This window comes from Aeromonas molluscorum, from assembly GCF_051376105.1.
In the GTDB taxonomy this organism is placed as follows: Bacteria; Pseudomonadota; Gammaproteobacteria; order Enterobacterales; family Aeromonadaceae; genus Aeromonas; species Aeromonas molluscorum.
In genome coordinates this window covers 57501-113718 of sequence record NZ_JBPQCY010000003.1, presented here as the reverse complement: position 1 = coordinate 113718, position 56218 = coordinate 57501, and the positions used below count along the sequence as shown (strand labels likewise).

At 57.5% G+C, this 56218-nt stretch carries 55 protein-coding genes, 3 tRNA genes and 2 pseudogenes (2 of these 60 only partly in view); 47 read left to right on the top strand and 13 right to left on the bottom strand.

Annotation, left to right across the window (positions count from 1 at the left end):
- The 7 genes and pseudogenes from ACSMDR_RS19745 to spfP all read left to right on the top strand — a co-directional run.
- On the top strand, window position 1 holds a 1-nt sliver of the coding sequence (locus ACSMDR_RS19745; RefSeq protein ID WP_436469420.1) for a DNA topoisomerase family protein. It extends 557 nt beyond the left edge of the window; just 1 of its 558 coding nucleotides falls inside the window; its start codon lies off the left edge, out of view; only part of the stop codon is in view: it crosses the left edge, with 1 base visible at window position 1.
- 73 nt (window positions 2–74) lie between these two features.
- Window positions 75–581: a 5-(carboxyamino)imidazole ribonucleotide mutase gene (gene purE / locus ACSMDR_RS19740; protein ID WP_005893452.1), complete on the top strand. Its 507-nt coding sequence runs from the start codon at window positions 75–77 to the stop codon at window positions 579–581.
- A 45-nt stretch (window positions 582–626) separates the two neighbouring features.
- A pseudogene (gene tsaC / locus ACSMDR_RS19735) lies at window positions 627–1190 on the top strand (L-threonylcarbamoyladenylate synthase type 1 TsaC); the annotation flags it as partial.
- 80 nt (window positions 1191–1270) lie between these two features.
- Entirely contained in the window at window positions 1271–2179 is a 909-nt protein-coding gene (gene hemF, locus ACSMDR_RS19730; RefSeq protein WP_005893447.1) for an oxygen-dependent coproporphyrinogen oxidase, read from the top strand.
- A gap of 103 nt (window positions 2180–2282) precedes the next feature.
- On the top strand, window positions 2283–3101 hold the full coding sequence (gene aroE / locus ACSMDR_RS19725; protein WP_005893444.1) for a shikimate dehydrogenase: 819 nt from the start codon (window positions 2283–2285) through the stop codon (window positions 3099–3101).
- A 72-nt stretch (window positions 3102–3173) separates the two neighbouring features.
- Window positions 3174–3317: pseudogene (locus tag ACSMDR_RS19720) on the top strand (DUF1488 family protein); the annotation flags it as partial.
- A gap of 283 nt (window positions 3318–3600) precedes the next feature.
- A complete protein-coding gene (gene spfP, locus ACSMDR_RS21275; protein ID WP_462101308.1) occupies window positions 3601–3648 on the top strand; it encodes a small protein SpfP in 48 nt (15 codons plus the stop codon).
- A 548-nt stretch (window positions 3649–4196) separates the two neighbouring features.
- On the opposite strand, the gene yihA is transcribed toward spfP, so the two are convergent.
- Window positions 4197–4847 carry a ribosome biogenesis GTP-binding protein YihA/YsxC gene (gene yihA / locus ACSMDR_RS19715; protein ID WP_040318858.1) on the bottom strand — a complete coding sequence of 217 codons (651 nt, stop codon included), beginning with the start codon at window positions 4845–4847 and terminating at the stop codon, window positions 4197–4199.
- Between the two features lie 141 nt (window positions 4848–4988).
- Here yihA and ACSMDR_RS19710 point away from each other — a divergent pair, with 141 nt between their 5' ends.
- The 4 genes from ACSMDR_RS19710 to hemN all read left to right on the top strand — a co-directional run bounded on the left by ACSMDR_RS19710 (window position 4989) and on the right by hemN (window position 8842).
- The gene (locus ACSMDR_RS19710; RefSeq protein WP_005893441.1) at window positions 4989–5606 is read left to right on the top strand and encodes a c-type cytochrome; all 618 of its coding nucleotides are present in this window, start codon (window positions 4989–4991) and stop codon (window positions 5604–5606) included.
- Between the two features lie 816 nt (window positions 5607–6422).
- Complete coding sequence (gene yihI / locus ACSMDR_RS19705; protein WP_005893439.1) at window positions 6423–6989, top strand: Der GTPase-activating protein YihI; 567 nt, start codon at window positions 6423–6425, stop codon at window positions 6987–6989.
- 11 nt (window positions 6990–7000) lie between these two features.
- The gene (locus tag ACSMDR_RS19700; RefSeq protein ID WP_051106557.1) at window positions 7001–7441 is read left to right on the top strand and encodes a DUF2489 domain-containing protein; all 441 of its coding nucleotides are present in this window, start codon (window positions 7001–7003) and stop codon (window positions 7439–7441) included.
- A 27-nt stretch (window positions 7442–7468) separates the two neighbouring features.
- Entirely contained in the window at window positions 7469–8842 is a 1374-nt protein-coding gene (gene hemN, locus ACSMDR_RS19695; protein WP_005893432.1) for an oxygen-independent coproporphyrinogen III oxidase, read from the top strand.
- A 92-nt stretch (window positions 8843–8934) separates the two neighbouring features.
- Here hemN and add read toward each other — a convergent pair whose 3' ends face one another.
- Window positions 8935–9936: an adenosine deaminase gene (gene add / locus ACSMDR_RS19690; RefSeq protein WP_005897722.1), complete on the bottom strand. Its 1002-nt coding sequence runs from the start codon at window positions 9934–9936 to the stop codon at window positions 8935–8937.
- Between the two features lie 519 nt (window positions 9937–10455).
- Complete coding sequence (gene asnA / locus ACSMDR_RS19685) at window positions 10456–11454, bottom strand: aspartate--ammonia ligase (protein ID WP_436469419.1); 999 nt, start codon at window positions 11452–11454, stop codon at window positions 10456–10458.
- 155 nt (window positions 11455–11609) lie between these two features.
- Here asnA and asnC point away from each other — a divergent pair, with 155 nt between their 5' ends.
- A complete protein-coding gene (asnC, locus tag ACSMDR_RS19680; RefSeq protein WP_005897718.1) occupies window positions 11610–12071 on the top strand; it encodes a transcriptional regulator AsnC in 462 nt (153 codons plus the stop codon).
- 39 nt (window positions 12072–12110) lie between these two features.
- Here the strand turns inward: asnC and ACSMDR_RS19675 are convergent, their stop codons facing one another.
- Window positions 12111–12875, bottom strand: a complete 765-nt coding sequence (locus ACSMDR_RS19675; protein WP_436469418.1) for a substrate-binding periplasmic protein — start codon at window positions 12873–12875, stop codon at window positions 12111–12113.
- A 101-nt stretch (window positions 12876–12976) separates the two neighbouring features.
- Entirely contained in the window at window positions 12977–13381 is a 405-nt protein-coding gene (locus ACSMDR_RS19670; protein WP_005897715.1) for a CBS domain-containing protein, read from the bottom strand.
- Window positions 13382–13560: 179 nt separating this feature from the next.
- On the opposite strand from ACSMDR_RS19670, the gene ACSMDR_RS19665 reads away from it, so the two are divergent.
- Window positions 13561–14265: an SDR family oxidoreductase gene (locus ACSMDR_RS19665; protein WP_436469417.1), complete on the top strand. Its 705-nt coding sequence runs from the start codon at window positions 13561–13563 to the stop codon at window positions 14263–14265.
- Here the strand turns inward: ACSMDR_RS19665 and ACSMDR_RS19660 are convergent.
- On the bottom strand, window positions 14191–14721 hold the full coding sequence (locus ACSMDR_RS19660) for a 2-amino-4-hydroxy-6-hydroxymethyldihydropteridine diphosphokinase (RefSeq protein WP_436469416.1): 531 nt from the start codon (window positions 14719–14721) through the stop codon (window positions 14191–14193). The two genes, ACSMDR_RS19665 and ACSMDR_RS19660, sit on opposite strands and share 75 nt — an antisense overlap.
- Before the next feature lie 127 nt (window positions 14722–14848).
- On the opposite strand from ACSMDR_RS19660, the gene cydH reads away from it, so the two are divergent.
- The 4 genes from cydH (at window position 14849) to ACSMDR_RS19640 (ending at window position 18240) form a co-directional block, all read left to right on the top strand.
- Window positions 14849–14941: a cytochrome bd-I oxidase subunit CydH gene (cydH, locus tag ACSMDR_RS19655; RefSeq protein WP_152435978.1), complete on the top strand. Its 93-nt coding sequence runs from the start codon at window positions 14849–14851 to the stop codon at window positions 14939–14941.
- Between the two features lie 97 nt (window positions 14942–15038).
- A complete protein-coding gene (locus ACSMDR_RS19650; protein WP_436469415.1) occupies window positions 15039–16439 on the top strand; it encodes a sensor histidine kinase in 1401 nt (466 codons plus the stop codon).
- Between the two features lie 5 nt (window positions 16440–16444).
- On the top strand, window positions 16445–16963 hold the full coding sequence (locus ACSMDR_RS19645; protein ID WP_436469414.1) for a hypothetical protein: 519 nt from the start codon (window positions 16445–16447) through the stop codon (window positions 16961–16963).
- Window positions 16960–18240: a sigma 54-interacting transcriptional regulator gene (locus ACSMDR_RS19640; RefSeq protein ID WP_436469413.1), complete on the top strand. Its 1281-nt coding sequence runs from the start codon at window positions 16960–16962 to the stop codon at window positions 18238–18240. The genes ACSMDR_RS19645 and ACSMDR_RS19640 overlap by 4 nt, the downstream gene beginning before the upstream one ends.
- Before the next feature lie 102 nt (window positions 18241–18342).
- On the opposite strand, the gene ACSMDR_RS19635 is transcribed toward ACSMDR_RS19640, so the two are convergent.
- Window positions 18343–18828: a DUF1097 domain-containing protein gene (locus ACSMDR_RS19635; protein WP_005897702.1), complete on the bottom strand. Its 486-nt coding sequence runs from the start codon at window positions 18826–18828 to the stop codon at window positions 18343–18345.
- Between the two features lie 393 nt (window positions 18829–19221).
- Between ACSMDR_RS19635 and msrP the strand changes: the two genes are divergently transcribed.
- Window positions 19222–20232 carry a protein-methionine-sulfoxide reductase catalytic subunit MsrP gene (msrP, locus tag ACSMDR_RS19630; RefSeq protein ID WP_436469412.1) on the top strand — a complete coding sequence of 337 codons (1011 nt, stop codon included), beginning with the start codon at window positions 19222–19224 and terminating at the stop codon, window positions 20230–20232.
- 58 nt (window positions 20233–20290) lie between these two features.
- On the top strand, window positions 20291–20953 hold the full coding sequence (gene msrQ / locus ACSMDR_RS19625; protein WP_436469411.1) for a protein-methionine-sulfoxide reductase heme-binding subunit MsrQ: 663 nt from the start codon (window positions 20291–20293) through the stop codon (window positions 20951–20953).
- Window positions 20954–20998: 45 nt separating this feature from the next.
- Here msrQ and ACSMDR_RS19620 read toward each other — a convergent pair whose 3' ends face one another.
- Window positions 20999–21265 carry a PepSY domain-containing protein gene (locus tag ACSMDR_RS19620; RefSeq protein ID WP_436469410.1) on the bottom strand — a complete coding sequence of 89 codons (267 nt, stop codon included), beginning with the start codon at window positions 21263–21265 and terminating at the stop codon, window positions 20999–21001.
- Window positions 21266–21328: 63 nt separating this feature from the next.
- Here ACSMDR_RS19620 and ACSMDR_RS19615 point away from each other — a divergent pair, with 63 nt between their 5' ends.
- From ACSMDR_RS19615 to ACSMDR_RS19600, 4 genes are all read left to right on the top strand, one after another.
- Window positions 21329–21655, top strand: a complete 327-nt coding sequence (locus ACSMDR_RS19615; RefSeq protein WP_005897692.1) for a PepSY domain-containing protein — start codon at window positions 21329–21331, stop codon at window positions 21653–21655.
- A 27-nt stretch (window positions 21656–21682) separates the two neighbouring features.
- The gene (locus ACSMDR_RS19610; protein ID WP_005897690.1) at window positions 21683–22339 is read left to right on the top strand and encodes an AHA_4052 family stress response regulator transcription factor; all 657 of its coding nucleotides are present in this window, start codon (window positions 21683–21685) and stop codon (window positions 22337–22339) included.
- A 55-nt stretch (window positions 22340–22394) separates the two neighbouring features.
- Window positions 22395–23744: a sensor histidine kinase gene (locus tag ACSMDR_RS19605; RefSeq protein WP_005897688.1), complete on the top strand. Its 1350-nt coding sequence runs from the start codon at window positions 22395–22397 to the stop codon at window positions 23742–23744.
- A 128-nt stretch (window positions 23745–23872) separates the two neighbouring features.
- Window positions 23873–24334: a hypothetical protein gene (locus tag ACSMDR_RS19600; protein ID WP_005897686.1), complete on the top strand. Its 462-nt coding sequence runs from the start codon at window positions 23873–23875 to the stop codon at window positions 24332–24334.
- 288 nt (window positions 24335–24622) lie between these two features.
- Here the strand turns inward: ACSMDR_RS19600 and torA are convergent, their stop codons facing one another.
- Window positions 24623–27103, bottom strand: a complete 2481-nt coding sequence (gene torA / locus ACSMDR_RS19595; RefSeq protein WP_436469409.1) for a trimethylamine-N-oxide reductase TorA — start codon at window positions 27101–27103, stop codon at window positions 24623–24625.
- A gap of 22 nt (window positions 27104–27125) precedes the next feature.
- A complete protein-coding gene (locus ACSMDR_RS19590; protein ID WP_436469408.1) occupies window positions 27126–28256 on the bottom strand; it encodes a NapC/NirT family cytochrome c in 1131 nt (376 codons plus the stop codon).
- A 377-nt stretch (window positions 28257–28633) separates the two neighbouring features.
- Here ACSMDR_RS19590 and ACSMDR_RS19585 point away from each other — a divergent pair, with 377 nt between their 5' ends.
- On the top strand, window positions 28634–30628 hold the full coding sequence (locus tag ACSMDR_RS19585) for a DNA topoisomerase III (RefSeq protein WP_436469407.1): 1995 nt from the start codon (window positions 28634–28636) through the stop codon (window positions 30626–30628).
- Window positions 30629–30707: 79 nt separating this feature from the next.
- Here ACSMDR_RS19585 and ACSMDR_RS19580 read toward each other — a convergent pair whose 3' ends face one another.
- Together ACSMDR_RS19580 and ACSMDR_RS19575 are read right to left on the bottom strand one after the other, a co-directional pair.
- A complete protein-coding gene (locus tag ACSMDR_RS19580) occupies window positions 30708–32066 on the bottom strand; it encodes a TrkH family potassium uptake protein (protein WP_436469406.1) in 1359 nt (452 codons plus the stop codon).
- The gene (locus ACSMDR_RS19575) at window positions 32063–32716 is read right to left on the bottom strand and encodes a potassium channel family protein (RefSeq protein WP_005897678.1); all 654 of its coding nucleotides are present in this window, start codon (window positions 32714–32716) and stop codon (window positions 32063–32065) included. Before ACSMDR_RS19575 ends, ACSMDR_RS19580 begins: the two co-directional genes overlap by 4 nt.
- 357 nt (window positions 32717–33073) lie before the next feature.
- On the opposite strand from ACSMDR_RS19575, the gene murB reads away from it, so the two are divergent.
- Complete coding sequence (gene murB / locus ACSMDR_RS19570; RefSeq protein WP_436469405.1) at window positions 33074–34111, top strand: UDP-N-acetylmuramate dehydrogenase; 1038 nt, start codon at window positions 33074–33076, stop codon at window positions 34109–34111.
- Window positions 34108–35073 carry a bifunctional biotin--[acetyl-CoA-carboxylase] ligase/biotin operon repressor BirA gene (birA, locus tag ACSMDR_RS19565; protein WP_436469404.1) on the top strand — a complete coding sequence of 322 codons (966 nt, stop codon included), beginning with the start codon at window positions 34108–34110 and terminating at the stop codon, window positions 35071–35073. Before murB ends, birA begins: the two co-directional genes overlap by 4 nt.
- A gap of 57 nt (window positions 35074–35130) precedes the next feature.
- Here birA and coaA read toward each other — a convergent pair whose 3' ends face one another.
- Window positions 35131–36069 (bottom strand): type I pantothenate kinase, encoded by a 939-nt coding sequence (gene coaA, locus ACSMDR_RS19560; RefSeq protein WP_005897673.1) that lies wholly within the window; start codon window positions 36067–36069, stop codon window positions 35131–35133.
- 259 nt (window positions 36070–36328) lie between these two features.
- Between coaA and ACSMDR_RS19555 the strand changes: the two genes are divergently transcribed.
- The 21 genes from ACSMDR_RS19555 to tuf (ACSMDR_RS19455) all read left to right on the top strand — a co-directional run.
- Window positions 36329–36413: transfer RNA gene (locus ACSMDR_RS19555), tRNA-Tyr, on the top strand.
- Window positions 36414–36451: 38 nt separating this feature from the next.
- Window positions 36452–36526, top strand: a tRNA-Gly gene (locus tag ACSMDR_RS19550).
- A gap of 172 nt (window positions 36527–36698) precedes the next feature.
- On the top strand, window positions 36699–37883 hold the full coding sequence (gene tuf / locus ACSMDR_RS19545) for an elongation factor Tu (protein WP_436469403.1): 1185 nt from the start codon (window positions 36699–36701) through the stop codon (window positions 37881–37883).
- Between the two features lie 52 nt (window positions 37884–37935).
- Window positions 37936–38012, top strand: a tRNA-Trp gene (locus ACSMDR_RS19540).
- Between the two features lie 60 nt (window positions 38013–38072).
- A complete protein-coding gene (gene secE, locus ACSMDR_RS19535) occupies window positions 38073–38444 on the top strand; it encodes a preprotein translocase subunit SecE (RefSeq protein WP_005901810.1) in 372 nt (123 codons plus the stop codon).
- Between the two features lie 9 nt (window positions 38445–38453).
- Window positions 38454–39005: a transcription termination/antitermination protein NusG gene (gene nusG / locus ACSMDR_RS19530; protein ID WP_005901813.1), complete on the top strand. Its 552-nt coding sequence runs from the start codon at window positions 38454–38456 to the stop codon at window positions 39003–39005.
- A gap of 134 nt (window positions 39006–39139) precedes the next feature.
- Entirely contained in the window at window positions 39140–39568 is a 429-nt protein-coding gene (gene rplK, locus ACSMDR_RS19525) for a 50S ribosomal protein L11 (protein ID WP_005901816.1), read from the top strand.
- Between the two features lie 4 nt (window positions 39569–39572).
- Entirely contained in the window at window positions 39573–40274 is a 702-nt protein-coding gene (gene rplA, locus ACSMDR_RS19520) for a 50S ribosomal protein L1 (protein ID WP_005901818.1), read from the top strand.
- A gap of 247 nt (window positions 40275–40521) precedes the next feature.
- Window positions 40522–41022, top strand: coding sequence for a 50S ribosomal protein L10 (rplJ, locus tag ACSMDR_RS19515; protein ID WP_005901820.1), 501 nt, complete (start codon window positions 40522–40524; stop codon window positions 41020–41022).
- Between the two features lie 51 nt (window positions 41023–41073).
- Complete coding sequence (gene rplL, locus ACSMDR_RS19510) at window positions 41074–41436, top strand: 50S ribosomal protein L7/L12 (RefSeq protein WP_005901822.1); 363 nt, start codon at window positions 41074–41076, stop codon at window positions 41434–41436.
- Between the two features lie 221 nt (window positions 41437–41657).
- A complete protein-coding gene (gene rpoB / locus ACSMDR_RS19505; RefSeq protein WP_436469402.1) occupies window positions 41658–45686 on the top strand; it encodes a DNA-directed RNA polymerase subunit beta in 4029 nt (1342 codons plus the stop codon).
- A gap of 91 nt (window positions 45687–45777) precedes the next feature.
- A complete protein-coding gene (rpoC, locus tag ACSMDR_RS19500; protein WP_005901824.1) occupies window positions 45778–50082 on the top strand; it encodes a DNA-directed RNA polymerase subunit beta' in 4305 nt (1434 codons plus the stop codon).
- Between the two features lie 192 nt (window positions 50083–50274).
- Window positions 50275–50991 (top strand): helix-turn-helix transcriptional regulator, encoded by a 717-nt coding sequence (locus ACSMDR_RS19495; RefSeq protein ID WP_040319155.1) that lies wholly within the window; start codon window positions 50275–50277, stop codon window positions 50989–50991.
- 22 nt (window positions 50992–51013) lie between these two features.
- Window positions 51014–51394, top strand: a complete 381-nt coding sequence (locus ACSMDR_RS19490; RefSeq protein ID WP_005901827.1) for a RidA family protein — start codon at window positions 51014–51016, stop codon at window positions 51392–51394.
- A gap of 84 nt (window positions 51395–51478) precedes the next feature.
- Window positions 51479–51871: a sulfurtransferase complex subunit TusD gene (gene tusD / locus ACSMDR_RS19485; protein ID WP_005901828.1), complete on the top strand. Its 393-nt coding sequence runs from the start codon at window positions 51479–51481 to the stop codon at window positions 51869–51871.
- 7 nt (window positions 51872–51878) lie between these two features.
- Window positions 51879–52235, top strand: coding sequence for a sulfurtransferase complex subunit TusC (gene tusC / locus ACSMDR_RS19480; protein ID WP_436469401.1), 357 nt, complete (start codon window positions 51879–51881; stop codon window positions 52233–52235).
- Window positions 52236–52243: 8 nt separating this feature from the next.
- Window positions 52244–52522 carry a sulfurtransferase complex subunit TusB gene (tusB, locus tag ACSMDR_RS19475; protein WP_005901830.1) on the top strand — a complete coding sequence of 93 codons (279 nt, stop codon included), beginning with the start codon at window positions 52244–52246 and terminating at the stop codon, window positions 52520–52522.
- A 183-nt stretch (window positions 52523–52705) separates the two neighbouring features.
- Complete coding sequence (gene rpsL, locus ACSMDR_RS19470) at window positions 52706–53080, top strand: 30S ribosomal protein S12 (protein ID WP_005901832.1); 375 nt, start codon at window positions 52706–52708, stop codon at window positions 53078–53080.
- Window positions 53081–53173: 93 nt separating this feature from the next.
- A complete protein-coding gene (rpsG, locus tag ACSMDR_RS19465; protein WP_005901834.1) occupies window positions 53174–53644 on the top strand; it encodes a 30S ribosomal protein S7 in 471 nt (156 codons plus the stop codon).
- A 78-nt stretch (window positions 53645–53722) separates the two neighbouring features.
- A complete protein-coding gene (fusA, locus tag ACSMDR_RS19460; RefSeq protein ID WP_005901836.1) occupies window positions 53723–55828 on the top strand; it encodes an elongation factor G in 2106 nt (701 codons plus the stop codon).
- A 54-nt stretch (window positions 55829–55882) separates the two neighbouring features.
- A protein-coding gene (tuf, locus tag ACSMDR_RS19455) for an elongation factor Tu (protein ID WP_042644447.1) crosses the window boundary here: on the top strand, window positions 55883–56218 show its 5' end (the start). The gene runs 849 nt beyond the window's last position; 336 of the gene's 1185 nt are visible here — the first part of the coding sequence; it begins with the start codon at window positions 55883–55885; its stop codon lies off the right edge, out of view.

Sequence of the window (56218 nt, the reverse complement as noted above, 5' to 3'; positions counted from 1 at the left end):
ATCGCGCCGCCGCCGAGCGAGCGAAACGTTTGCGGTAACTTCAACCCCCCACTTGGAGTAAGGAAATTCCCACCATGAATAAACCGTTTGTTGCTGTACTGATGGGTTCTGATTCTGATTTTCCCGTGATGCAGACCACCTTGGAAGTACTGAAGTCCTTTGATATCACAGTGGAAGTGAAAGTCACCTCTGCGCACCGTACCCCGGCTGCGACCCACCAGTATGTCACCGATGCCGAAGCCCGTGGTTGCAAGGTCTTCATCTGTGCCGCCGGTTTGGCTGCGCACCTGGCCGGTGCCGTTGCTGGTATCACCACCCGTCCCGTGATCGGTGTCCCCATAGACGGTGGCCCGCTCAAGGGTCTGGATGCACTGCTCTCCACCGTGCAGATGCCAGGTGGCGTACCGGTCGCGACCGTTGCCATCGGCAAGGCGGGCGCCAAGAACGCAGGTTATCTGGCTGCCCAGATGCTGGCCGTGGCCGATGATGCTCTGGCCGCCAAGGTGCGTGCCGAGCGCCAGAAAAATGCTGAAGAAGTGATGGCCAAAGATGCCGCTCTTCAGGCTCAACTGCTGAAATAAGTCCCATGCGGCAGCTCGGCTGCCGCATTTTTTGATACAGAATCTCCTATGCAGAACGAATTCGAACAAGCCGTCGCCGCCCTTCGTGCTGGCGGCGTCATTGCCTATGCCACCGAGGCTGTGTTTGGCCTGGGGTGCGATCCTGATAACCAGGCCGCCGTGCAGCTGTTGCTTGCCATCAAGCAGCGACCGGTGGAGAAGGGGCTGATCCTGATTGCCGCCGATCTGGCCCAGTTGGAGGCCTATATCGATCTGGCCCAGTTGAGCGACGAGCAGCGCGCCCGGGTACTGGCCAGCTGGCCCGGCCCCTTCACCTGGATCATGCCGGCCAAGGCACATACCCCTGACTGGCTGACTGGCCGATTCGATACCCTGGCGGTACGGATCAGCGCCCATCCTCAGGTACAAGCCCTGTGTCGCGCCTTCGGCAAGCCGCTGGTATCGACCAGCGCCAATCTCACGGGTGAAGAGCCCGCCCGCAGCGTTGCCCAGATTGGGCATGAGCTGGCTGGGCAATTGGCCCATATACAGATTGGGGAGGTGGGCGGTCTATGTAACCCGTCCGAGATCAAAGATGCCCGCACTGGCGCCTTGATCCGTCCCTCCTGACATCGCGTTGGCCCCGTCGGCGACGTTGTGACAAGACTATAACGAGGCGGGACTTTGTGATCCCGTTGGCTGGAGAAGCAATGAGCAAACCTGATGTGGCCGCGGTCAAGGCCTTCCTGCTGGCGCTGCAAGACAGTATCTGCCAAGGACTGGAGCAGGCCGATGGCCTGGGCCGCTTCGTCGAGGATGCCTGGACGCGGGATGGCGGCGGCGGTGGCCGCACACGGGTGATGCGATCCGGCAAGGTGATAGAGCAGGGCGGCGTCAACTTCTCCCATGTCTATGGTGATGCCATGCCCGCTTCAGCCACTGCCCATAGACCCGAACTGGCCGGACGCCGCTTCGAGGCGATGGGGGTTTCGCTGGTGATTCATCCCCACAATCCCTATGTGCCGACCAGTCACGCCAATGTACGCTTCTTCATCGCAGAGAAAGAGGGTGAAGATCCCATCTGGTGGTTTGGTGGTGGCTTTGACTTGACCCCTTTCTATCCATTCGAACAGGACGTTCGGCACTGGCATCAGGTAGCCCATGGGCTGTGTCAGCCATTCGGCGAGGATATTTACCCCGAGTTTAAGTCCTGGTGCGATCGCTACTTCTATCTCAAGCACAGGGATGAGACTCGCGGTGTTGGCGGCCTCTTCTTTGACGATCTCAATCGTTGGCCATTCGAGCGATCATTCGCTTTCATGCAGGCGGTGGGCGAGGGCTACCTCGATGCGTACTTGCCTATCCTGGCTCGCCACAAGAACACGGCTTATGGTGAGAGGGAACGCCAGTTCCAGCTCTATCGTCGCGGTCGCTACGTCGAGTTCAATCTGGTCTATGACAGGGGAACCCTGTTTGGCCTGCAAACCGGCGGCCGTACCGAATCCATACTGATGTCCATGCCGCCCCTGGCGCGCTGGGAATATGATTGGCAGGCCGAGCCAGGTTCGGCGGAGGCCTTGCTCTACACGGATTACCTCAAGCCGCGGGAGTGGCTCTGATGGCAAGGGTCGCTACGGCGACCCTTTTTCATGGGGATTGAACTTGTTCCATACGGGGAAAAGCCGTTAAATCGGATCATTATCCTCAAGATGGAAACTCGTGATGGACAGGTATGCGGTATTCGGTCACCCGGTGCGACACAGCAAGTCGCCCTTCATTCACACCCTGTTTGCCCGGCAAACCCAGCAGCAGCTGGAGTATGGCCTGGCCGATCCTGAGCCGGACGAATTTGCCGCTGCGCTGCGCAGCTTCTTTGCCGAGGGGGGCAAGGGGTGCAATATTACCGTGCCTTTCAAGGAGCAGGCCTTCACTCTGGTCGACAGCCTGAGCCCGCGCGCCAAGCTGGCGGGGGCCATCAATACCATCAAACTGACCGATGATGGCCTGTTGCTCGGCGACAACACAGATGGAGCTGGCCTGGTTGCCGATCTCAAGGCTCAAGGCATTATCTTGGCCGAGAGCCGCATTCTGCTGCTCGGCGCGGGTGGAGCCGCTCGTGGAGCCCTGGCTCCCCTGTTGGCTGAAGGACCCAGAACCTTGGTGATCGCCAACCGTACCCATGACAAAGCGGCTCAGCTAGCCCAGCGTTTCACCAGCCTGGGACCTATAGTCGCGGCGCAATATGATGCGCTCACGGGGCCTTTCGATCTGGTGATCAATTCCACCTCTGCCAGCCTGCAGGGTACTCTTCCGGCTATTTCGCCCACACTCATCCATGATGACATTGCCGTGTACGACATGATGTATGGCGTCAATGACACGGCATTCAATGCCTGGGCCAGGGAGAGAGGGGCGCGAAAGATCATGGATGGTCTCGGCATGCTGGTGCAGCAAGCCGCCGAGGCCTTCACCATCTGGCGGGGCATACGCCCCGGCACCGCTCAGGTACTGCGGGAGCTGAAGCGTAACCTGGGGGCATGAACCAGAGCATGCAAGTCCCAGACTTGGTGCTATGGCAGGGGGCCAGCAGCGACTCTACTTTTCTGCTTAGTAGCTGGGGCTGCGCTCCCTTGTTACATCCGTCGTCATCGACTGGAGAAGCTGGCCAATCTCTCCTTACTGAGGGAAGAAGGCATGCTCAACGCCTTCGAAAGTCTGCGATTTTACAGAGAAGAACTTTTTGTAAAACTCGTTTAAAAACAAAATCTTGTCGATAACCTGGCGATCTATCTCTAGATCCTAAAAGTTTTTTTTCAGAAGACTGGAACTTTGTCATTATCGCGCTGACTAACTAGATAGTTGAGGAAGTGCTAGTTAGTCACCTTTATAACACCCCGGTATTCGTACTGGGGTTTTTTTTATCTTATTGAAAATAATAGGAAAAATCTATCTTGCATTGACGTGAAACTTTGTTACATAAATTACTTTCACTTTTTTGCCGGTTTGATGTACAGTTATTGACGTAGGGTACAGAGGTAAGATGTTCTATCTTTCAGACCTTTTATTTCACGTAATTGAATGTGGCTGAATAGCTGCCCCGATGAGTTATCGTCGGGGTGTTTTTTTATGTACATAATTTAGAGTAAAAGCTTTAAAAGTGGCAATTCCTTGATAAAATAGGAGGGTTTCTTGGGTAAACTCAGTTGTCATTTATTCTCAAGACCCATTTCTTCCCAATTTTGAACTGCTTCTTCAGGCCGGTTTCCCACCCAGGGAACTGGCCTCATTTTTAAGTCTGCTTCGCTCCTGTCGTGGTTTTACTTGGTAATTAAATTACATTTAGCTGTATAGAACTGTTTTTTATTGTCCGCGATCAGTGGGGAGCTGAAAACGTTATCATGTTGCCAGTTTGTTTATTCTTTAAGAGAATTAAATATTTTATCTATTTAAAATAATGAGTTGCGTCATAGCATGCGAATGGAGTTCATCGCGCAGGCAGGCAGGCAGGCAGGCAGGCAGGCAGGCAGGCAGGCAGGCAGGCAGGCAGGCAGGCAGGCAGGCAGGCAAGGTGTGCAGAAGAGAGGTAAAGGGGTTTCAATTAGCGGAGCCTGCTCCGCTAATTGAAAAATGGCGGTGTTAATCGGCGTCTTGTTCGGCGTCGATGGTTCCTTCAGCGGCTTCGCCCGCGAGGTACCAGCCAGTCAGGGTTTGAGCCAGCTTTTCCAGCCCGATCTGGTTGAGGGAGGAGAAGGCCTCTACCTGGATCTGAGGGCCCAAATTGGCGACCGCTTGACGCACCTTGATCACTTGGGTGTTACGTGGACCCGGACTCAGCTTGTCCGCCTTGGTCAGCAGCAGCATGACCGGCAGTTCGCGGTGGGAGCTCCACTCCAGCATGTTCATGTCGGTTTCCTTGAGCGGGTGGCGGATATCCATCAGGATCACCAGACCTTTCAAGGACTCACGGCGTTGCAAATATTCGGCCAGTGACTTTTGCCACTTTAGCTTCATTTCCAGTGGAACCTGGGCATAACCGTAACCCGGCAAGTCGACCAGACGCTTGCCTGGTTCTAGCTCAAACAGGTTGATCAATTGGGTCCGGCCGGGGGTTTTACTGGTCCGGGCCAGGTTCTTGTGCTTGGTTAAGGTGTTCAATGCTGATGACTTGCCTGCGTTGGAACGCCCGGCAAACGCAATCTCGACACCCCCATCATTTGGTAGGTGACGGATGTCGGGTGCGCTGGTCACAAAATGCACCTTATTGAAATTCAGAGTTTGTGTATCCAACGTAAATTCCCCATGGAGAGAGAGGGTTATAGAGTTACTTTTTTGTGAAATCGTGTAAAATGGCGTCGCTTAAACGCGTTTATTTTAACATGCCTTCAGCGGCATGGGATCGGAAGCCTAATAACGAGAAGTTGGAACGCCATGAAGAACCTAGTCATTACTCTTGCTCTGATGGTTGGCGTAACGGGGATGGCACAAGCCACAGGCGATGCCGCTGCGGGACAAACCAAGTCGGCGGTCTGCGCTGCATGTCATGGACCGGACGGAAACAGCCCTGCTGATATTTACCCCAAGCTCACTGGCCAGCACGCATCATATATTAAAAAACAATTAGTGGAACTGAAGGCTGCCGCTTCTGGTAACACTGGTCGCGCTTCTCCCATCATGGGAGCCATGGCTTTGCCCTTGTCAGAGCAGGATATGGATGACTTGGCCGCCTACTTCTCAAGCCAGCAAATTACGCCTGTAGCCGTTCCTGATGAGGTCGTTGCCGCGGGCAAGGCGCTCTATATGGGGGGTGACATGAGTCGTGGGCTGCCAGCTTGTGCTTCTTGCCATGGCCCCCGTGGTGCTGGCGTAGAGCAGGCCAAGTACCCAAGCCTGTCTGGTCAACACCCGGCTTACATCAAAGCCCAATTGGAAGGTTTCCGTGCCGCTACTCGCGACAATGATCCCAATGGCATGATGCGAGACATCGCCAAGAAGCTGACTGACCAGGACATAGAAATTTTGTCCAAATACGTGCCAGGTTTGCACTAACCACCGCGAATTACCGCACGCCTGAATATGTTGCTGTGATTGCATCAGCAGATCCAGACGGGGAGCCCAAGGGCTCCCCGTTTTGTTTTGCGTTGGCTTTGACCGTCCTCCCTGTGCGAGATCCACCATTTTGCTCGACGGCCTAGGCTGAAAAAGTTGTATTAAATAAAATAAAGTTATTATTTTTTAATTGGTTATTCACTTCCTATGCTGTCTGTCCTCCTACTTTAAGGCTGCAATCGGATTGAGCCGGTAACCGAACTTGATAGAGTGGTGACAAGGAAATGGCCCAAGGATTGGGTCAAGGCTTCACCAAGGGAGTGGTGAGGGCAAGGATGTCGGGAGTGGCTGGGAGCCAGGCAAAGGAGTGAAATACCAGGATGGTGACCTCTCGGGAAGGGAGGGCGATGCGGGAGGCAACCACCTTGACGTGTTACAGCCGAGTAGAGCGTCGAGTCAAGCAAGCACACGCACATTCAGGAACGATCAATAAGGTCAGGATGACCATATAAAGATATGAAGTGAGGCATCAGGGAAGGGCGATCTCGACAGGTATAGGACTCGCACAAGCATATCGGGGCAGCTTCGGCTGCCTTTTTTCTATTGGATGATTAACCCGGGCCGACATTTTGTGTCAAAATACCAGCAACATGCCCAGAGGATACCGATCCTGCGGTGTTCAGCTGCCTTGCGAGGCACAAATGATGCTGGATCCTGTGCTCGTCCTCATTATTCACTGTCAGCATCCTATCCCGCCAGACGCCCAAGGTGTCTCGTGACGGGTTTTATATATCCAGCAATGTCCCGGAGTCATTCATGTCGGCCAAACAACCCACTCGCAAACCCACCGGTAAGCGCAAAGAATCAGATACCAGCGCCCTGGAAGGCCGCGAGCGTAAACGTGCTGCCAAGCGCAAAGGCTTGAAGGCAGGGACTCGCCAGCAGGTTGCCGAGCCCAAAAACAATGGCAATAAACAAGTGCAGGATCCCCGTTTGGGCTCCCGCAAGCCGGTCGTCTTGATCGTCGATGACAAGCAGAGCAAGCCGAAGCCAGCCAAGGCCCCCAGAGAGAAAATCCTCACGCTGACTCCCGAACAGGAGCTGGCCGCCATCGAGAACGATGATCGCCTCAATGATTTCCTCGATCGTCTGGATGAGGGGGAGACCCTGAGTGCCGCCGATCAGGCTTGGGTTGATCAGCGCGTCGATCGCTATCAGGAGCTGATGGACGAACTCGGCATCATAGATGACGAGGATGAAGAGGAACCGGCGCTCATGGCTGATTTCGAAGAGACGCAGGCCCCGGCCACTGAAGAAGATCTGTGGGATCGTTTCAACAAGGCTGACTATCAGCCGCAACCTGTTGAGCCCAAGAAGAAGTGAGCACAACACTGATACTGGCTACCCTGGCGGGTAGCCTTATTTTACTGGGGCTGGCCATCTATGCAGGCATGCTGCTTGCACGGGTGCGTCGTCAGGGCGAGCTGCAGGCAAGGGCCATACGCGAGCGCAACGAACGTATCCTTGACAGCGTGCGACTCATCGCCCATGCGGTGCGTGATGGTCAGTGTGACTACTCGGAAGGGGCCATACGGCTGACCAACCTGCTCAATGCTTTGCAGATCAAAGAGGGGCGTGCTTTCGCCGCAGAGTTCCCCGGTTTGTACGATCTGTACGAGAAGGTAAAGGAGATGCCGACCCATGAGGCCCGCAAGGCGCTCAAGCGTAACGAGATCATGAAGATGGATCTGGAACGCAGTGGCTACGAGGTCGAATTGGAGGCGCAGATCCTCAAGGATGTCGCCCTGTTGAAGGATTTCCAGCTGGGTCACTGATCCCGGCCAATCGATGAGGAAACAAGTGTGCGAGTCGAACCCCTAGTGTGGGATCAGGCGCTGATCGAGAAATACAATCACAGCGGCCCCCGTTATACCTCCTATCCCACCGCCCTGGAGTTCAACGAAACATTCGGGTATCCGGACTTCGTGCACGCCGCCGGCCAGTATCCCGAGCGCAACCTCTCGCTCTACGTTCACATCCCCTTCTGTCACAAGCTCTGCTACTACTGCGGCTGCAACAAGGTGATCACCCGTCATCAGCACAAGGCCGATCAGTATCTCGATTATCTGGAGCGGGAAATTGCCGCCCAGGCCCCGCTGTTTGCCAACCGTACCGTGACCCAGCTGCATTGGGGTGGCGGCACGCCGACATATCTGGACGAGGCCCAGAGCCGGCGCCTGATGGGCATGTTGCGCGAGCATTTTCATTTCGCCGATGCGGGGGAGATCAGCATCGAAGTGGATCCGCGCGAGATTGAGCTGCATATGCTGGATGTGCTGCGTGAGCTGGGCTTTAGCCGCATCAGCTTAGGAGTGCAGGACTTCAACAAGCAGGTACAACAGGCGGTCAACCGCGAGCAGGACAACGATTTCATCCGAGCCATGCTGGAGCGAGCCCGTGAACTGGGTTTCCGTTCCACCAACCTCGATCTGATCTATGGTCTCCCGCATCAGGATCGTGACAGCTTCCATCACACTCTGGAGGAGGTGCTCAAGACGGATCCGGCTCGCCTTTCCATCTTCAACTACGCCCACCTACCGAGTCGCTTTGCCGCCCAGCACAAGCTGAAAGAGGCGGACATGCCAGCGCCTCGGGAAAAGCTGGCCATGCTGCAAGACACCATCTCCTTCCTGACCGGCCAGGGTTATCAGTTCATCGGCATGGATCACTTCGCCAAACCTGACGACGAGCTGGCGGTGGCCCAGCGGGCGGGCAAACTGCATCGCAACTTCCAGGGCTACACCACCCAGGGGGATTGCGACTTGCTGGGGCTGGGGGTTTCCTCGATCAGCATGATGGGAGATGCCTACTCCCAGAATCAGAAGGAGCTCAAGGCCTACTACGCCCAGGTGGAAGAGCTCGGCCATGCCCAGTGGAAAGGCTGCGCGCTCAAGCCCGATGATCTTATCCGCCGGGAGGTAATCAAGCGGCTCATCTGCGATTTCTCTCTGGAGTTTGCTGCCGTCGAGCAGGCCCATGGTCTGATCTTCAGGGAATACTTCGCCGCTGATCTCAAGTTGCTGCAGACCTTCGTCGATGACGGTCTGGTGCGACTGACCGACACCGGGCTGGAAGTGATAGGCACGGGCCAACTGCTCATTCGCAACATCTGCATGTGTTTCGATGTTTATCTGCGCAATATGGCGCGGGCTCAGCAGTTCTCCCGGGTGATCTGATCGCGACCTTGACCGTGTTGGCCAATCCATAAAAAAACCGCCATGCTGGCGGTTTTTTTATGGATGCCATATCGAGCCGCAGGCTTGCTGGCTCAGCGGGCGACAGCGCTGGCAGCCAGTTCGGCCTTCTCCTGCTTGCTCAGGAAGGCAAGCTTGAGGCCATTTTCCTGGGCGGTGCGTATCTGACTGGTGGTGAGACCTGCCGCCGGGGCGGCCACCTCGTATTCGTGGCGCAACTCTATGCCTTCCACCGCCGGATCGTCGGTATTGAGGCAGGCGAGCACACCATGGTCCAGGAATTGATGGATAGGGTGACTCTGCAGGCTCTCGACCGTGCTGGTTTGCAGATTGGAGGTGAGGCAGGACTCGATGCCGATGCCATGCTCGACCAGATAGTCCATCAACTGGGGATCCTGCACCGCTTTGACCCCGTGGCCGATGCGAGTCGCACCAAGATCGCGGATTGCCTGCCACATGCTCTGGGGCCCCGCCGCCTCGCCGGCATGGACTGTGACGTGCAGGCCGGCATTGTGTACCCGGCGAAAATGTTCGGTGAACAGCTCGCCCGGGAAGCCCAGCTCGTCACCGGCCAGATCGATGGCGACCAGCTGGTTGCTGTGCGCCAGACAGGCTTCCAATTCGCGGCGGCACTGTTCGGTGCCAAAGGTTCGACTCATGATACCGATGAGCTTGGCTTTGACGCCAAAGTCGCGGCAGCCCGCCTGGACGCCGTCTATCACCGCCTCGACCACCCCTTGCGGATCCAGCTTGTGGGCCATGGCCATGTAAGCGGGGCTGAAGCGCAGTTCGGCGTAGTCGATACCTGCGTGCAGCAGGTCTTCGGCATTTTCGTAAGCGACCCGGCGACAGGCGTCATAATCTGCCAGCACGGCCACGCCCCAATCTAGCTTCTTCAGAAACGCGACCAGGCTGGGTTCGTTTTCGACTATCTGCACATGGGGGCGCAGCGCCTCCAGCTCAAAGGCGGGCAGAGCGATGTTGTGCTGACGGCCGAGCTCGAGGATGGTCTGGGCCCGGATGTTGCCGTCCAGGTGACGATGGAGGTCGGTCAGGGGGAGGGATCTGTCAATCATGAGGGGTGCCTTCTTCGAGCCGATGAATGAGAAGCTAGTCATTTTAGGCAGGGATGACAAAAAAGATACCCTGTTTGAAATCAAAGGGGGTCGAATTGCCGCCGGGATGGTGAGGGCGTGATGGTAAGCGTTTTCTGGCAAGTCGGGAGGTGCCGGTAAATCGCCAGTTTTCTGGCTGCCAGTGAGGCCAGCGGCAGGCAACTTGCCAGCGGCACCGGAAGCATCATTCACAGCTCCTCGATATGTCGCCAAGAGCCAGTGTGGAGAGAGAAGAAAAACCCGGCCATCAGGGCCGGGGTTACTGTATGACAGTGAAAATCATCTGAGGAATGTAGTGATGCGACCTGAGGTGGGTTGAGCGGGTCGCAGGGGCTAACCCCGGTTCGGCGTGGTTTACCAGCGCCTTACAGCATGTCCGACATGCGCTCTTTCATCTCGGACTGCCACACATCGACTCGCATCTGACCGACATACGGTTGTTATTGCCGCATGTTAGCCAGATGCGAGGCAGCCATCTTCTTACAGCATGCCGGGGATGCTCTCTTTCATCTCGGACGACCAGACGCCGACTTGTACCTGACCAATATGCTCTTTTTGCAGGAGCAGCATGGCAAGGCGTGATTGTCCGATCCCGCCGCCTATGGTCTGTGGCATGCGATCCGCCAGCAGATCCTGGTGCCACTCATAGCGCAGGCGATCTTCATCCCCTGTGATGGCGAGCTGGCGGCGCAGCGCCTCTGCGTCCACCCGGATCCCCATGGAGGAGATCTCGAAGCTGTCTTCCAGTACCGGGTTCCACACCAGGATGTCGCCGTTCAGTCCGGCAAGTCCCTGACCGAGACAGTTTTCGCTACTCCAGTCGTCATAGTCCGGGGCGCGTACATCATGGCGCTCCCCGTGGGAGAGGGCGCCGCCTATGCCCATCAGGAAGACGGCTCCCAGCTCCTTGGCGATGGCGCGCTCACGCCCCTTGGCATCCAGATCCGGATAGCGGGCCAGCAGCTCTTCGCTGTGCAGGAACTGGATTTCGCTCGGCAGGAAGGGGGTCAGTGCGTGTTCGGCGCAGACCGCGCGCTCTGTGGCCTTGATGGCGGTCCAGATGCCGCGCACCGTTTCCTGCAAGTAAGCGAGATCCCGGCGCTCGCTGGGCATCACCTTCTCCCAGTCCCACTGATCCACATAGACGGAGTGGATGGGGCTGAGCCTGTCTTCGTCCGGGCGCAGGGCTTTCATGTGGGTGTAGATGCCTTCACCCGGCCCGAAGCTGAAGCGCCCCAGGGTCTGACGCTTCCATTTGGCGAGGGAGTGCACCACCTCATAGCTGTGTCCGGGTAGTGTCTTTACCTTGACCTGCACCGCATTCTCACAGCCGGAGAGGTTGTCCTGGGTGCCATCGCCGACCCGGCTCAGTATGGGGGCCTGCACCTCCATCAGGCCCAGTTGCTGGGCAAGCTGGCGGGAGAACATCTCTTTGACAAAGCTGATCTGCTGTTGGCTGCGAATGTAGTGCTGCTTCATTGTGGTTTCCTGTCTCTAACTGCCTCGATGTATGGCGATTCTTCAACAGAAGTAACCATTAATTCAATATTCGTTAATGAAAATACCATTTACCTATTTTTATCATCAAAATAAGTGCTAGTTTAATGAGATATCGACAATAAGAGAGCAAAAAAGTGCCAGAAAATTATCGGATCGATAATCTCGATCAAGCCATCCTCACCGCCCTGATGGAGAATGCCCGCATTCCCTACGCCGAGCTGGCCAAGCAGCTTGTCGTCAGCCCCGGCACCATACATGTGCGGGTAGAAAAGATGAAACAGGCGGGGATCATCGAGGGTACCCGGGTGCAGGTCAATGCCAAGCGGCTCGGCTATGACGTCTGCTGTTTCATCGGCATCAATCTCAAGAGTGCCAAGGACTATCCCTCGGCCCTGGCCAGATTGCAGGCCCTGGATGAGGTGGTTGAAGCCTATTACACCACCGGCAACTACAGCATTTTCATCAAGGTGATGACCCGCTCCATCGATGAGTTGCAGACGGTACTGATCCACAAGATCCAGACCATAGACGAGATCCAGTCCACTGAGACGCTCATTTCGCTGCAAAACCCGATCCTGCGAGATGTGAAGCCTTGAGTGGCGCACCAAGGGGCGGGCTGATGTAGCGGCTAATGCTCAGGGCTCGAGATAGGGAATGCCGTACTTGGCGAACAGTGCCTGGAGTCGGCCATCCTGCTTCATGTGCAGCAGTTCGGCATCATAGGCGGCCATCAGGGCCGGGGTCTGTCCATCGGCCCGTGCTTTGCACCAGACATGGTAGTAGGGGCTGCTCTTGAGTGGTTGAGGCAAGTAGTCGAGCTTCTCTTCCAGATGCTCTTCTCTTATCTGGCCGAAGGCGGTGACCAGTGACATGGGCACTAGATCGATCCGGCCGGCGACCAGTTTGCGCAACTGCAGCTGGTTGAGAGGGATCTCCTGAAAGCGGTAGCCAGGATCCTGCTCGGCCGCGCTGAGTTCGGGGGTATAGGCATAATCCTTGGTGATACCAATGCGCCAGGGTTTGAGATCGCTCAAGGCCTGATAGTGGATGCGCGCCTTATCCTGTTTGCGCACGAAGAAGTGCCAGCTGTGGCGGATGTGGGCCTGCTTGGGGTAGAGCAGATAGCTGTCTCGCTCCGCTTTGTAGGAGAGGCTCATTAAGAGATCATACTCACCCATCTTGGCGTTGCGGGTGAGCCGGGCCCCTGAATCGGTCAGCTCGATGCGAATGGGCACCTTGAGGGTGGTGAAGATCTCGGTCAGCAGCTCGACATCCATACCAGCCGGTGTTTGCCGTTCATCCAGATATTTGAGCGGTGGCTCCAGCATGCCGCCAATGATCAGCGTCTTGGCGGGCAGGGTGAACGACAGTAGTAGGCATAACAGAGGCAAGGTCCGCAATCTGCTTCTCCAGAAGCCATCTATGGCGGTGTATTGACCGCGGTTGTCCAACAGAAGATCGACCGTCCCTGGTCAATCCTGACATCAGGGGTTCTCCCTGCCTAGGTTTGCTGGCAGCCCTTGAGCTGCTGGTTGAGGGCCTGCATCACCTGACGGCGACTGATGATGCCGATCACCTTGCCCTGTTCAACCACAGGATAAATGCGTGGCTTGGCTCCCGTCATCTGGCGGGCGAGATCCAGGATGCTCTCATCCGGTCCTATGGACAGTGGCGTCTTGCTCATCATGTCCTGTACTTGAGTGCGGGTATCGCAATGGTAAGTGCCCGTCAACAGGCTGGGGATACAGTCCTGCTCGGACAAGAAACCAACCAGTTGCTGCTTGTCATCCAGCACCGGCAGGCCGCTCAGTCCCGAGGCGTGCAGACTGTCGAGGGCTGCGGCCAACCCTTGTTGTGGTTTCAGGGAATGGCTCAGGCGGCTCAGGTGATCGCGTACTTGTAACATATTGATTGCTCCACGGTTCTGGTTGGCTTCACTATGAGTGTGTCGCCACGATGACGCCAATGGGTGGTGTCGCAAGGATTGATAGACAATACCATTGACGATGAATGCAATATGCGATCGGTTGGGCAATTTTTTGACAAGTTCGACACAAGTCTGGCCTGTGTATGGGGGGAGAGATTATGCGTGCCTTGGTGACTGGCGTGGGCCGACGACTCGGCTTTTATCTGTGTGAACAGCTGGTGGCCGCCGGCTGGCAGGTGACGGGACAATATCGCTCGGCACGCCCCGAGCTGGAGAGATTACGTTCGCTCGGGGTCGAGCTGATCCAGGCCGATTTCACCCGGCCCAATGAGGTGGCAGCCCTGGCTGCCGGGCTGGTGGATTGCCTGGATCTGGGACTCATCATCCACAACGCCTCGGCGTTCGAGCCGTTGGCCGAAGACGTTGCCGCTCGGCTGGCCCAGTTCGATCGCTTCTATCAGGTGCACATGGCGGCACCTTTCGCGCTCAATCAGGCGCTGGCGCCCCGCTTGGCCGGCAACGACAACGCCAGCATCATCCAGATCACCGATATCTACATTCATGCGCCGCCCCCACAGTTTGCCAGCTATGTGGCGACCAAGGCGGGGGCTCACTCTCTGGCCATGAGCCTGGCCCGGGAGCTGGCGCCAGCGGTGCGGGTCAATACCATAGAGCCAGGCCCCATACTCTTTCTCGATGAACATGATGAGGCTTGGCGCGAGCAGGTACTGGCCAAGACACCCCTGGCACGGGAAGGCGGGCTGGAGCCTATCTGGCAGGCGGTGCAACTACTGCTGAGCAACACCTATATGACGGGGGCGAGCATCAAGGTGGATGGTGGCCGCTCCCTGGCCCGCCTCTGACTCCTGGCTGAGGTAGACGGGGCTCTGACCCAGGTGCAGACCCCAGGGGGTGAGCGCTACTTTTTGCACATTCACTGCCTGCTCGCCGTAGAGTTCCCCCAGCAGATCCTGGAGATAGGCATCGACTTCTGCAGTGTGGAAGTCGTCATCTTCACGTACCGCCAGTATGTCGATGTCGAGGGGCCTGTCATGCACTTTGCACAAGGGATCGTTGCGATCCCTGCCATGGGCCTGCTCCATGGCAACAAACTCCGTCTTCAGGCTCTGGGGAGTGGCGTCGCTCTCGATCACGAACAGGCAATTGAGGAAGTCATGGCATGAATGCATGCCCACGGGTTTGGTCTGGATCACCGAACTCAGCTGCAGGCGCCGAAAGCGTGCCAGCAGTTCACCGAGCGCTTGGCCGACATGGTGATCAGGCTCGAGATTGGATCCTATGCTACACAGATAGAACATGCCGCTATTCCTTGCGTTAGGGCTCATCTGAAAGGGTTACTTGGCTCACGTTAATCCCCTTAACTATGCATTAACATCGGCCAAGTATGTTGTGATCGGGCTCTGATTGAGCAACTAAGGAGGGGTTATGAGTATAGAAATGAAGTGGGCTCTGCTGACGGCGGCCGGTGCTCTGGCCATGGTGTTTGTCATCAGCACTATCGCTATCGTGTCCGCCTGAGCGGGTCAGAGACTGTCAAACCGGCCACTGGGCCGGTTTTGTTTTTTGCGCGACTGCGGATATGCTTGCCGACCCAATGCTGAGCTGAGAGTACAAGATGACACGGGTAAGACCGCGCTCACTGTTACAAGTCGTCCTGATGGGCTTTGTGCTGGTGCTGATGCCCCTTGGCGGCATGATCTGGCATGACAGCCGCGCCCTCGAGCATCTGAGCCAGCTCACCAGCGAGGAGATGGAGCGGGCGGTCCGCGATACCCGGCGTGCCACCTTGCTCAGCAACCTGGCGGTCGATCTCGAGCGCACCCTGCGCCGCTATGCCGTGCTGGGGGACAACCGCATTCTTGCCAGCTATCAGCAGCAACTGACCCACTACCGTGAGCTGCTTGCCGAACATCAAACATCTATCCCCAATGCCCCTGTCTATGGTCAGTTGGGAGATCTGCTCGGCTGGCTCGACAGTCTGCAGGATCTGACCAGGGCCAAGGTCGAGTCGACCAGCATTCGCTTCGAAGAGCTCGATCAGGCCAGCACTGAGCTGGAGATGGCGACCCGCAGCCAGGTGGATGAGCACCTGCTCAAGGTGCGGCTCGTCATCGATGAACTGATGAAGGAGATCTGGTGGGTCAGCGGCCTGGTTGCCGTATTGAGTCTTTTGTTGATCCTGCTGTTCACTTATCTGATCATTCACCCCGTACGTCAGATAGAGTCGCGCATTCTCAGCCTGGGTGCTGGCATAGAGCCGGATCAGAAGCCGGTGGACGGCCCGGCCGAGCTGGTGCTGCTGGGGGAGCGCATCCTCTGGTTGCACGACAAGTTGAAGGAGCTTGAGCAGCAGAAATATCAGTTCCTGCGCCATGTTTCCCACGAACTCAAGACGCCGCTGGCGGTGCTGCGGGAGGGGGCGGACCTGCTCTCGGAACAGCTGGTGGGGCCGCTCAACCCGGATCAGCAGGAGATCTGCCTGATGCTGGAGCAGAACAGCCGCCGCCTGCAGACCCTGATCGAGCGACTGCTCGACTTTAACCGTTTGAGTCAGCAAGAGGAGTTTGAGCGGGTGCCGGTGGCGCTCAGGCCGCTGCTGACGGAGCTGTGTGCCGAGTACCGACTCGCGATCGAGTCGAAAGAGGTCAAGGTTCATCTGCCCGAGACAGATCTTGTCTTGCAGACTGATCCCTACCGGTTGCGGCTGATCGTCGATAATCTTTTCTCCAACGCGGTCAGCTATGGTGCCCAAGGGGGCCAGATCTGGATCCGCTATGGCCAAGGCGAACAAGAGAGCTGGCTGGAGATGGCCAATGAGGGCCACACCATTCCTCAGGACGAGCGTGAACGCATTTTCGAACCCTTCGAGCAGGGCAGCATCGCTCGGCAGGGATTGTTGAAAGGGTCTGGCATGGGGCTATCCATCGCCCGTGAGTCTGCCATCAGCCTCGGCGGCGAGCTGAGTCTGGTGGACGATGCCCAGGCCCCTGTCTGTTTCCGGTTGACGTTGAAGTGATACCTATGATCAAACCACTGATTTTTCCCGCCTTTCTGGCGACTATTTTGACAGGCTGCGGCCTGATACCGCATCAGGAGCCCTCTTCGGTGACTGACGTCGAGTTGGCGCAGCGGATGGAATTTGCCAATAAAGAGATGCAGGTGCGCTTGCAGTATTCTGACTGGCTATTGGCCAGTCAGCCCCAGCAACGGGAACAAGAGCGCGATCGTTTGCAGGGCCAACCCGACCTGGAGAGCCGGGTCAGCCTGGCCATGGTCAACAGCCACCCGGCCGAATCAGTGGCGAGCCGTCGTGGCGGGCTCGATGCCCTCAAGGCGTTGCAACCCGAACTTGGCCTGGATGCCCAGGCGTTCCTGCGCAGTTGGATAGCCCTGGGGGAGCAACTGCTGGAACGGGACGGCCGCCGCGATGACCAGAGTCAGGAAGTGCAGCGGCTCAAGCGCCAGATAGAGCAGTTATCCGCCATCGATGAACAGCTCAACAGACGCAAGTATCAAGAGACGGGCGGTACCCGGCCATGAGCCGTATCCTGCTGGTTGATGATGACATCAGCCTGCTCAAACTGATGAGTATGCGGTTGCGCAGCCAGGGCTATGAGGTGGATACCGCCGATAGCGCCGAGGCGGCTCTCAACCGGCTGCGCCAGCAACGGGCCGATCTGGTGCTGAGCGATCTGCGCATGGGGGGAATGGACGGTCTGGCGCTGTTCGAGAAGATCCAGGCCCAGTGGCTCGGCATGCCCGTTATCATCATGACGGCGCACGGCACCATCCCCGATGCCATCCAGGCGACTCGCTCCGGCGTTTTCAGTTTCCTCACCAAGCCCATCGACAAGGATGAGCTGCTGAGCACGATCGAACACGCATTGAGTCTGACCAGACCCAAGCAGAAGCGGGAGTGGCAATCCCAGATCCTGACCCGCAATCCGCAGATGGAGCAGATCCTGATCCAGGCCAGCACCATTGCCACCATGGAGGTGCCCGTCCTGATCCTGGGCCCCTCAGGTTCCGGCAAAGGGTTGATGGCGCAAACCCTGCACCAGGCCAGCGCCAGGCGCGATCAGCCGCTCTATGTCATCAACTGTGCGGCGCTCTCCTGGGAGGCGCTGGATCAGGAGTTGTTCGGGGAGGATGGCCGTAGCGGCATATTCGCCCAGGCCAAGGGAGCGACCCTGTTTCTCGACGAGATAGGCAATCTGTCGGCCTCGCTGCAGGCCAAGTTGCTGCAAGTGTTGCAGGAGTACGGCCAGGGAACGGCTGAGGTGCGGGTATTGAGTGCCAGCCATCAGGATCTGGTGGCGGCCATGGATGAGGGGCGGTTTCGGGAAGATCTCTTTTATCGCCTCAATGTGGCCAATATCACCTTGCCTCCCCTGTGCGCCCGCAGCGAAGACATCCCCCTGCTGGCCCGCCAGGCTCTGGATGGTTACAAGGCCCGCCACTCCGACTGTCTGGCGATGGGGTTCTCCCCCGAGGCGCTGGCCATGCTGGCGAGTGCGGCCTGGCCCGGCAACGTGCGTCAGCTCTCCAGTTTGGTGGAGCAGCTGGCGAGTCTGTGCAGCAGCCCGGTGATCGGTGTTGTCATGGTGGAGTCTGCCTTGAGCGGCAGCAGTGGCGGTATCCCCTCCTTCAACGAGGCGCGCGCCGAGTTCGAGAGGGAGTACCTGATCCGTCTGCTACGCACCACAGAGGGCAACGTCACCCTGGCCGCCAACATGGCGGGTCGCAACCGCACCGATTTTTACAAACTGCTCAATCGCCACGCCATAGAGGCGGCCAATTTCAAACCCAAGAGCTAGCGAGGCAAGGGGCCTTGACCCCCAGTGGCCGGCTCAATTGGCGGTGTTGAGCCGCTGGCAGAACCATTGGCCGAAGGGCTATTCAGCCAGCGGAGCATGGGATCAGGTTGAGGAGCTTATCTTGGCGCCAGCCTTTGCCACGGGGCGGCTGCGGGCCGAGAGCCAGAGGCCGCTCGCTTTCATCAGGTAACCAAAGAGGGCGCCGATGACGAGAGAGGGCAGGATCAGCCGCCACTCCCCCGCCGCACCAAAAGCGGCGCAGCAGCCTGCAAAAGTACCGGGAATATAAGAGAGCCAGTGCTGCTTGGCTTGCATGCACATCAGGGTGGCGACAACCCCTGTCATCAGATAGCCCGCCATGCCGGCGCCCCACCACGACTCCCCATGTATCAATAACAGGCCCCACAACATGCCGCTGGCATTGCAGAGCAGGGTCTGGCCCAGGGACCGCAGGCCCCCCTGGGAGGCAAAGTAGCTGGTACAGCCGAGAAAACCGACCCAGGATATCAAGCCCAGGGCCACGGCTAGCCAGCCCCAAAGAGCGGATAGGATGCCGGTGGTAAGGGCAATGGCGATCAGTGGAGACATGGCGACAGACCCCTGTATGGGTGGAAAGGGCGGGAGGATACCCCTGCGTAAAGATGCGGCAAGTTGGTGCTAAGGGCGATGTGATCGCCATCACATTATGTGGGGCGGGAATACGCTTGCGCTCGCGAAAAGTGCACTGGCCCCCTCGGGGAACTGCACCATAGTGATGGGCCCGGTCGCATCGGGGGAGTGCGCATCATGTCGCCCAGCATCCAGGTTCCCCTGCTGATTTTCATCATGCTGTTTCTGGTTGGCGCCCTGTGCAGGGCGTAGCCCGATGAGCAATAGAGCCGCGACCTGCTCCTCCAAATGGCATTTTTTGGCTGAAGATGAAATGGATCCTGACCCGGTGCGGTCTTATCGTTAACACCATATTCTGTGCGGGAGCCTTCCATGCTGATCAAGTCATCTTCTTCCCATCACCCGACCGAGAGTGACCTCACCCCCGAAGCCATTTACCAGGACAGGCGCCTGATCCTCAAGGGGCTGGGTTTGGGCGCCGCGGGGCTGGGAGCCAGTCTGGCGTTCCCGGCTCAGGCCAGTTTTCTCGATCTCTTCAAGGAGAAGACGCCTGCGCTGGCGGAAGGCAAGCCTCTCAACGTGACGCCGGCGGCGCGCCCAGAGGGTCTGGTATTGACGCCCTATGACAAGGCGACCACGCACAACAACTTCTATGAGCTGGGGACTGACAAGGGGGATCCTGCTCGCAATGCCCACTATCTCAAGCCGGAGCCCTGGACGCTCAAGGTCGGTGGTGAGGTAGATAAGCCTTTCACCCTGGATGTCTGGGACATGATCAACAAGGGGCCTCTTGAGGAGCGTATCTACCGGCTGCGCTGTGTCGAGGCCTGGTCCATGGTGCTGCCCTGGACCGGCATCTCTTTGGCCGACCTCATCAAGCAGGCAGCCCCCAACAGCCGCGCCAAGTTTGTTGCATTCGAGACGCTTTATGATCCCCAGCAGTTGCCGGGACAGGGCTCTTCGTTGGGGGGCGGCATAGATTATCCCTATGTGGAGGGGCTGCGCATCGATGAAGCCATGCACCCGCTCGCCTTTCTGGCGGTCGGTCTCTATGGCAAGACGCTGCCGGGTCAGAATGGCGCCCCCATTCGGCTGGTGGTGCCCTGGAAGTACGGCTTCAAGAGCATCAAGAGCATCGTCTCCATCAAGCTGGTGGAGGAGATGCCGCCGACAACCTGGAACCTGCTGGCCTCCAACGAATATGGCTTCTATGCCAACGTCAATCCTCAGGTCGATCACCCGCGCTGGAGTCAGGCCAGCGAACGTTTCATCGGTGAGGGCGGCATCTTCGGGGCCAAGCGCCAGCCGACGCTGATGTTCAACGGCTATGGGGAGGAGGTTGCCAGCCTCTATCAGGGCATGGATCTGCGCAAATGGTACTGAGCCTCATGCCCTCAAAGGCCTGCGGGCCAGGTTCTTTCCATGATGGAGGCTTATCCCTATGACCTTGAGGATCACCAATACCCAGGCAAACCGGCTGCGCTGGCTGGTACACATTATCGCGTTTGCCTTCCTGCTCTGGCTCGGTTATGCCGTACCCGCAGGCCTGCTCGGTGGCGATCCTGTGCAGGGGCTGACCCATTATCTTGGCAAGGGTGCCCTGCATCTGCTGCTGCTGACCCTGCTGGTGTCACCTTTGGCCAAGCGCTGCCGGCTGGGGCAGCTGATGCGGCTGCGCCGTCCCCTCGGCCTCTGGTGCTTCACTTGGGCGCTGTTGCATTTCATGGTCTGGTTGGGACTGGATCTTCAGTTCGACTGGCGACTGATAGGGGGCGAGCTGGTCAAGCGCAGTTACATAGTGGTGGGGGCCATCGCCCTGCTGCTGTTGCTGGCACTCAGCATCAGCTCCATCCCGCGACTGCTGCGCGCCATGGGGCCAGGTTGGCAGAAGTTGCACAACTGGATTTATGCGGTGGCTCTGCTGGTGCCCGTGCATTACTGGTGGTCGGTCAAGAGTGGCTGGGTCGAGCCCGCCATCTATCTCTTGGTGGCGCTGACACTGCTTTGGCCGAGACGAGACAAGCTGCTTAAACCCTGGCGGGCTCGCCGGGGCCTTGACGGCCGCGCAAAGGCGCGAGACAAGTTGAATGCAAAAGAGGCCTGATGGCCTCTTTTTTATGGTGCCACTTTCGCTTGTGGCGCCCGGTTGCTACTCCCGCTCCTGGCTGAGCAATTTGCCGCTATGGGCATCCACGACCAGATGTACCCGGTGTTGCTCCTTGTCCAGGGTATCGACCTCAAAACGGTCTGCATTGAGCTCCACTTCCCGGATATCGTGATACCCTTGCGCCACTAGCAGCCGTATGAGTTCGGCCATCTCGAGCCGTGTTTGCGCCGCCCCCGCCCCCGCCCAGAGCGGAGACAGGCTGGCCAGCAGGCCGCAGATAGGCAGAAAAGTGCGCGGGATCATATTCATTCCGGATTCATGGCTGGCAGACTATAACCGCAATTATGTTAGGTTTCTGGAGATGAATCACCCATGAATAGAGCCCTGGGTCTGTTTGCCCTGTTGCTGCCTCTGCTTGCCCATGGTGAGCCGAGCGAGGCACAGCTGCAGCAGGCGGTCAGCGAGGGACGGGTGAAACCCTTCCATGAAGTGATGGCCGTCGCGGCCCACTTGCCGGGGCGGGTATTGCGGGTCGATTTGACCGAGCAGGAGGGAGTCTGGCTCTACGAACTCAAGTTGATCGACCACGAAAATAGCGTCATCAAGGTCGGTTATCGCGCCGATAATCTGGAAATGGTGTGGCTCAAGGGCCATCATCTCGAACATCTCTTTATTCCACCGGCCCCAGAAGCCGAGTGATCTTGCCCTCTTTTATTGGACCCATTGATGCGCATTCTGATCGTTGAAGATGAAAAGACCCTGGCCAACCAATTGGCCGAGCAACTGCGACAGTCCGGCTTTGTGACCGACCTTTGCCACGATGGCAACGAGGCGGGCTTTCTTGGGGAAACTGAGCCCTATGACGCCATCATTCTGGATCTCGGTCTGCCGGGCCGTGATGGGCTGAGCATCCTCAAGGAGTGGCGCAGCAAGGAGGTGGTGACCCCGGTGCTGGTGCTGACCGCCCGCGGCCAGCTCCATGAGAAGATAGAAGGACTCAACGCCGGGGCCGATGACTACCTCACCAAGCCATTCCAGGTCGCCGAGCTGGTGGCCCGGGTGCATGCCCTGGTGCGCCGCGCCGCAGGCAATGCCAGTTCCATCCTGGAGATCGGTGGCGTGCGGCTGGACATGGCCGCTTCCCAAGTCTGGTATGAGGGCACGCCCATCAAGCTGACGGCCCATGAGTTCCGGGTGCTCGGTTACCTGATGCAGCATAAGGGCAAGGTGGTATCGCGCAGCGAACTGATCGATCACATCTATGCCCAGGACTTTGACCGCGACTCCAATACGGTCGAGGTCTTTATCGGCCGCATCCGCAAGAAGACTCATGCCGACTTGATTGAAACGGTGCGCGGACTCGGTTACCGGATCAACGAATGATGCCTGTGCAGGCACGGCCTTCATGGCTGAGTTCCTTCACCGGAAGGGGGAGGGCATGAGACTGGTACGTACTCTGCGAGGCCGGCTGGTGGTCATCGCCCTCATCTGGTGCGGGCTTTTCCTCTCTGCTACCGGCTTTAGCCTGCAGACCATGATGCGCAACTACTGGCAGGAAGCCGAAGCCGACAGCCTGAGGTTGCAACTCTACGATCTGCTGGGGAGGATTGAGGTGCAGCAAGGTGGCCTGCCTGCCGTCACCGAACCCATGGCGGATCCCCGCTACCGGCAGCCCTACTCGGGCTATTACTGGCAGTTGGAGCTGGGGGAGCAGATCGTCAGTCGTTCCCGCTCCCTTTGGGATGCCAACCTCAAGAGCCACCATCTCAAGTCTGCATTTGGCGATCCGGACCTCTTTCTCGGCAAGGGCCCCAATCAGGAGCCACTGCTGATCATGACCCGCAACGTGCTGCTGCCGGGCTCCGACAAGGTATTTACCCTGGTGATGGCCAAGGACAGCACAGCGTTGACCCAGACGTTGCACAAGACCCGAATAGGCCTCTTTCTCGGCCTGGGATTTGCCGCTGCCGGTTTGCTGCTCGGTTTTGCCTTCCAGATAGTTTATGGTTTGCGCCCGCTGCACTTGCTGCGCCGTGAGCTGGTGCGGGTGCATCAGGGTCACCAGGAGGGATTCAGGCAGCGTTACCCCCTGGAGATCCAGCCCCTGGTCGAAGACATCAACCGCTTGCTGCACCACTATGGCGAGCTGCTGCAGCGAGCCAGGGCCCATACTGGCAACCTGGCCCACGCCCTCAAGACGCCGCTCAGCATCATGCGCAACCAGCTCGCCCAGTTGCCTGCGGAAGAGCAGGCGGGTATTCAGGAGCAACTTGACCAGATCCAGCGCCATATCGACTATCACCTCGGCAAGGCGCGGGTGACCGGGGCTTCCAAGGTGCTGGGGGTCTCTACCCCGGTGCGTGCCCGGGTGGAATATATCTGCCGTGCCTTCTCTCGCCTCTACCCGGGGCGCACCCTGGATTTGCAGGTGCCTGCCAATTTGGCGGTGGGAGTAGAAGAGCAGGATTTCGATGAGATGGTCGGCAACCTGCTGGAGAACGCCTACAAGTGGTCGGCGGGGCAGTTGCGGGTTTCCAGCGCCGAGCTGGGAGGCTGGATCAGCCTGCGCATCGAGGACGATGGTCCCGGCATGACAGAGGATCAGATAACCCGCGCCGTGCTGCGCGGGGTGCGGCTGGACGAGAAGGTGCCCGGCTCCGGGCTCGGCCTCAATATAGTGTCCGACCTGGCAGAGGCCTATCGTGGCAGCCTCATCATGGGGCGTGCCGAGCTGGGAGGCCTGGCGGCTTCCCTCTCACTGCCCAAGGTGGCGCGAGTAGATGGCTAGCCGCGCCGCCATCTAGCACTTCACGGGTTTATCCCCATTATCCATGCCCGATACGGGCCCTGCTCGGTGGCGAGAGGGGCGGGTCGGGCTTACTATGTGGCATCCGTTGACGCCTGAGGAAGAGATTCATGACCGACGATCCATGGGCATTGTGCCATCTTGATGATTCGTTCGATGCCTCGTTGCTGGGCAGGAAGGGAGCCCAGATCCAGTGGTTTGAAGATAGGGAGCACCTGATAGAGTTCCTGCTGGAGGACTTTATCGACCTGCTGGCCGATGTGGGCGAGCTGGAGGAGGATCAGACCGAGAGCGCCCGTGAGCGCTTCACCTTGTTGGTGGAGCAGAACCCCGACAACCGGGGTCTGATAGATGCCATCAACGATCTGGCCAGCGGCCTGCGCCGCATCGCCTGGCTGGGCCCCCTCTCCGAGCTGGCCGAGATAAGCGACGAGTTCGCAAACGGGCTGCGTGCCTTCTTCTGGACCCAGTATGATGGCGACGAGGATGACCCCGAGGCCTGGGTGCAGGAAGAGCTCTGGCCCCAGCTGGTGGAATGCGCGGAAGAGTACATGGTCGAGGGGGACTTCTAAGTCCCATCTGGCCAAGTCTCTGGCCCCAACTGGTGGAGTGTGCGGAAGAGTATATGGTGGAAGGGGGCTTCTCAGTCCCATCTGGCCAAGTCTCTGGCCCCAGCTGGTGGAATGCGCAGAAGAGTGCATGGTGGAAGGGGGCTTCTCAGTCCTATCTGGCCAAGTCTCTGGCCCCATCTGGTGGAGTGTGCGGAAGAGTACATGGTGGAAAGGGGCTTCTAACTTCCTGTGCTATCGCAATGGAAAACGGCGCCTCGATGGCGCCGTTTTAGTGACTGAACCCAGGTCTCAGGCGTTGGTGGGCACGGCATGGGCCGTATTGGTCGGCGCCGCCCCCTTGAACTTCTCTATCTGCAACTGTGCCATGTGGCCGCAGTTGCCCTGGGCCAGGCTCGACGACCCTTCATCGAAGGTGAGGCAGTTGACGTTGCCATTCTTGCACAGGGCCCCGGCCTTGCCCGGCTCGGCGGGATCGAACCAGGCGCCTTCGCAGATGCGCACCACCCCGGGACGCACGTCCTTGGAGAGCAGGGCGCCCACCAATATCTGACCACGACCGTTGAAGGCGCGGACCAGATCCCCATCCGCTATGCCCCGGGCCTTGGCATCGTCCGGATGAATCATGATGGCTTCCCGATCGGCCACCGCGAATTTTTCGCGCAGGGGCGTGTTGTCGAGCTGGGAGTGCAGGCGTTGGGTCGGGTGCGAGGTGTTGAGTGACAGAGGATACTGGGTGGCCTCCACCCCTTGCTTCCACTCCTTGGGTTCGAACCACTTGGGATGACCCGCGCAGTCGGCATACCCCATCTTGTCGATGGTATTGGAGAAGATCTCTATTTTGCCTGACGGGGTTCCCAGGGGGTTGAGCAGCGGGTTCTCGCGAAAATCGGCATGACGGATCCACTGCTTGTTCGCCTCGGGCACGGGGAAGCGCACATAGTTGTTCGACTCCCAGAACATGGTGAACGGCGGCAATGCCACTTTGGCGCCCCGGGCCTGGGCGGCCATGGCGTCATACATCTGCTTGAGCCAGAGGATCTCGTCCTTGCCTTCGGTGTATGCCTCTTCCAATCCCAGCTTGGCGGCGACGGCACGGAAGATGTCAAAATCGTTGCGGGCCTCATGCTGGGGTGGGACGCACTGGTGCATGGGAAAGACATAGCGCTGGGAATAATCGCCCCCCATCTCCAGATCGTTGCGCTCGTAGCTGGTGGTGACCGGCAGCACTATGTCGGCGTGCTTGGCGGTCGCTGTCCAGTAAGGTTCGTGCACTATGACCGTCTGGGGCTTGCGCCAGGCCTGCAGCAGATTGTTGGTGTCCTGATGATGATGGAAGGGGTTGCCGCCCGCCACATAGACCAGCTTGACGTCAGGGTAGGTGACCTTGCGACCGTTGAAGTCGATGGTCTTGCCCGGATTGGCCAGGCAGTCGGCGATGCGGGCCACCGGGATGGGCGCCGGACTGTTTTTGGGGGCTTCTCCGGCGGAGATGCCGGACAGTATGCCGCCTTTGGCTGTCGGGCTACCCCCCGAGGAGTAGTGGTAGCTGAAACCATAGCCGCCGCCGGGCAGGCCAATCTGGCCCAGCATGGCGGCCAGGGTGACCAGCATCCAGTTCGGCTGCTCGCCGTGGTGTTGGCGCTGCATGCCCCAGCCCGCCATGATCATGGTGCGCTTGGATGCCATGTCCATGGCGAGCTGGGTGATCTGCTTGGCCTCGACCCCGCAAATCCCCGCCGCCCATTCGGCGCTCTTGGGTTGACCGTCTGTCTTGCCGAGCAGGTAGTCGAGGAACTTGTCAAAGCCACTGCTGTAGCGATCCAGGAAGGCCTGATCGTGCTTCTTGGCGCTGTAGAGGCTGTGAGCCACTCCCAGCATCATGGCCACATCGGTGTAGGCGTTGGGAGCCAGCCACTCGGCATCGAGCAGCTTGGCCGTCTCGTTGTAGACGGGGTCTATGCTGATGACCCGGGTGCCCTTCTCCTTGAGCGCCTTGAAGCCAGCCTGTCCCTCGTGATCCGGCATGTTCCAGCTGTTCTTGAGGGTGACCTGGGCATTGACGCCCCAGAGCACCACCAGTTCGGCATGTTCGACCACGTTGGGCCAGGCGGTCTGCTGTTCGTACACCTCGATGGATCCCATGACGTGGGACATGATCACCTGGGCCGCCCCCGTGGAGTAGTCGCCAGCATAGCCGGTGAAGCCGCCAGAGAGGTTCATCAGCCGGTGCAGCAGGGTGCGGCTGTTGTGGAACAGACCCACGCTCTTCCAGCCATAGGATCCGGCATGGATGGCCTGGGGGCCAAAGTCGCTCTGTACCCGCTTGATCTCGCCTGCCACCAGTTCGATGGCCTTGTCCCAGCTCACCTTGACCCACTCATCGGCGCCGCGCAGCTCGGGGCTGGCCCCTGGGCCGTGTTCGAGCCAGCTTTTGCGCACCATGGGGGATTTGATGCGGTTCTTGGCATGGACCTGATAGGGGGCCATGTCGATCAGCTCGTTGGGGGCTGGGTCATCGGCCACCGGCTGGACCCTTACCATGCGGCCATCTTCGACGATGGCTTCGAAAGCGCCCCAGTGGGCCCCGGTCAATATGCCTTTCTGGGCCGGCACCAGGGTAGTGAACTGCTCGAGCGCCGTGCTGATGGCGCTGGCCAGCGCGCTCTTGGGAAAGAGACCGCCGAGCAGAGGCAGGGCGGCGCAGGCCCCCAGGCCCTTGAGCAGGCGACGGCGGGACAGGTTCGCGGTTGTATCGTTGAAAAGAGTCATAACAATTCCTTAGTGTCCTGCCTTAGAGGGCCGAATTCATGTCACTGGCATGCTTTTGCACGTATTGGGTTAGCATACGTGCCTGCTCGGGAGTGAGGGAGGTCCGAGGTTCCATGCCTTTGATGACGCCGATCCACTGGTTCGCGTTGAAGTGATCCAGCGCGGTCAGACCGTGGCAGCCGGTGCAGTTGTTGGACATCAGGGTGGAGGCGTATTGCCACAATTTGTCCTGGTCGCCGATGAGCTGGCTCTGGTCGACCCAGGCGGTCAGCTTGACCTTGTGCCAGATGAGGTTGGTGCTGGCATCGGTTTCGCTCTCCCCGGTGACCAGTTTCTGCTTGGCCTCATCGCCGAGCAGTGCGCTCAGAATGCGCTTGCCGGGAGCTGCGTAGAAGACGTCGGCGACGCCATCTTGCTGCCAGCCGGCGATCTCGACCTGGGCACGCCCATTGTCATTAGCGAGGATCTGCACCTGGGTCGAGGGCATCAGGTTGCCCTGATTGGCGTCTGTCTTGGCATCCATGAACAGCGGCGTGGTGGCGATGGCGTAGCGGGTGGTGACGTTGCCCGGCGTCTTGGCGGCGGCCTGAGCCAGCTCGCTTGCCCCGGCGGCGGCCAGGCCGCTCATATCCGGCATGATGTGTGCCACGCCTCTGTGGCAGTCGATGCAGGTCTGCCCTTCCTTGATGGCGACCGGGTGTTCGGCACGGGCGTTGGGGCGCTGGGCCAGAATATCCATGGCCTCATAGCTGTGGCAGCTGCGGCAGGTCGCCGAATCGTTGGCTTTCAGATCGTCCCAGACGTGCTGGGCCATCAGCAACTTGCGTTCCTGATATTTCTCCGGGGTATCCAGAGTGCCGATCGCCTCGTGATAGATGTCTTTCACGGCGCGGATCTTGGTCCACAGGTAGGAGGTGGGATCCCCGGGGATGTGGCAGTCGGCGCACTCGGCGCGTATGCCCTTGGGATTCTGGAAGTGGATGCTGCCCTGGTACTCGGCCAGTGGCGTCTGCATCGAGTGGCAGGAGACGCAGAATTCGGTCGAGCTGGTCTTGTGCAAAATGGTGGCCGTGACGCCCAGTGCCGCGACGCCCAGCAAGGCCCCGAGCAGCAGGAGCCAGAACCAGGTTTTCTTGAGAAGAGATCCAAGCATGGTGGCAGTTCCTAGGTTAATAATACCCATATGGTAGTAGTTGGCGTCTAGTCAAAGCTTGACGCTCATCATTGCAAGATCCAAAAAGTCGTTATTATTCCGTTTCTTAATTCATAGCATAAAAGAATTGTGAATTTATTTCACGAATGAGTCCTGCTAGCTTTTCGCCTATCGGAACCCTGTTGCGAACAGGTGCCGAATGTTTGTGCAACAGTCGCTTGGGGCGCTGTATTGGTGAGCCGTAATCTCTAGCAGCCTAGTCCAGAGAGATGTGGATTTCTGCTGGAAGAGGGTGTTGAGGTCAGAACCGGCCGGACTTGGGCTTTGCCAGCTGGCTGGGTATACTGGCTACATATACAGTATTCAGGGTGTCAGCCATGCGACTCTTCATCGCGGAAAAACCCAGCTTGGGACGAGCCATCGCCGATGTGCTGCCCAAGCCCCATATCAAGGGTGATGGTTTCATCGAGACTGCTCAGGGGGATGTGGTGACCTGGTGCATTGGCCATCTGCTGGAACAGGCGGAACCCGATGCCTATGACGCCGCTTACAAGCAGTGGCGCATGGAGCCTCTGCCCATCATTCCCGAACAGTGGCAGCTGGTGGCCAAGCCCAAGACGCGCAGCCAGCTCACCGCTATCAAGGGTCTTATCAAGCGAGCCGACTGTGTGGTCAATGCCGGTGACCCGGACAGAGAAGGGCAATTGCTGGTAGACGAAGTCATTGCTCATCTTGGTTACCCCAAACACAAGCCGGTGCAGCGATGCCTCATCAGCGATCTCAACCCTCCAGCCGTGCGCCGCGCCCTGGACAATCTGCGCGATAACAAGGAGTTCGTGCCGCTGGCCGTCTCTGCCTTGGCGCGCAGCCGCGCCGACTGGCTCTATGGCATCAACATGACCCGAGCCTACACCCTGCTTGGTCGCAAGGCAGGCTGCAGCTCTCTGCTGTCGGTGGGCCGGGTGCAGACCCCCTTGCTGGGCCTGGTGGTGCGTCGGGATCTGGAGATAGATGCCTTCGTCCCCAGACCTTTCTTTGAGGTGCTAGCACATTTGATGACGCCGAGCCGTGACAGTTTCACTGCCAAGTGGCTTCCGTCCGAGGCGTGCCAGCCCTGGCAGGATGAAGAGGGCAGGGTATTGCAGCGCTCTTTGGCCGAAAACGTGGTGCGCCGCATCGCAGGTAAACCGGCTCTGGTCGAGGAGGTGGAAGAACAGGCCCGCAAGCAGGCGCCGCCGCTGCCTTACAATCTGTCCAGCCTGCAGATCGATGCCGCCAAGCGTTTTGGCATGGACGCCAAACGGGTGCTCGACATCTGTCAGAGTCTCTATGAGCGCCATAAGCTCATCACCTATCCCAGATCAGACAGTCGTCATCTGCCGACTGAGCACTACGGCAGGGCCAGCCGGGTGCGGGAGGCCATTGCCGCGACAGCGCCGACCCTGGCTGGCGCCGTCGCGGCGGCGAAGGGCAGTCTGCGCAGCAAGGCCTGGAATGATGCCAAGGTGGACGCCCACCACGCTATCATACCGACCGAGAAACAAGGCAACGCCAACACCCTGTCGGCGGATGAGAGCAAGATCTACATGCTGGTGGCCCGTCAGTATCTGCTGCAGTTCTATCCACCATTTGAATACAACGACAGTCGGGTGTTGCTGCGCATCGAAGGCGGTCTCTTTCAGGCCAAGGCCAGACGCATAGTGAAGGCGGGTTGGAAGGCGTTGCTCGGGGTGGAAGAGGATGATGAGGAAGAGGTCGGCACTCTGCCAGCCCTGCGCCAGGGGGAGACGCTGCACTGTGAGCGAGGCGAACTGCTGGAGAAGATGACCCAGGCGCCCAAGGCCTTCACCGATGCCAGCCTGCTGGCCGCTATGACCGGCATAGCCCGTTATGTGCAGGATCCCACCATTCGCAAGACCCTGCGGGATACCGATGGTCTGGGTACGGAAGCGACCCGGGCCGGCATCATAGATCTGCTGTTCAAGCGTCAGTTTCTGCATCGCCAGGGTAAAAGCATCAAGGCGACGCCGACTGGCCGGGCCCTGGTACAAGCGCTGCCGGATAGTGCGACCACTCCGGACATGACGGCGCTCTGGGAACAAAGTCTGAGTCAGATCGCCGAACGTCATGGCAGCTATCAGCAGTTCATGGACCCCCTGACCAGTCAGTTGCATCAGCTGATCGAAGGTGCTCGCCACAACACCGGAGCCGATTTCAGCGCCCTCCCTCAGGAGAGTGCGGGGCGTAATCCCTTCCCCCGTCGCAAGAGCGGCGCCGGACGAGGCAGCAAGTCTGCTGCCAAAACGGGGACGGCTGCCAAGTCAGCAAGTCGCAGCGGCGCTCGCAAGACCACCAAGGCGAAGGTGGCCTGAGGGTTCAGGTGGCGTGACACCTCATCAGCTGAAAGGGGCCCTTGGGCCCTTTTGTGATAATTGCACAGGATCGGGCGCATCAGCCGGTATGTACGTTCTCTTCCGGGTATTTGATGCGAGTCTCGCTCGGTCTGGCCAGCATGACGGCCAGGGTCAAGGGGCCCAAACGACCACAGATCATCACCAATACCAGGATAAGCTTGCCCGGCTCGCTGAGCTGGGCCGTGATCCCGGAGCTGAGTCCCACGGTGGCGAAGGCCGAGATGGTTTCGAACATGATGCGATCGAAGGGCAGATCTTCGGTGATCATCAGCAAAAACATGGCCAGCATCAGCACCATGGCGCTGACGATGATGATGGCCAGGGAGCGGGTTACCACCTGCGGCGCTATGGTGCGGCCGAAGGCGGTGACATGGGGGCGCTTGGTGAGAAAGGCGCGGGTGGCCAGTAGTACCACGGCAAAGGTTGTCACCTTGATGCCCCCCCCGGTAGAGGTGGTGCCAGCGCCGATGAACATCAGCATCATCATGAACAGCAGGGCAGCCGGGGTGAAGTGGCCCAGATCCAGGGTATTGAAGCCGGCGGTGCGGGCACTGGCGGACTGGAAGAAGGCTGCCAGCCACTGCTTGCCCAGACTGAGCTCGCCGAGGGTGGTCGGGTTGTTGCGTTCCAGCAGCCAGAACATCAGGGTGCCGATCAGCAGCAGGGTCGGAGTCATCACCAGCATCAATTTGCTGTGCAGCTTGAGTTTGCGCAACTTGCGGGTGCGCACCAGATCCATGATGACGGTAAAGCCGATGCCGCCCAGGATCAGCAAGGCACAGACGGTCAGGCTGATCAGAGGGTCGTCTCTATAGTCCATGAGGTTGTTGGCAAAGAGGGAGAAGCCGGCGTTGTTAAAGGCCGAGGCCGCATGGAAGAAACTGACATAGAGACCGTGGGCCCAGCCCATCTCCGGCACCCAGAGACATGCCATGATGGCGGTGCCAACCAGCTGGGCCAGGAAGGCGAACAGTATGATCCGTTTGACCAGACGCACTATGTTGATGGAGCCATCCTGACCGAGGGCCTCCTTGGCCAGCACCTGCTGACGCAGCCCGACCCGCTTGCTGAGCAGGGCCAGCAGCAGCACCGTCATGGTCATCTGGCCCAGACCCCCAATCTCCATCAACACCAGCAGGAAGAACTGACCCTGCAGGGTAAAGGTGCTGCCGGTATCGACCACCCCCAAGCCCGTCACGCTGATGGCCGAGGTGGCGGTGAACAGGGCATTGATGAAGCTCATCTCGCCATGGTGGCTGGAGGGTTGGGCCAGAAACAGGGTCCCCAGCAACAAGATGACCAGGAAGCTGCCGAGGATGAGCTTGGGTTCGTTCCAGCGAGACTCGGTATCCGGGCGTATGGCGAAGGTATAGGTGTCGCGCCAGAGGGAACTCATTGTTTATCCAGCCAGCGGTCGATGGCGTGCTTGTTGCCAGCCAGGATGAGGATGTCGCCGAGCGCCAGATCCATGGTGCCGGTCAGTACGTTATGGAGCACCTGACCGCGCTTGATGGCCAGCAGCTGGAATTCGGTCTGCTGCAGCAAATTGAGGTCGGCCAGGGTGCGGCTGTTGAGTTGCAGGCCGATCACGAACTCGGTCAACACCATGTCGTGGCCCAACTCCAGGTAGTCGACCAGCCGGGTATCGAACATGCTCTGGGCGACGCGGCGCCCCATGTCCCACTCGGGGTTGATCACCTTGTCGGCGCCCACCTTCTTGAGGATCTTGGCGTGGAACTTGTCGCGTGCCTTGACCCACACCTTCTTCACACCCGCCTCCTTCAGGACGAGGGTGGTCAGGATGCTGGTCTCCAGGCTGTCCCCTATGGCGACAAAGACGATATCGAAGTCGGCCAGCCCCAGCTCGGCGACGGTATTCTCGTCGGTGGCATCCGCCACTATCACATGGCTGCAGAAGGTGGCGACCTGGCGGGTCCGCAGTTCGTCGATGTCAATGGCCAGCACCTCGGCATCCTGACGCTCCAGCTCTTCACAGAGTGCCGTGCCAAACAGTCCCAGGCCGATCACGGCAAATTGGTTATTCATGAGTACTTCCTCAAGAGAGCGGGCTTTCTACTCTAAACCAGCCGAGTGAGTCCGCAAAGAGGGACATTGTGACCGCGGATCACGCTTGAGCATCCCAGTGACTCGCAGCGACCAACCCAGCTGGGCCGCGGCAGTGTCGTAGCGAGCTGGCAACTCGCGGAGCCCGCGCTGGGGTGTGCGGTATCGTCAGGGCGAAGCAGGCTCGCGGCGTCAATGAACAGACCAGAAGAAGGGGGCGAATGATCTGGGGTGGGCTGGTTTTGACTGCAAGGGTAGAGGCTGATGACGGCGAGGGGGATTTCTCGTCGCGCGCCGACTTGAGGTAGACTGGCGGCCTGTTAATGCCGGGATCTGCAGATGAAACTCACCGCCTACGCCGACTTGTCCGCCCTCAACACCTTCTCCCTCCAGGCTCACTGCCGCTGGCTGGCCGAGATCAACCAGGTGGATGAGCTGCCCTCCCTGGCCGCCGATCCCCAATTCCACGGGCTACCCCGTCTCATACTGGGAGGTGGCAGCAATCTATTGTTCACCTGCAACTTCGAGGGGGTGGTGGTACATAACCGCCTGCTTGGCATTCAGGTTGAGGATGGTGGCGATCACTGGCTGTTGCAGGTGGCCGCCGGTGAGTCCTGGCATCAGCTGGTGTGCCACACCCTGGCCAAGGGCATGCCTGGCTTGGAGAATCTGGCATTGATCCCGGGCACTGTGGGGGCGGCACCTGTGCAGAATATAGGCGCCTACGGTGTCGAGCTTGCCTCCTTCTGTCGCCATGTTGACACCTTTAACTGGCAGACCGGTCAGCAGGAGCGGATCCCGGCCGAGGCATGTCAGTTCGGCTATCGCGACAGCATCTTCAAGCATGACTATCAAGAGAGTCACCTGATCACCGCGGTGGGGCTGGCGCTTCCCAAGGCCTGGCTGCCAGTGCTCGGCTATGGCCCCCTGGGGGCGCTGGGTGAGGCGCCGAATGCACAAACCATCTTCGATGTGGTCTGCGCCACCCGCATGGCCAAACTGCCGGACCCGGCAGTGCTCGGCAATGCAGGCAGCTTCTTCAAGAACCCCATGGTGTCGGCGGCTCAGGCCGAAGAGCTCAAGGCGAAATGGCCAAACCTGCCTGTTTATCCGGCAGGAGAGGAGCAGTGCAAGCTGGCGGCCGGCTGGTTGATCGATCAGTGCGAGCTGAAAGGTTTTGCCATCGGCGGCGCCCAGGTTCATGCGCAGCAAGCCCTGGTGCTGGTCAATCGTGGCGGTGCGAGCGCCGTCGAACTGATCGCCCTGGCCGCTCATGTGCGTGATAGCGTGCAGCAGCGCTTCGATGTCCTGCTCGAGCATGAGGTGCGCTTTATAGGCGCCCATGGCGAGACTTGCCTCGACGAGGTGCTGGCATGAGCCTGACGCCCATTCGGCAAACCTTGATCGGCCTGCTCAGCGATGGCCAGTTCCATTCCGGCGAACAACTTGGTGAGCAGCTTGGCATCAGCCGCGCCGCAGTCAGCAAGCATATGGCGGCACTCAAGGGGTTGGGGTTGGACTTGTTCAGCCTGACGGGCAAGGGCTATCGGCTCGCCTTTCCCCTTGCCCTCTACGATCAGGAGAAGCTGCAGTCGGCGACGCCGTTGGCACCTGTCCATGTCTACAACGTCATCGACTCCACCAACCAGTACCTGCTGGATCGGGTTGCGAGTCTGAGATCCGGGGAGTGCTGCCTGGCCGAGTGCCAGACTGCGGGCAGAGGCCGACGCGGCAAGCCTTGGGTCTCCCCCTTTGGCTGCCAGCTGCTGCTCAGCATGTATTGGCGGCTCGAGCAGGGCCTGGCGGCGGCCATGGGGCTGAGTTTGGCGGTCGGGGTGGCTGTGGTCGAGGCGCTCGAATCCCTCGGCTATCACGGGGTCGAGCTGAAATGGCCGAATGATCTCTATTATCAAGGCCGCAAGCTGGCAGGCATCCTAGTGGAGATGAGCGGCAGCGCGGGCGCCAGCTGCAATCTGGTGATCGGCGTCGGTCTCAATCTGGCCATGCCGGAGCGAGAAGGGGAGAAGATAGATCAGGCCTGGGCCGAGCTGCGTCATATTCAACCGGAGCTGCTCGATCGAAACCTGCTGGCCGCCACGATAATCACCTCGCTGCAGCAGGCCATGGCAAGGTTTGAACAATCAGGACTCGGCGGCTTCGTGGCGGACTGGAACCGGCTCGATCACTTCGCCGGTCGGCCGGTGCGCCTCCTGATGGGGGAGCAGGAGATCCGTGGCATCGAACGCGGTATCGATGATCGCGGCGCCTTGCGACTGGAAACAGGCGAGGGGATCAAATTTTATCTGGGCGGGGAGTTGTCACTGCGCCGTGGGGATTGAGCTGGAAGCACGGCTACTACAGGCATGATGAGAGAGGGGGCTTGCGGCCCCCTCTCGCTATTTGCGCAGCTTGATCTGCTCGATAGCGTGCTCTGCACCTTTAGTGAGGATCAGGTTGGCCCGCTCTCGGGTGGGTAGTATGTTTTCTTCCAGATTCAGGTGGTTGATCTCCTGCCATATGTTGCTGGCGATCCGGGTTGCTTCGCTCTCGGCCAGCTGCGCATAATGGTGGAAGTAAGAGTCAGGATCAGAGAAAGCACCGCTGCGAAACTTGAGGAAACGCTCGATATACCAAGTGCGCAGCAGCTCGGCATCGGCGTCCACATAGATAGAGAAGTCGACGAAATCGGAGACGAATACCCGATGAGGCTCCTGGGGATAATCCATGCCGCTTTGCAACACATTCAGCCCTTCCAGGATCAAGATATCCGGTTGTTCCACCACCTTGGTCTCATCAGGAAGCACATCATAGATGAGGTGAGAGTAGACAGGTGCTTCGACCCGCTCATGACCGGCGCGAATGTTGGCAACAAACTCAACCAGACGGCGGATGTCATAGGATTCGGGAAAGCCTTTGCGTCGCATCAGACCACGCTCCTCCAACACCTTGTTGGGATAGAGAAAACCATCCGTGGTGACCAGCTCGACCCTGGGATGCTCGGGCCAGCGCTCCAGCAGAGCCTGCATGATGCGAGCCGTGGTGCTCTTGCCCCCTGCCACACTGCCCGCAATGCTGATCACGTAGGGCACCTTGCCCCTGGATTGGCCGAGAAACTGTTCCAGCACCCGACTGCGGCGCTGCTTGGCCTTGACGTAGAGATTGAGCAGGCGTGACAACGGCAGATAGATCTCCTCCACTTCCCGCAGCGACACCTTCTCGTTGATGCCTCTCAAGGTTTTGAGATCGATTTCTGTCAGGGTCAGGGGGACCGCATCGCGCAGCACAGCCCACTGTTCGCGGGTGAATTGCAGATAGGGGTTGTGCTCTGTCGTCATGGGTTCATCACTGTTTTTGGGGCAGGGCGACCATACACCAAGGGGGGAAGAGCGACAAGGGACGCGTCAGGATCGTGAGGGGCGAGCCATTTTTTTGCTGAGAACCAGGCAATAATCGCCATTTTGCCAACCACAACAGTTGCATCACTAAAAACCTTACAATAAAATGCGCGACGCTTAGATGTCTGTCGTCCATTTGCTAGGCAAGGGCGACAAAGCAACGGGTGCAAGCAGAATTACCGTTGTGACAATCGAGTACGGAGGGGTTCCCGAGTGGCCAAAGGGATCAGACTGTAAATCTGACGGCTCTGCCTTCGAAGGTTCGAATCCTTCTCCCTCCACCATATTTCTCTGCGGTTTGAGTGCTTTGGGTTAGAGAAATGCGGGCATCGTATAATGGCTATTACCTCAGCCTTCCAAGCTGATGATGCGGGTTCGATTCCCGCTGCCCGCTCCAAGATGCTGATATGGCTCAGGCAATGCCAGGAGCCATGCCTCGGGTGAGGTCGGCAGTTCAAATCGGCCTGTCAGTACCCGCCTCTCTTCCCCACCCAATTCAAATCCATCATATAAACTGTTCTGTGGTTAGCTTGCCACTGCGTACTCAGCGTTAGTTTAGAGGGTCGATCATGTCTAAAGAAAAATTTGAACGTAATAAACCGCACGTAAACGTGGGTACCATCGGCCACGTTGACCACGGTAAAACCACTCTGACCGCCGCCATCACCAACGTGCTGGCCAAGCACTACGGTGGTAAAGCCTTCGCCTTCGACCAGATCGACAAGGCGCCGGAAGAGCGTGAGCGTGGTATCACCATCAACACCTCCCACGTAGAATACGACACCCCGAACCGCCACTACGCTCACGTAGATTGCCCGGGTCACGCCGACTACGTTAAGAACATGATCACCGGTGCTGCCCAGATGGATGGCGCTATCCTGGTTGTTGCAGCGACTGACGGCCCGATGCCGCAGACTCGTGAGCACATCCTGCTGGGTCGCCAGGTTGGTATCCCGTACATGATCGTGTTCATGAACAAGTGCGACATGGTTGATGACGAAGAGCTGCTCGAACTGGTCGAGATGGAAGTTCGTGAACTGCTGACCGAGTATGACTTCCCGGGTGATGACCTGCCGGTGATCCGCGGTTCCGCGCTGAAAGCGCTGGAAGGCGACGCTGCATGGGAAGAGAAGATCATCGAGCTGGCTGGCTACCTGGATTCCTATATCCCTGAGCCGGAGCGCGCCATCGACATGCCGTTCCTGATGCCTATCGAAGACGTTTTCTCCATCGCTGGCCGTGGTACCGTAGTGACCGGTCGTGTTGAGCGCGGCATCGTGAAAGTGGGTGAGTCTGTAGAAATCGTCGGTATCAAAGATACCGTGACCACTACCTGTACCGGTGTTGAAATGTTCCGCAAACTGCTGGACGAAGGCCGTGCTGGTGAGAACGTAGGCGCGCTGCTGCGCGGTGTTAAGCGTGAAGACGTAGAGCGTGGTCAAGTGCTGGCCAAGCCGGGTTCCATCAAGCCGCACACCAAGTTTGAATCTGAAGTGTACGTGCTGTCCAAAGAAGAAGGTGGTCGTCATACCCCGTTCTTCAAAGGCTACCGTCCTCAGTTCTACTTCCGTACCACAGACGTGACCGGTACCATCGAACTGCCGGAAGGCGTTGAAATGGTAATGCCAGGCGACAACATCAAAATGGTTGTTACCCTGATTGCTCCGATCGCGATGGACGACGGTCTGCGTTTCGCCATCCGTGAAGGTGGCCGTACCGTAGGTGCTGGTGTTGTTGCAAGCGTGATCGCTTAATCTTGGCTTACATAAATAAAGCAAAGCCCCTATAATAGGGGCTTTCTTATGCAGGGGCGTAGTTCGAATTGGTAGAACAGCGGTCTCCAAAACCGATGGTTGGGGGTTCGAATCCCTCCGCCCCTGCCATGCACCTCGTCTCGTACGGGGCTTTTGTGTCTTTAGTAATGTCAGATACAGGTAGGTTGTATGAATGTGAGTTCTGAGAATCAGGGCGGAAGCAAGGATACCCTGCTTTGGGGCCTGGTTTTCATCATCCTGGCGGCCGCTGTAGTGGGTAATTACCTGCTGCACGATGTGCTCGCTGCCGTCCGCGCCTTGGGTGTGGTCGTTGTCATTGCTGCCGCTGGTGCGGTAGCCCTGCAAACCACCAAGGGTAAGGCAACACTGGCTTTTGCCCGTGAGTCTCGCCTGGAAGTCCGCAAGGTCGTATGGCCAACCCGTCAGGAAGCCATTCAGACAACGCTGATTGTGCTGGCGGTTACTGCCATCATGGGCTTGCTGTTGTTCCTTCTGGACGGCGCTTTGGTCTGGTTGGTCAACTTGATTACCGGTGTGTAAGGATTAGCCATGACTGAACAACGTGAACAACGTATGAGATGGTATGTCGTACAGGCATTCTCCGGCTATGAAGGCCGGGTTGCGAAATCCCTGCGCGAACATATCAAGATGCATGGCATGGAAGAGATGTTTGGCGAAGTGCTGGTGCCGACCGAGGAAGTGGTCGAGATGCGTGCCGGCCAGAAGCGTAAGAGTGAGCGCAAGTTCTTCCCGGGCTATGTGCTGGTTCAGATGCTGATGGATGAAACCACCTGGCACTTGGTACGTAACGTGCCGCGTGTAATGGGCTTCATCGGAGGCACCTCCGATCGCCCGGCACCGATTTCCGACAAAGAAGCGGATGCCATCCTCAATCGTCTGCAAGATTCCCACGACAAGCCGCGTCCCAAGACTCTGTTTGAACCAGGTGAAATGGTACGGGTTGCCGATGGTCCCTTCGCTGACTTCAACGGCACTGTCGAAGAAGTGGATTACGAAAAGAGCCGCGTGAAGGTTTCTGTTCTGATCTTCGGTCGTTCAACACCGGTAGAACTGGATTTTGGTCAGGTCGAAAAAGGCTGATTGAATTCTGTACGTTTAACGGTTGTCAGGGGCAGCGAATATCTCTATAATTCGCTGCCCCTTTATTAGCTGGGGAGCCGTTTGCAGGAGCATGTCTCCGAGGCGTTTGAACCCATTTTTGAGGTATTTTTCTAATGGCTAAGAAAGTCACAGCTTATATCAAGCTGCAAGTTAAAGCTGGCAGTGCCAACCCAAGCCCCCCCGTCGGTCCGGCCCTGGGTCAGCACGGCGTCAACATCATGGAATTCTGTAAAGCGTTCAACGCCCGCACAGAGAAGCTGGAAAAAGGTTCACCGACTCCGGTCGTGATCACCGTTTACAGTGACCGTTCCTTCACCTTCGAAACCAAGACTCCGCCTGCTGCCTTCTTGCTGAAGAAAGCTGCTGGTATCCAGTCTGGTTCCGCCAAGCCGAACAAAGACAAGGTTGGTAAGGTGACTGTTGCTCAGCTGCAAGAAATTGCCAAGACCAAAGATGCGGATATGACTGGTGCCGATCTGGATGCAAAAGTACGTTGCATCGCAGGCTCCGCTCGTTCCATGGGTCTGGTAGTGGAGGATTAAGACAATGGCTAAAATTTCCAAGCGTATGCGCGTTATTCGCGAAAAAGTTGACGGTACCAAAGAGTACGGCATCAACGAAGCCATTGCCCTGCTGAAAGAACTGGCTACTGCCAAGTTCGTTGAAAGTGTTGACGTTGCTGTCAACCTGGGTATCGACGCTCGTAAATCCGACCAAAACGTCCGTGGCGCCACTGTGCTGCCGCACGGTACCGGTCGTGACGTTCGCGTTGCCGTATTCACCCAGGGTGCCAACGCCGAAGCTGCTAAAGCTGCCGGTGCTGAACTGGTTGGTATGGACGACCTGGCTGAGCTGGTCAAAAAAGGCGAGATGAACTTCGACGTCGTGATCGCATCCCCGGATGCCATGCGCGTAGTTGGTCAACTCGGCCAGATCCTAGGCCCGCGTGGCCTGATGCCTAACCCGAAAGTGGGCACCGTGACCCCGAACGTTGCCGAGGCCGTCAAGAACGCCAAAGCCGGTCAGGTCCGCTACCGCAATGACAAGAATGGTATCATCCATACCACTCTGGGTAAGGTTTCTTTCAACGAAGTTCAGCTGAAAGAAAACTTGGAAGCGCTGCTGGTTGCCCTGAAAAAAGGCAAGCCCTCTTCCGCCAAAGGCATCTTCATCAAGAAAGTCAGCATCTCCACCACCATGGGTGCCGGTGTTGCTGTAGACCAAGCTTCTCTGGAAGCTCAGGGTTAATTGATGGATTTTACAAGGTGCAAAATTTAATCTATAATTTTGCGCCTTGATTGGTTGGGGGTTTCGACCTCCGTCCAAGACCGCAGGAGGCGGTAACGCCTTAATATTTCCTGCGTAGACGGTGCCGGAAACCCAGCGAGAAAATTTTCTCTTCTGGAATCCTGCCACCGCATCGTTTCCTCTGTTCACAGAGGGATGTATCAGTTCTGGGTCTCGGTGGCCCAGATTCAATCCAGGAGCTAAGCCAATGGCATTAGGACTCGAAGACAAAAAGGCAATTGTTGCTGAAGTCAACGAAGCTGCCAAAGGCGCACTGTCCGCAGTTGTTGCCGATTCTCGCGGCGTCACTGTAGACAAGATGACCGTCCTGCGTAAAACCGCTCGTGAAGCTGGTGTGTACATACGCGTTGTGCGTAACACCCTGCTGCGTCGCGCGGTAGAAGGTACCGAATACGAGTGCCTGAACGACGTATTGACTGGTCCGACCTTGATTGCTTTCTCTAACGAACACCCGGGCGCTGCTGCTCGTCTGTTCAAAGAGTTTGCCAAAGCGAACCAAAAGTTCGAAATCAAGGCTGGCGCTTTTAACGGTGAGTTTATCGCCGCAGCACAAATTGATCGTCTGGCTACACTGCCGACTTACGACGAAGCAATCTCGAAGTTGATGGCTACCATGAAGGAAGCCTCTGCTGGCAAGCTGGTTCGTACTATCGCTGCTGTCCGCGATCAGAAGCAAGCTGCTGCTTGATTCTTACCTATTTAGGTTGTTTGAGTTTATTCAACATCAGGAATTTTTGTCATGTCTATCACTAAAGACCAAATCATCGAAGCCGTTGCTTCCATGTCCGTAATGGAAGTTGTTGAGCTGATCGAAGCTATGGAAGAGAAGTTCGGTGTTTCTGCCGCTGTTGCTGTTGCTGCCGGTCCGGCTGCTGAAGCAGTAGAAGAGAAAACCGAATTCGACGTAGTTCTGACTGCTGTTGGCGCCAACAAAGTTGCCGTCATCAAAGCCGTTCGTGCTGCTACCGGCCTGGGCCTGAAAGAAGCCAAAGATCTGGTTGAAGCCGCTCCGGCCAACCTGAAAGAAGGCATCTCCAAAGACGAAGCTGAAGCTCTGAAGAAAGAGCTGGAAGCTGCCGGTGCTTCTGTTGAGGTCAAATAATCTGCATTCATGTAGATTAGCCTGATAAAACAGGCAAGGCTGGTGAATTTTATTCACCAGCCTTTTTGCGCTGTAGACTGAGAGCATTTTCACACCGTTTGCGACTCTCGGTGCACCAGCAACCCGGGCCGCATTATCGCCCCGGTCAATACAAAACGGTGTTGAGACAGAGCTGTCCTGCGGGACAGAGTGGGTCACTTATCAGCGAGCTGAGGAACCCTATGGTTTACTCTTATACCGAAAAAAAACGCATTCGTAAGGACTTCGGTAAGCGAGACCAGGTACTGGACACGCCTTATCTGTTGTCCATTCAGCTGGACTCCTTCAAGCAGTTCATCGAGGCTGACCCGGAAGGTGAATATGGCCTAGAGGCCGCTTTCCGTAGCGTTTTCCCGATCACCAGTTACTCCGGTAGTGCTGAGCTTCAGTATGTCAGCTATCGCCTGGGTGAGCCGGTATTTGACGTAAAAGAATGCCAGATCCGTGGAGTGACCTACTCCGCGCCGCTGCGTGTCAAGCTTCGTATGGTTCTGTACGACCGTGAAGCAGCTGCCGGCACCGTCAAAGATATCAAGGAACAAGAAGTTTACATGGGCGAAATTCCGCTCATGACCGAAAACGGTACTTTTGTTATCAATGGTACCGAGCGGGTCATTGTCTCCCAGCTGCACCGCAGCCCGGGCGTCTTCTTCGACCACGATAAAGGCAAAACTCATTCATCAGGTAAGGTGCTGTATAACGCTCGCGTTATCCCCTACCGTGGCTCCTGGCTGGACTTCGAGTTCGATGCAAAAGACAACCTGTTTGTCCGTATCGACCGTCGCCGTAAACTGCCAGCGTCCATTATTCTGCGCGCCCTGGACTTCAGTTCCGAAGAAATCCTGGCCACCTTCTTCGAGACCATCGGTTTCGAAGTGAAAGATGGCAAGTTGATGATGGATCTGGTGCCCGAGCGTCTGCGTGGCGAAACTGCGACCTTCGACATCATTGCTAATGGCACTGTAGTCGTCGAGACCGGTCGTCGTGTGACTGCACGTCATATCCGTCAGCTGGAAAAAGACGCCATCACCCAGATTGAGGTGCCGGTGGAGTACGTTGTTGGCAAAGTTGTCGCCAAGAACTACGCACATCCCCAGACTGGCGAAATGGTCGTCACTGCCAACCAGGCCCTGAGCCTGGAAGCGGTCGCCAACCTGTCCCAAGCCGGCTTCAAGCACTTCGAGGTTCTGTTCACCAATGAACTGGATCACGGTGCCTACATGTCCGAGACCCTGCGTATCGACAACAGCTCCAACCGCTTGGAAGCGCTGGTCGAAATCTATCGCATGATGCGTCCGGGCGAGCCGCCTACCCGCGAAGCGGCAGAGCAGCTGTTCGAGAACCTGTTCTTCTCTTCCGAGCGTTACGACCTGTCTACCGTAGGTCGGATGAAGTTCAACCGTCGTCTGTCCCGTGAAGATGAGACTGGCGCTGGTGTGCTGACCAAAGACGATATCGTCGAAGTCATGAAGCGCCTGATCGACATCCGTAACGGCAATGACGAGGTGGACGATATCGACCACCTGGGTAACCGTCGTATCCGTTCCGTCGGTGAGATGGCCGAGAACCAGTTCCGCGTCGGTCTGGTCCGTGTTGAGCGTGCGGTGAAAGAGCGTCTGTCCTTGGGCGACCTCGATACCCTGATGCCGCAGGATCTGATCAACGCCAAACCGATCTCCGCCGCCGTCAAAGAGTTCTTCGGTTCCAGCCAGTTGTCCCAGTTCATGGATCAGAACAACCCGCTGTCCGAAGTGACCCACAAGCGTCGTATCTCTGCGTTGGGCCCAGGTGGTCTGACTCGTGAGCGCGCCGGCTTTGAAGTTCGAGATGTGCACCCGACTCACTATGGTCGTCTGTGCCCCATCGAGACCCCTGAAGGTCCGAACATCGGTCTGATCAACTCGCTGTCAGTCTATTCACGTACCAACGAGTACGGTTTCCTCGAGACTCCGTACCGCAAGGTTATCGACGGTCTGATCACCGACGAAGTGGATTACCTGTCTGCCATCGAAGAAGGCAAATACGTCATCGCTCAGGCCAATGCGGCCGCGTCCGAAGATGGTCGCCTCAAAGATGAACTGATCCCATGCCGCCACAAAGGTGAATCCACCTTTATGAACGCCGATCAGATCCAGTATATGGATGTGAGCCCGCAGCAGATTGTTTCTGTGGCAGCGGCCCTGATCCCCTTCCTGGAACACGATGATGCTAACCGAGCCCTGATGGGTTCGAACATGCAACGTCAAGCCGTGCCGACCCTGCGTGCCGACAAGCCGCTGGTAGGTACAGGTATGGAACGCGCCGTAGCCGTTGACTCCGGTGTAACCGTCGTGGCCAAGCGTGGCGGCATGATCGACTATGTCGATGCCTCCCGTATCGTGCTGCGGGTCAATGAAGATGAGCTGCTGCCAGGCGAAGCCGGCATCGACATCTACAACCTGACCAAGTACACCCGTTCTAACCAGAACACCTGTATCAACCAGCGTCCTTGCGTGATGCTGGGTGAGCCGGTGATGGCCGGTGACGTCTTGGCCGATGGCCCGTCTACCGACTTGGGCGAACTGGCGCTGGGCCAAAACCTGCGCGTCGCCTTCATGCCGTGGAACGGTTACAACTTCGAAGATTCGATCTTGGTAAACGAGCGCGTGGTACAGGAAGATCGCCTGACCACCATCCATATCCAGGAACTGGCCTGTATCTCCCGTGACACCAAGCTGGGTCCGGAAGAGATCACTGCCGACATCCCGAACGTGGGTGAAGCCGCACTGTCCAAGCTGGATGAGTCCGGTATCGTCTACGTGGGTGCCGAAGTGAAGGGTGGCGACATTCTGGTTGGTAAGGTAACGCCGAAAGGTGAAACCCAGCTGACGCCGGAAGAGAAGCTGCTGCGCGCCATCTTCGGTGAGAAGGCGTCCGACGTGAAGGACTCCTCCCTGCGTGTGCCGAACGGTGTGTACGGTACCGTGGTTGACGTGCAAGTCTTTACCCGCGATGGCGTGGAAAAAGACAAGCGCGCCAAAGAAATCGAAGAGATGCAGCTGAAGGAAGCGAAGAAGGACTTGACCGAAGAGTTCAAGATCCTGGAAGACGGTGTGTTTGGCCGTACTCGCAACCTGCTGTTGGCTGCCGGTTACAGCGAAGATCGTCTGAACAAGCTGGATCGCACCAAGTGGTTTGAATTGGCCATCGAAGATGAAGCCAAGCAGATCGAACTGGAGCAGATTGCCGAACAGCACATCGAGCTGCGCGCCGACTTCGACAAGAAGTTCGAAAACAAACGTCGCAAGATTATCCAGGGTGATGATCTGGCGCCGGGCGTACTGAAAATCGTCAAGGTTTACCTGGCAGTCAAGCGTCGCATCCAACCGGGTGACAAGATGGCTGGTCGTCACGGTAACAAGGGTGTTATCTCCAAGATCTGCCCGGTCGAGGATATGCCCCATGACGAGTTCGGCCGTCCGGTCGACATCGTACTGAACCCGCTGGGTGTACCATCTCGTATGAACATCGGTCAGATCCTCGAAGTGCATTTGGGCCTCGCGGCCAAGGGCATCGGCGAGAAGATCGATCGCATGATCAAAGAGCAGCGCAAACTGCATGAGATGCGTGAATTCTTGCAACAGGTCTATGACCTGGGCGAGAAGGATACCAAGCAAGTTGACATCGCCGAGCTGTCTGACGACGACGTGCGTACCCTGGTTGGAAACCTGCGGAATGGTCTGCCAGTCGCCACGCCTGTATTTGATGGTGCCAAAGAGCACGAAATCAAGGCCTTGCTGAGACTGGCTGACCTGCCGGAATCCGGTCAGATCTCCCTGTTCGACGGCCGTACCGGTAACACCTTTGAGCGCAAGGTCACTGTGGGTTACATGTACATGCTGAAGCTGAACCACTTGGTAGACGACAAGATGCATGCGCGTTCTACCGGTTCCTACAGCCTGGTTACCCAGCAGCCGCTGGGTGGTAAGGCGCAGTTTGGTGGTCAGCGGTTCGGTGAGATGGAAGTGTGGGCCCTGGAGGCTTACGGTGCGGCATACACTCTGCAAGAGATGCTGACCGTCAAGTCTGACGATGTGAATGGCCGTACCAAGATGTACAAGAACATCGTGGATGGCGACCACCGTATGGAGCCGGGCATGCCCGAATCCTTCAACGTATTGTTGAAGGAAATCCGCTCTCTGGGTATCAACATCGAGCTGGACGAAGAGTAAGAGCTCGCTCTTATTGTTCGAAAATTGACGTGGGCGCCCCGCTGCTTTGGCAGCAGGGGCGCCGAGGTTAGACTCCTGACAGGGGAAACACGTGAAAGACTTACTCAAGTTTTTGAAGGCTCAGACTAAGACCGAAGAGTTTGACAGTATTAAGATCGGTCTGGCCTCTCCTGACATGATCCGCTCCTGGTCATTCGGTGAAGTCAAAAAGCCTGAGACCATCAACTACCGGACTTTTAAGCCGGAACGTGATGGTCTGTTCTGTGCCCGTATCTTCGGACCGGTGAAGGACTACGAGTGTCTGTGCGGCAAGTACAAGCGCCTGAAACACCGTGGTGTGATCTGCGAGAAGTGTGGCGTAGAAGTGACCCAGACCAAGGTCCGTCGTGAGCGCATGGGCCATATCGAGCTGGCCAGCCCGACTGCCCATATCTGGTTCCTGAAGTCCCTGCCGTCCCGTATCGGTCTGCTGCTGGACATGACCCTGCGTGACATCGAGCGCGTGCTGTATTTCGAATCCTATGTGGTTATCGAACCCGGCATGACCAACCTCGAGCGCAGCCAGATGTTGTCCGAAGAGAACTATCTGGACGCACTGGAAGAGTGGGGCGACGAATTTGACGCCAAGATGGGTGCCGAGGCAATCCTTGCATTGCTGCGTGCCATCGATCTGGAAGGCGAAGTCAAAACCATGCGCGAGGAGCTGGATCAAACCAACTCCGAGACCAAGCGCAAGAAGACCACCAAACGCTTGAAGCTGATGGAAGCCTTCCTGCAGTCCGGCAACAAGCCGGAGTGGATGATCATGACAGTGCTGCCTGTGCTGCCGCCGGACCTGCGTCCGCTGGTACCGCTGGACGGCGGCCGTTTCGCGACCTCAGATCTGAACGATCTGTACCGTCGTGTGATCAACCGTAACAATCGCCTGAAGCGTCTGCTGGACCTGGCCGCCCCGGACATCATTGTGCGCAACGAAAAGCGCATGCTGCAAGAGTCCGTGGATGCCCTGCTGGATAACGGCCGTCGTGGCCGTGCCATCACTGGTTCCAATAAGCGCCCGCTGAAATCCTTGGCCGACATGATCAAGGGTAAGCAAGGTCGTTTCCGTCAGAACTTGCTGGGCAAACGTGTCGACTACTCTGGTCGTTCCGTTATCACAGTAGGTCCGACCCTGCGCCTGCATCAGTGTGGCCTGCCGAAGAAGATGGCACTTGAGCTGTTCAAGCCCTTCATCTATGGCAAGCTCGAGACCCGCGGTCTGGCGACCACGATCAAGGCCGCCAAGAAGATGGTGGAGCGTGAAGAAGCTGTCGTTTGGGATATCCTGGACGAAGTGATCCGCGAACACCCGGTCTTGCTGAACCGTGCACCGACCCTGCACCGTCTGGGTATCCAGGCATTCGAACCGACCCTGATCGAAGGTAAAGCCATCCAGCTGCACCCGCTGGTCTGTGCCGCCTATAACGCCGACTTCGATGGCGACCAGATGGCGGTCCACGTACCGCTGACCCTGGAAGCCCAGCTGGAAGCCCGTGCCCTGATGATGTCTACCAACAACATCTTGTCACCTGCCTCCGGTGAGCCGATCATCGTGCCTTCCCAGGACGTGGTCTTGGGTCTGTACTACATGACCCGTGCCCGTATCAACGCCAAGGGCGAAGGTATGGTGCTGGCCGGCCCGAAAGAAGCCGAGAAGGTCTATCGCGCCGGTCTGGCCGATTTGCACGCTCGTGTCAAAGTGCGTATCACCGAATATCTGCGTCAAGCAGATGACTCGCTGGTTGAGCATACCGAGCTGAAGAACACCACCATTGGTCGTGCCATCCTGAGCCTGATCCTGCCCAAAGGCATGGAATACGCGCTGATCGACGAGCCGAAGGTGCTGACTGCTGCAGAGCAGGCCGATCTGGATGCCAATCCGCAGAACTGGATCAAGAGCGTTTCCAACAAGGCGTTGGGTAAAAAGCTCATCTCCCGTCTGCTGAACACCTGCTATCGCAAGCAGGGCCTGAAGGACACCGTCATCTTCGCTGACCAGCTGATGTATACCGGTTTCCATTATGCGGCCCTGTCAGGTGCTTCCGTTGGTATCGATGACATGGTCATCCCGGATGCCAAGAAAGACATCATCGCCGCTGCCGAAGCCGAAGTTGCCGAGATCCAGGACCAGTTCCTGTCCGGTCTGGTGACCGCGGGCGAGCGCTACAACAAGGTTATCGATATCTGGGCCAGCGCCAACGAGCGCGTCTCCAAGGCCATGATGGAGAACTTGTCCAAAGAGCGTGATGTCAACTCCTTGGGTGAAGAGGAAGAGCAGGCGTCGTTCAACAGCATCTTTATGATGGCCGATTCTGGTGCGCGGGGCTCCGCCGCCCAGATCCGTCAGCTGGCCGGTATGCGTGGCCTGATGGCCAAGCCGGATGGCTCCATCATCGAAACGCCGATCGTGGCGAACTTCCGTGAAGGTCTGAACGTACTCCAGTACTTCATCTCCACTCACGGTGCTCGTAAGGGTCTGGCGGATACCGCACTGAAGACGGCTAACTCCGGTTATCTGACGCGTCGTCTGGTTGACGTTGCCCAAGACATGGTCATCACCGAAGACGATTGCGGCACCATCGAAGGTCTGTGGATGACTCCGCTGATCGAAGGTGGCGACGTGGTCGAACCGTTGCGTGAGCGCGTGTTGGGTCGTGTGGTTGCTGATGATGTGATCAAGCCGGGTACAGAGGGCGAGATCCTGGTAGCGCGCAATACTCTGCTTGACGAGTATCTGTGTGATCTGCTGGAACGCAACTCCGTCGACCGCGTGAAGGTACGTTCTGCCATCACCTGTGAGACCGACTTCGGTAACTGTGCACACTGCTACGGTCGCGATCTGGCCCGTGGTCACCTGGTCAACAAGGGTGAGGCTGTCGGTGTTATCGCCGCCCAGTCCATCGGTGAACCGGGTACCCAGCTGACGATGCGTACCTTCCACATCGGTGGTGCCGCATCCCGAGCTGCTGCCGAGAGCAGCATCCAGGTCAAGAACACCGGTAGCATCAAGCTGCAGAACGCCAAGTTCGTTCTCAACAGTGCCGACAAGCTGGTTATCACCTCACGTTCTACTGAACTGACCATCATGGACGAGATGGGCCGTACCAAGGAAAGCCACAAGCTGCCTTACGGTTCCGTGTTGGAAGTGAAAGACGGCCAGGCAGTGACTGCCGGTGAAACCGTGGCTAACTGGGATCCGCATACCCACCCGATCATCACCGAAGTAGCAGGTCGTCTGGACTTCGAACACATGATCGATGGGGTGACCATCACCCGTCAAACCGACGAGCTGACCGGTCTCTCTTCCATCGTCGTACTGGATGTCAACGAGCGTCCGAGTGCCGGTAAAGAGATGCGTCCGACCGTGAAACTGGTCGACCTGAACGGTAAAGATGTCATGATCCCGGGTACCGATGTAGCCGCCCAGTACTTCCTGCCGGGCAAGGCGATCGTGAACCTGGAAGATGGTGCCAACGTGGGTGTGGGTGACGCGGTAGCGCGTATCCCGCAGGAATCCAGTGGTACCAAGGACATCACCGGTGGTCTGCCGCGCGTTGCGGATCTGTTCGAAGCACGTATTCCGAAGGAACCGGCTATCCTGGCCGAGATCTCCGGTACCATCTCCTTCGGGAAAGAGACCAAGGGCAAACGCCGTCTGGTTATCACCCCGACCGATGGTGGCGACGTCTACGAGGAGATGATTCCGAAGTGGCGTCACCTGAACGTGTTCGAAGGTGAAAAAGTTGAGAAGGGCGAAGTGCTGGCGGACGGTCCTGAGTCTGCTCACGATATCCTGCGCCTGCGCGGTATCAGCCCGGTCGCCAACTATATCGCCAACGAAGTGCAGGACGTTTACCGTCTGCAAGGCGTTAAGATCAACGACAAGCACATCGAAGTCATCGTTCGTCAGATGCTGCGTAAGTGCGAGATCCTGAGCGCTGGTGACACCGATCTTATCGAAGGCGAGCAGGTTGAAGTGGCCCGCGTCAAGATTGCCAACCGTAAGTTGGTTGCCGAGGGTAAGATCCCGGCCACCTTCCGTCATATTCTGATGGGTATTACCAAGGCATCCTTGAGCACCGAGTCCTTCATCTCCGCGGCTTCCTTCCAGGAAACCACCCGTGTTCTGACCGAAGCGGCCGTTGGCGGCAAGCGTGATGAACTGCGTGGCTTGAAAGAGAACGTGATCGTGGGTCGTCTGATCCCGGCTGGTACTGGCTTTGCCTACCACCACAGCCGGATCAACCAGCGTGCCGCCGCAGCTCGTGCTGTCGGTGTACCGCAGGTGACAGCCGATGAAGCTCAGCAAAACCTGGCGGATCTGCTCAATGCATCCGGTAGTTTTGACGAAGAGTAATCTTCAGCTGCAGTGATTAAAAAGGGCTCCTTCAGGGAGCCCTTTTTGTTAGCTATTCGTCGGCCAGCTTGCACCGGGCTGGGGCAGGGGATGATCCAGTGCAAGGTTATAGAGCAAAAAATCAAAAAAAGTTGACATTGCCAGTGCGCAATTGAAAACTCGGATCAGTTCACGTGATTACAGGGGTAAAAGATGACTGTCGGTATCGAGGATGTAATGCTTCCCGAAGAACAGCTGGTCAGCCGCACTTTTACAGACGAAGACAGGGAATTGTTGCGCTCCTATGAGGGGCTGATCGAGGGCTTGGCCGAGTTGTTCGGCAAGCACTGTGAGGTAGTCCTTCACTCCCTGGAGAATCTGCACGAGTCGGTGATCAAGATTGCGAATGGTTTCAACACGGGCCGCAACGAGGGGGCGCCGATCACGGATCTGGCCCTGCGTATGCTCAAGGACATAGAGAATGCCGGCCAGGAGTACACGCAAAGTTACTTTGCGCGTAGTCGTACCGGTGCGCTGATGAAATCGATCACCATTGCCATTCGCAACAGCGACAAGCAGGTGATCGGCCTTATCTGTATCAACCTGCATATCAATGCGCCTTTTCACGAGTTCGTGGCCGAGTTCTTCCCGACCCCGCAGCAGGTCGAGCGCCAGTCGCCAGAGACCTTCGCCAACAGCGTCGAGGAGCTGGTCGCCCAGACGGTGGATAACACCATCGACGAGATCAATCGCGATCCGACCGTGGCCAACAATGCCAAGAACCGTTTTATCGTGACCCAGCTGTTCGAGAAGGGCATATTCGATATCAAGGATTCGATCAATCTGGTCGCCGACAAACTTAATATTTCCAAACACACCGTCTATCTTTACATCCGTCAACGCAAGCAGGGTGAAGATGAGAGCGAGTAAGCGTCTAGAAGGGGACAGATGAATGGCTAAAGAAGTAATCGCAACCGAACAGGCTCCCGCCGCGATTGGCCCTTATGTACAGGGTACCAAGCTGGGTGAGCTGGTGTTCACCTCTGGCCAGATCCCGCTCGATCCGAGCACCATGGAGATTGTCAGTGGTGGCGTCGAGCAACAGGCAGAACAGGTGATGAAAAACCTGGTTGCCGTATTGAAGGCGGCTGGCTCCGATACCAGCAAGGTGCTGAAGACCACCTGTTTCCTGAGTGACATGAACAACTTCGTGGCCTTCAATCAGGTCTATGCCCGTTACTTCGGCGATTCGGCGCCTGCGCGATCCTGTGTGGAAGTGGCCCGTCTGCCGAAAGATGTGTTGGTTGAAGTGGAAGCGATAGCCCATCTCTGATCCGGCATCGCTGTGATGAGCCCCTCCCGGAGGGGCTTTTTTGTCTGTGGCTCTGCGATGGGCTACCTCTTGGGAATAATGGCTATGAGTCTGAGTTTTGCCCTGCTGGTGACGGGACCTGCCTATGGTAGCCAATCTGCCAGCACGGCCTACCGCTTCGCTCGCGCCTTGCTGGCAGAAGGTCACCAGTTGTCTCACCTGTTCTTTTATCAAGACGGGGTGAGTAACGGCAATCAACTGCATGCTCCCGCGTCCGACGAAGTGAATTTGGTGCCCCTGTGGGCCGAGCTGGCCATTGAGCAGGGGATCCGTATCGATGTCTGTGTGGCGGCGGCCATGCGCCGTGGCGTGCTGGACGAGACACAGGCATCCGAGGTGGGCAAAGCACACTTCAATCTGGGCGAACCCTTCTGTCTGAGTGGTCTTGGGCAGCTGGCAGAAGCGGCGTTGACCGCAGATCGCTTCGTGCAATTTTAGGAGGGGTATGAACAAGATCGCCTTTATCGGCAGGCGGGGACCCCATGGTTCGGCGGCGGGCAGAGAAGGACTCGATGCCCTGCTGGCCAGCTCCGCCTTGACCGAGTCACTCGCCCTGTTTCTTATCGAGGATGGGGTCTTGCAGTTGGTACGCGATCAACGACCGCAAACCATACTGCAGCGTCATTATGCCCCTACCTTCAAGCTGTTGGAGCTCTATGATGTGGAGGAGCTCTATGTCTGCGCTGACTCGCTCTCTGAGCGCGGCCTGCAGCCAGACGACCTCATCATCGAGGCCCGCTGTTTGCCCAGAGCAGAACTGACACGGATTTGGGCCAGTTATGCCATTCATCTGAGCTTCTGAGAGGGGTTATGATCCATTTGATAATGAGCTCGCCCTTCCTGACCCAGGATCTGGAGCAGGCGTTGCAATACCGAAACCAGGGGGATGCCCTGGTGTTGATGCAAGATGCGGTGGTGGCAGCCGTCAGCCCGCTCTGGCAGGCCAAATTGGCCGATGAGCGGCTCTATGTGATGAATGAGGATTTACTGGCCCGCGGTTTGGGGGAGGGATCCGGGTTATCCCTAACCATGACGGGATTGGTGGCTCTGATTGAGGCTGAAGGTTCGCCGCATTCATGGTCATGCTAGCGTCAACATTAATTGTTATAACTCAGTAGTTTGGCTCTACATCGCTGTCAGGAACTGTGTCCTTTTACGGCACGGATTGTATAAATCTTGACTCCCTCAGCGACAGGGCATAAAATTTCGCGTCCCCGTATCTGCGGGGAGGATTTTTCACATGTTTATGAAGTCATTATCAGGAGCCTTTTGATGGCAACTATTAACCAGTTGGTTCGCAAGCCACGCACTAAGCTCGTTGAAAAAAGCAACGTGCCTGCGCTGGAAGCGTGCCCTCAGAAGCGTGGCGTGTGCACTCGTGTATATACCACCACCCCAAAGAAGCCTAACTCTGCACTGCGTAAAGTGTGCCGTGTTCGTCTGACCAACGGCTTCGAAGTCACCTCCTATATCGGCGGTGAAGGTCACAACCTGCAGGAACACTCCGTTGTTCTGATCCGTGGCGGTCGTGTCAAGGATTTGCCAGGTGTTCGTTATCACACCGTTCGTGGTGCGTTGGACTGTGCCGGTGTTAAAGACCGTAAGCAATCTCGCTCCAAGTATGGCGTGAAGCGTCCGAAAGCTTAATGGTTCTCCGTTAAGTAAGGCCAAACGTTAATTCGTTTCTAGTTAGATAACTTTCTAGTTTTGGGTAACCCCTGAAGTTACGGAGAATTTGAAATGCCAAGACGTCGTGTTGTTGGTCAGCGTAAAATCCTGCCGGATCCTAAGTTCGGATCAGAGCTGCTGGCTAAATTTGTCAACGTAGTAATGGTTGACGGTAAGAAATCTGTTTCCGAAGCCATCGTATACGGTGCTCTGGACATCATTGCCACCAAATCTGGCAAAGATCACCTGGCCGTATTCGAAGAAGCCCTGGACAACATTCGTCCGTCCGTCGAGGTTAAATCTCGTCGTGTCGGTGGTGCAACCTATCAAGTGCCGGTAGAAGTTCGCCCGGTACGTCGCAATGCCCTGGCAATGCGTTGGTTGGTTGATGCCGCTCGTAAACGTGGTGAAAAATCAATGGCTCAGCGCCTGGCTGGCGAGCTGCTGGATGCCGCTGACAATAAGGGTTCGTCTGTCAAGAAACGTGAAGACGTTCACCGTATGGCTGAAGCGAACAAAGCCTTCGCTCACTTCCGCTGGTAATCCGCTTGCGCAGGGTCTGCTAAAGATCCTGCGCACCTTCAATTATCTAGGGACAAGCTCCTTAGTAAGAGGATGACAATGGCTCGTACAACCCCCATTGAGCGCTATCGTAATATCGGTATCTCCGCTCATATCGACGCCGGTAAGACTACTACTACCGAACGCGTACTGTTCTACACCGGTGTTAGCCATAAGATCGGCGAAGTGCATGATGGCGCCGCCACCATGGACTGGATGGAACAAGAACAAGAGCGTGGAATCACCATCACCTCTGCTGCGACTACCGCATTCTGGTCCGGCATGGGTAAACAGTATGAACCGCACCGTATCAACATCATCGATACCCCCGGCCACGTTGACTTTACTATCGAAGTAGAGCGTTCAATGCGTGTTCTGGATGGTGCCGTGATGGTGTACTGTGCCGTAGGTGGCGTACAGCCACAGTCTGAGACCGTATGGCGTCAGGCTAACAAGTACAAAGTTCCCCGTATCGCGTTCGTCAACAAGATGGACCGTACCGGTGCTAACTACTTGCGCTGCGTTGAGCACATCAGAACCCGTCTGAAAGGCGTCCCTGTTCCCCTGCAACTGAACATCGGTGCAGAAGAGAACTTCAAGGGCGTTATCGACCTGGTAAAGATGAAAGCCATCAACTGGAGCGAAGCAGATCAGGGCGTATCCTTCGATTACGAAGAGATCCCGGCCGAGCTGCTGGAGCAGGCGCAAGAAATGCGTCTGAACCTGGTTGAAGCTGCTGCTGAAGCCTCTGAAGAGCTGATGGAAAAATACTTGGGCGGCGAAGAGCTGACCGAGAAAGAGATCAAGACTGCTCTGCGTCTGCGCGTTCTGAACAACGAAATCATCCTGGTTACCTGTGGCTCCGCGTTCAAGAACAAGGGCGTACAGGCCATGCTGGATGCCGTTGTTGATTATCTGCCGGCACCGACCGACGTTGCTGCTATCGACGGCCTGAAGCTGGATGGCGTGACCAAAGACGAGCGTCATGCTTCTGATGACGAGCCGTTTGCTGCTCTGGCGTTCAAGATTGCTACCGATCCGTTCGTGGGCAACCTGACCTTCTTCCGCGTTTACTCCGGTGTGGTTAACTCCGGCGACTCCGTGATGAACTCCGTCAAAGAGAAGCGTGAGCGTTTTGGCCGTATCGTTCAGATGCATGCCAACAAGCGTGAAGAGATCAAAGAAGTTCGCGCAGGTGATATCGCTGCTGCCATCGGTCTGAAAGATGTGACCACTGGTGACACCCTGTGTGACGAAAAATCACCGATTATCCTTGAGCGTATGGAATTCCCGGAGCCGGTAATCTCCATCGCGGTTGAGCCGAAAACCAAGGCTGACCAAGAGAAGATGGGTCTGGCACTCGGCCGTCTGGCGCAGGAAGATCCGTCTTTCCGTGTTTGGACTGACGAAGAATCTGGTCAAACCATCATCGCCGGCATGGGTGAGTTGCACCTGGACATCATCGTTGACCGTATGCGTCGCGAGTTCAAGGTTGAAGCGAACGTTGGTAAACCGCAGGTTGCCTACCGTGAAACCATTCGTGAAACCGTCAAGGATATCGAAGGTAAGCACGCCAAGCAGTCTGGTGGTCGTGGTCAGTATGGTCACGTCATCATCGACATGTACCCGCTGGAAGCTGGCAAAACCTATGAATTCGTTAACGATATCAAAGGTGGCGTGATTCCTGGTGAATACATCCCAGGTGTTGATAAGGGTCTGCGTGAGCAGCTCAAATCCGGCCCGCTGGCAGGCTATCCAGTAATGGATATCGGCGTACGTCTGCATTACGGATCTTACCACGATGTCGACTCTTCCGAGCTGGCGTTCAAGATCGCAGCCTCCTTGGCCTTCAAAGCTGGTTACATGAAAGCCAAGCCGGTTCTGCTTGAGCCTGTTATGCAGGTCGAAGTTGAGACTCCGGAAGATTACATGGGCGACGTTATCGGTGACTTGAACCGTCGTCGTGGCCTGATCGAAGGTATGGAAGATGGCCCGTCCGGCAAGATCGTACGTGCTCTGGTGCCGCTGGCCGAGATGTTCGGTTATGCGACCGCGCTGCGTTCCGCTACCCAAGGTCGTGCTTCCTACGCTATGGAATTCGCTAAGTACTCCGACGCCCCGAACAACGTGGCTCAGGCAGTCATCGAAGAGCGCAAATCCAAGTAATTTAAGATTCCCCGCCTACGACGGTAGGCGGGTTTAACCTAGAAGGACTACGTCGTGTCTAAAGAAAAATTTGAACGTAACAAACCGCACGTAAACGTCGGCACCATCGGCCACGTTGACCACGGTAAAACCACTCTGACCGCCGCCATCACCAACGTGCTGGCCAAGCACTTCGGTGGTAAAGCTTTCGCCTTCGACCAGATCGACAAGGCGCCGGAAGAGCGTGAGCGTGGTATCACCATCAACACCTCCCACGTAGAATACGACACTGCTGCCCGTCACTACGCGCACGTAGATTGCCCGGGTCACGCCGACTACGTTAAGAACATGATCACCGGTGCTGCCCAGATGGATGGCGCTATCCTGGTTGTTGCAGCGACTGACGGCCCG

Coding starts and splice junctions, on each gene's coding strand:
- purE (WP_005893452.1), top strand. CDS start 75: ATGAATAAACCGTTTGTTGCTGTACTGATGGGTTCTGATTCTGATTTT.
- hemF (WP_005893447.1), top strand. CDS start 1,271: ATGAGCAAACCTGATGTGGCCGCGGTCAAGGCCTTCCTGCTGGCGCTG.
- aroE (WP_005893444.1), top strand. CDS start 2,283: ATGGACAGGTATGCGGTATTCGGTCACCCGGTGCGACACAGCAAGTCG.
- ACSMDR_RS19710 (WP_005893441.1), top strand. CDS start 4,989: ATGAAGAACCTAGTCATTACTCTTGCTCTGATGGTTGGCGTAACGGGG.
- yihI (WP_005893439.1), top strand. CDS start 6,423: ATGTCGGCCAAACAACCCACTCGCAAACCCACCGGTAAGCGCAAAGAA.
- add (WP_005897722.1), bottom strand. CDS start 9,936: ATGATTGACAGATCCCTCCCCCTGACCGACCTCCATCGTCACCTGGAC.
- asnA (WP_436469419.1), bottom strand. CDS start 11,454: ATGAAGCAGCACTACATTCGCAGCCAACAGCAGATCAGCTTTGTCAAA.
- ACSMDR_RS19670 (WP_005897715.1), bottom strand. CDS start 13,381: ATGTTACAAGTACGCGATCACCTGAGCCGCCTGAGCCATTCCCTGAAA.
- ACSMDR_RS19665 (WP_436469417.1), top strand. CDS start 13,561: ATGCGTGCCTTGGTGACTGGCGTGGGCCGACGACTCGGCTTTTATCTG.
- ACSMDR_RS19660 (WP_436469416.1), bottom strand. CDS start 14,721: ATGTTCTATCTGTGTAGCATAGGATCCAATCTCGAGCCTGATCACCAT.
- cydH (WP_152435978.1), top strand. CDS start 14,849: ATGAGTATAGAAATGAAGTGGGCTCTGCTGACGGCGGCCGGTGCTCTG.
- ACSMDR_RS19650 (WP_436469415.1), top strand. CDS start 15,039: ATGACACGGGTAAGACCGCGCTCACTGTTACAAGTCGTCCTGATGGGC.
- ACSMDR_RS19645 (WP_436469414.1), top strand. CDS start 16,445: ATGATCAAACCACTGATTTTTCCCGCCTTTCTGGCGACTATTTTGACA.
- ACSMDR_RS19640 (WP_436469413.1), top strand. CDS start 16,960: ATGAGCCGTATCCTGCTGGTTGATGATGACATCAGCCTGCTCAAACTG.
- ACSMDR_RS19635 (WP_005897702.1), bottom strand. CDS start 18,828: ATGTCTCCACTGATCGCCATTGCCCTTACCACCGGCATCCTATCCGCT.
- msrP (WP_436469412.1), top strand. CDS start 19,222: ATGCTGATCAAGTCATCTTCTTCCCATCACCCGACCGAGAGTGACCTC.
- msrQ (WP_436469411.1), top strand. CDS start 20,291: ATGACCTTGAGGATCACCAATACCCAGGCAAACCGGCTGCGCTGGCTG.
- ACSMDR_RS19620 (WP_436469410.1), bottom strand. CDS start 21,265: ATGAATATGATCCCGCGCACTTTTCTGCCTATCTGCGGCCTGCTGGCC.
- ACSMDR_RS19615 (WP_005897692.1), top strand. CDS start 21,329: ATGAATAGAGCCCTGGGTCTGTTTGCCCTGTTGCTGCCTCTGCTTGCC.
- ACSMDR_RS19610 (WP_005897690.1), top strand. CDS start 21,683: ATGCGCATTCTGATCGTTGAAGATGAAAAGACCCTGGCCAACCAATTG.
- ACSMDR_RS19605 (WP_005897688.1), top strand. CDS start 22,395: ATGAGACTGGTACGTACTCTGCGAGGCCGGCTGGTGGTCATCGCCCTC.
- ACSMDR_RS19600 (WP_005897686.1), top strand. CDS start 23,873: ATGACCGACGATCCATGGGCATTGTGCCATCTTGATGATTCGTTCGAT.
- torA (WP_436469409.1), bottom strand. CDS start 27,103: ATGACTCTTTTCAACGATACAACCGCGAACCTGTCCCGCCGTCGCCTG.
- ACSMDR_RS19590 (WP_436469408.1), bottom strand. CDS start 28,256: ATGCTTGGATCTCTTCTCAAGAAAACCTGGTTCTGGCTCCTGCTGCTC.
- ACSMDR_RS19585 (WP_436469407.1), top strand. CDS start 28,634: ATGCGACTCTTCATCGCGGAAAAACCCAGCTTGGGACGAGCCATCGCC.
- ACSMDR_RS19580 (WP_436469406.1), bottom strand. CDS start 32,066: ATGAGTTCCCTCTGGCGCGACACCTATACCTTCGCCATACGCCCGGAT.
- ACSMDR_RS19575 (WP_005897678.1), bottom strand. CDS start 32,716: ATGAATAACCAATTTGCCGTGATCGGCCTGGGACTGTTTGGCACGGCA.
- murB (WP_436469405.1), top strand. CDS start 33,074: ATGAAACTCACCGCCTACGCCGACTTGTCCGCCCTCAACACCTTCTCC.
- birA (WP_436469404.1), top strand. CDS start 34,108: ATGAGCCTGACGCCCATTCGGCAAACCTTGATCGGCCTGCTCAGCGAT.
- coaA (WP_005897673.1), bottom strand. CDS start 36,069: ATGACGACAGAGCACAACCCCTATCTGCAATTCACCCGCGAACAGTGG.
- tuf (WP_436469403.1), top strand. CDS start 36,699: ATGTCTAAAGAAAAATTTGAACGTAATAAACCGCACGTAAACGTGGGT.
- secE (WP_005901810.1), top strand. CDS start 38,073: ATGAATGTGAGTTCTGAGAATCAGGGCGGAAGCAAGGATACCCTGCTT.
- nusG (WP_005901813.1), top strand. CDS start 38,454: ATGACTGAACAACGTGAACAACGTATGAGATGGTATGTCGTACAGGCA.
- rplK (WP_005901816.1), top strand. CDS start 39,140: ATGGCTAAGAAAGTCACAGCTTATATCAAGCTGCAAGTTAAAGCTGGC.
- rplA (WP_005901818.1), top strand. CDS start 39,573: ATGGCTAAAATTTCCAAGCGTATGCGCGTTATTCGCGAAAAAGTTGAC.
- rplJ (WP_005901820.1), top strand. CDS start 40,522: ATGGCATTAGGACTCGAAGACAAAAAGGCAATTGTTGCTGAAGTCAAC.
- rplL (WP_005901822.1), top strand. CDS start 41,074: ATGTCTATCACTAAAGACCAAATCATCGAAGCCGTTGCTTCCATGTCC.
- rpoB (WP_436469402.1), top strand. CDS start 41,658: ATGGTTTACTCTTATACCGAAAAAAAACGCATTCGTAAGGACTTCGGT.
- ACSMDR_RS19495 (WP_040319155.1), top strand. CDS start 50,275: ATGACTGTCGGTATCGAGGATGTAATGCTTCCCGAAGAACAGCTGGTC.
- ACSMDR_RS19490 (WP_005901827.1), top strand. CDS start 51,014: ATGGCTAAAGAAGTAATCGCAACCGAACAGGCTCCCGCCGCGATTGGC.
- tusD (WP_005901828.1), top strand. CDS start 51,479: ATGAGTCTGAGTTTTGCCCTGCTGGTGACGGGACCTGCCTATGGTAGC.
- tusC (WP_436469401.1), top strand. CDS start 51,879: ATGAACAAGATCGCCTTTATCGGCAGGCGGGGACCCCATGGTTCGGCG.
- tusB (WP_005901830.1), top strand. CDS start 52,244: ATGATCCATTTGATAATGAGCTCGCCCTTCCTGACCCAGGATCTGGAG.
- rpsL (WP_005901832.1), top strand. CDS start 52,706: ATGGCAACTATTAACCAGTTGGTTCGCAAGCCACGCACTAAGCTCGTT.
- rpsG (WP_005901834.1), top strand. CDS start 53,174: ATGCCAAGACGTCGTGTTGTTGGTCAGCGTAAAATCCTGCCGGATCCT.
- fusA (WP_005901836.1), top strand. CDS start 53,723: ATGGCTCGTACAACCCCCATTGAGCGCTATCGTAATATCGGTATCTCC.